The 57505-nt window shown below is 53.5% G+C and carries 55 protein-coding genes and 2 pseudogenes (2 of these 57 running past the window's edge); 36 read left to right on the top strand and 21 right to left on the bottom strand.

All coding sequences use genetic code 11. The features are described 5' to 3' along the window. The 3 genes from HGO41_RS04425 to HGO41_RS04435 form a co-directional block, all read right to left on the bottom strand. Positions 1-112 carry the start of an ABC transporter permease gene (locus tag HGO41_RS04425; RefSeq protein ID WP_049804373.1) on the bottom strand. It extends 827 nt beyond the left edge of the window, so only the first 112 of its 939 coding nucleotides appear in the window; its start codon is at positions 110-112; its stop codon lies off the left edge, out of view. Between the two features lie 94 nt (positions 113-206). After that, positions 207-1748: an ABC transporter substrate-binding protein gene (locus tag HGO41_RS04430; protein ID WP_173362124.1), complete on the bottom strand. Its 1542-nt coding sequence runs from the start codon at positions 1746-1748 to the stop codon at positions 207-209. 69 nt (positions 1749-1817) lie between these two features. Continuing rightward, positions 1818-2720 carry a homocysteine S-methyltransferase family protein gene (locus HGO41_RS04435; protein ID WP_250980813.1) on the bottom strand — a complete coding sequence of 301 codons (903 nt, stop codon included), beginning with the start codon at positions 2718-2720 and terminating at the stop codon, positions 1818-1820. 687 nt (positions 2721-3407) lie between these two features. Between HGO41_RS04435 and fhuE the strand changes: the two genes are divergently transcribed. The 9 genes from fhuE (at position 3408) to HGO41_RS04480 (ending at position 13842) form a co-directional block, all read left to right on the top strand. Next, positions 3408-5633 (top strand): ferric-rhodotorulic acid/ferric-coprogen receptor FhuE, encoded by a 2226-nt coding sequence (fhuE, locus tag HGO41_RS04440; RefSeq protein ID WP_099049216.1) that lies wholly within the window; start codon positions 3408-3410, stop codon positions 5631-5633. A gap of 336 nt (positions 5634-5969) precedes the next feature. Then, complete coding sequence (locus HGO41_RS04445) at positions 5970-7007, top strand: dipeptidase (RefSeq protein WP_153375234.1); 1038 nt, start codon at positions 5970-5972, stop codon at positions 7005-7007. Positions 7008-7177: 170 nt separating this feature from the next. Then, complete coding sequence (gene pqqA, locus HGO41_RS04450; RefSeq protein WP_013578120.1) at positions 7178-7249, top strand: pyrroloquinoline quinone precursor peptide PqqA; 72 nt, start codon at positions 7178-7180, stop codon at positions 7247-7249. Between the two features lie 58 nt (positions 7250-7307). After that, positions 7308-8219 (top strand): pyrroloquinoline quinone biosynthesis protein PqqB, encoded by a 912-nt coding sequence (gene pqqB / locus HGO41_RS04455; RefSeq protein ID WP_013578119.1) that lies wholly within the window; start codon positions 7308-7310, stop codon positions 8217-8219. 11 nt (positions 8220-8230) lie between these two features. Beyond that, on the top strand, positions 8231-8998 hold the full coding sequence (gene pqqC, locus HGO41_RS04460) for a pyrroloquinoline-quinone synthase PqqC (protein WP_037032804.1): 768 nt from the start codon (positions 8231-8233) through the stop codon (positions 8996-8998). A gap of 26 nt (positions 8999-9024) precedes the next feature. Further along, on the top strand, positions 9025-9282 hold the full coding sequence (pqqD, locus tag HGO41_RS04465) for a pyrroloquinoline quinone biosynthesis peptide chaperone PqqD (RefSeq protein ID WP_037033221.1): 258 nt from the start codon (positions 9025-9027) through the stop codon (positions 9280-9282). Next, the gene (gene pqqE, locus HGO41_RS04470; protein ID WP_037032803.1) at positions 9269-10402 is read left to right on the top strand and encodes a pyrroloquinoline quinone biosynthesis protein PqqE; all 1134 of its coding nucleotides are present in this window, start codon (positions 9269-9271) and stop codon (positions 10400-10402) included. Before pqqD ends, pqqE begins: the two co-directional genes overlap by 14 nt. Positions 10403-10409: 7 nt before the next feature. After that, positions 10410-12602: a pyrroloquinoline quinone biosynthesis protein PqqF gene (gene pqqF / locus HGO41_RS04475; RefSeq protein ID WP_250980814.1), complete on the top strand. Its 2193-nt coding sequence runs from the start codon at positions 10410-10412 to the stop codon at positions 12600-12602. A 112-nt stretch (positions 12603-12714) separates the two neighbouring features. Further along, a complete protein-coding gene (locus HGO41_RS04480; protein WP_112151431.1) occupies positions 12715-13842 on the top strand; it encodes a GGDEF domain-containing protein in 1128 nt (375 codons plus the stop codon). Between the two features lie 44 nt (positions 13843-13886). On the opposite strand, the gene lldD is transcribed toward HGO41_RS04480, so the two are convergent. From lldD to HGO41_RS04505, 5 genes and pseudogenes are all read right to left on the bottom strand, one after another. Next, positions 13887-15050: an FMN-dependent L-lactate dehydrogenase LldD gene (gene lldD, locus HGO41_RS04485; protein WP_013578113.1), complete on the bottom strand. Its 1164-nt coding sequence runs from the start codon at positions 15048-15050 to the stop codon at positions 13887-13889. Positions 15051-15252: 202 nt separating this feature from the next. Further along, complete coding sequence (locus HGO41_RS04490) at positions 15253-15519, bottom strand: hypothetical protein (protein ID WP_121019889.1); 267 nt, start codon at positions 15517-15519, stop codon at positions 15253-15255. Further along, positions 15488-15706: a hypothetical protein gene (locus HGO41_RS04495; protein WP_250980815.1), complete on the bottom strand. Its 219-nt coding sequence runs from the start codon at positions 15704-15706 to the stop codon at positions 15488-15490. The genes HGO41_RS04490 and HGO41_RS04495 overlap by 32 nt, the downstream gene beginning before the upstream one ends. A gap of 95 nt (positions 15707-15801) precedes the next feature. Next, positions 15802-16134: pseudogene (locus HGO41_RS04500) on the bottom strand (ATP-binding cassette domain-containing protein); the annotation flags it as partial. A gap of 125 nt (positions 16135-16259) precedes the next feature. Beyond that, positions 16260-16478, bottom strand: a complete 219-nt coding sequence (locus HGO41_RS04505; protein ID WP_013578112.1) for a YgdI/YgdR family lipoprotein — start codon at positions 16476-16478, stop codon at positions 16260-16262. Positions 16479-16856: 378 nt separating this feature from the next. Between HGO41_RS04505 and HGO41_RS04510 the strand changes: the two genes are divergently transcribed. The 7 genes from HGO41_RS04510 to HGO41_RS04540 all read left to right on the top strand — a co-directional run bounded on the left by HGO41_RS04510 (position 16857) and on the right by HGO41_RS04540 (position 22192). Further along, positions 16857-17231 carry a hypothetical protein gene (locus tag HGO41_RS04510; protein WP_013578111.1) on the top strand — a complete coding sequence of 125 codons (375 nt, stop codon included), beginning with the start codon at positions 16857-16859 and terminating at the stop codon, positions 17229-17231. Between the two features lie 112 nt (positions 17232-17343). Then, positions 17344-18669 carry a heme anaerobic degradation radical SAM methyltransferase ChuW/HutW gene (gene hutW, locus HGO41_RS04515; protein ID WP_168444347.1) on the top strand — a complete coding sequence of 442 codons (1326 nt, stop codon included), beginning with the start codon at positions 17344-17346 and terminating at the stop codon, positions 18667-18669. After that, positions 18656-19168, top strand: a complete 513-nt coding sequence (gene hutX, locus HGO41_RS04520) for a heme utilization cystosolic carrier protein HutX (RefSeq protein ID WP_112151435.1) — start codon at positions 18656-18658, stop codon at positions 19166-19168. The genes hutW and hutX overlap by 14 nt, the downstream gene beginning before the upstream one ends. Next, positions 19165-19788, top strand: coding sequence for an NAD(P)H-binding protein (locus HGO41_RS04525; protein ID WP_112151436.1), 624 nt, complete (start codon positions 19165-19167; stop codon positions 19786-19788). The genes hutX and HGO41_RS04525 overlap by 4 nt, the downstream gene beginning before the upstream one ends. A 167-nt stretch (positions 19789-19955) precedes the next feature. Next, positions 19956-20177 carry a YdgH/BhsA/McbA-like domain containing protein gene (locus tag HGO41_RS04530; RefSeq protein WP_014416648.1) on the top strand — a complete coding sequence of 74 codons (222 nt, stop codon included), beginning with the start codon at positions 19956-19958 and terminating at the stop codon, positions 20175-20177. Between the two features lie 195 nt (positions 20178-20372). Next, the gene (locus HGO41_RS04535; RefSeq protein WP_013578107.1) at positions 20373-21722 is read left to right on the top strand and encodes a type II toxin-antitoxin system HipA family toxin; all 1350 of its coding nucleotides are present in this window, start codon (positions 20373-20375) and stop codon (positions 21720-21722) included. Continuing rightward, positions 21719-22192, top strand: a complete 474-nt coding sequence (locus tag HGO41_RS04540) for a helix-turn-helix transcriptional regulator (protein ID WP_013578106.1) — start codon at positions 21719-21721, stop codon at positions 22190-22192. Before HGO41_RS04535 ends, HGO41_RS04540 begins: the two co-directional genes overlap by 4 nt. A 60-nt stretch (positions 22193-22252) precedes the next feature. On the opposite strand, the gene HGO41_RS04545 is transcribed toward HGO41_RS04540, so the two are convergent. From HGO41_RS04545 to HGO41_RS04575, 7 genes are all read right to left on the bottom strand, one after another. Continuing rightward, positions 22253-22573: a DMT family transporter gene (locus HGO41_RS04545; protein ID WP_013578105.1), complete on the bottom strand. Its 321-nt coding sequence runs from the start codon at positions 22571-22573 to the stop codon at positions 22253-22255. A 115-nt stretch (positions 22574-22688) separates the two neighbouring features. Further along, positions 22689-23543 (bottom strand): LysR family transcriptional regulator, encoded by an 855-nt coding sequence (locus HGO41_RS04550; protein ID WP_014416647.1) that lies wholly within the window; start codon positions 23541-23543, stop codon positions 22689-22691. A gap of 87 nt (positions 23544-23630) precedes the next feature. Next, positions 23631-24344 carry a DUF554 domain-containing protein gene (locus HGO41_RS04555; protein ID WP_250980816.1) on the bottom strand — a complete coding sequence of 238 codons (714 nt, stop codon included), beginning with the start codon at positions 24342-24344 and terminating at the stop codon, positions 23631-23633. Positions 24345-24383: 39 nt separating this feature from the next. Continuing rightward, positions 24384-24953 (bottom strand): UbiX family flavin prenyltransferase, encoded by a 570-nt coding sequence (locus HGO41_RS04560; RefSeq protein ID WP_121019887.1) that lies wholly within the window; start codon positions 24951-24953, stop codon positions 24384-24386. A 58-nt stretch (positions 24954-25011) separates the two neighbouring features. After that, positions 25012-26511 (bottom strand): UbiD family decarboxylase, encoded by a 1500-nt coding sequence (locus tag HGO41_RS04565; protein WP_013578103.1) that lies wholly within the window; start codon positions 26509-26511, stop codon positions 25012-25014. Positions 26512-26757: 246 nt separating this feature from the next. Beyond that, on the bottom strand, positions 26758-28224 hold the full coding sequence (locus HGO41_RS04570; protein ID WP_014416645.1) for a sensor histidine kinase: 1467 nt from the start codon (positions 28222-28224) through the stop codon (positions 26758-26760). A 3-nt stretch (positions 28225-28227) separates the two neighbouring features. After that, positions 28228-28950, bottom strand: coding sequence for a response regulator transcription factor (locus tag HGO41_RS04575; protein WP_013578101.1), 723 nt, complete (start codon positions 28948-28950; stop codon positions 28228-28230). A gap of 154 nt (positions 28951-29104) precedes the next feature. Between HGO41_RS04575 and HGO41_RS04580 the strand changes: the two genes are divergently transcribed. Genes HGO41_RS04580 through HGO41_RS04590 form a run of 3 tightly spaced genes read left to right on the top strand, consistent with a single transcriptional unit; the run spans position 29105 to position 30863 of the window. Beyond that, positions 29105-29731 carry a cytochrome b/b6 domain-containing protein gene (locus HGO41_RS04580; RefSeq protein ID WP_037032786.1) on the top strand — a complete coding sequence of 209 codons (627 nt, stop codon included), beginning with the start codon at positions 29105-29107 and terminating at the stop codon, positions 29729-29731. Between the two features lie 10 nt (positions 29732-29741). Next, entirely contained in the window at positions 29742-30545 is an 804-nt protein-coding gene (locus HGO41_RS04585) for a molybdopterin-dependent oxidoreductase (protein ID WP_013578099.1), read from the top strand. 51 nt (positions 30546-30596) lie between these two features. Beyond that, complete coding sequence (locus HGO41_RS04590) at positions 30597-30863, top strand: pentapeptide MXKDX repeat protein (protein ID WP_013578098.1); 267 nt, start codon at positions 30597-30599, stop codon at positions 30861-30863. 101 nt (positions 30864-30964) lie between these two features. Here the strand turns inward: HGO41_RS04590 and HGO41_RS04595 are convergent, their stop codons facing one another. After that, a complete protein-coding gene (locus HGO41_RS04595) occupies positions 30965-31354 on the bottom strand; it encodes a hypothetical protein (RefSeq protein ID WP_013578097.1) in 390 nt (129 codons plus the stop codon). A 159-nt stretch (positions 31355-31513) separates the two neighbouring features. On the opposite strand from HGO41_RS04595, the gene HGO41_RS04600 reads away from it, so the two are divergent. Continuing rightward, a complete protein-coding gene (locus tag HGO41_RS04600) occupies positions 31514-31768 on the top strand; it encodes a ParD-like family protein (RefSeq protein WP_013578096.1) in 255 nt (84 codons plus the stop codon). Positions 31769-31805: 37 nt separating this feature from the next. Next, positions 31806-32561: a type I methionyl aminopeptidase gene (map, locus tag HGO41_RS04605; protein WP_041673469.1), complete on the top strand. Its 756-nt coding sequence runs from the start codon at positions 31806-31808 to the stop codon at positions 32559-32561. A gap of 55 nt (positions 32562-32616) precedes the next feature. On the opposite strand, the gene HGO41_RS04610 is transcribed toward map, so the two are convergent. The 3 genes from HGO41_RS04610 to HGO41_RS04620 all read right to left on the bottom strand — a co-directional run bounded on the left by HGO41_RS04610 (position 32617) and on the right by HGO41_RS04620 (position 34663). Beyond that, positions 32617-33099, bottom strand: a complete 483-nt coding sequence (locus HGO41_RS04610) for a PadR family transcriptional regulator (RefSeq protein ID WP_223509528.1) — start codon at positions 33097-33099, stop codon at positions 32617-32619. A gap of 2 nt (positions 33100-33101) precedes the next feature. Next, on the bottom strand, positions 33102-33914 hold the full coding sequence (locus HGO41_RS04615; protein ID WP_250980817.1) for a siderophore-interacting protein: 813 nt from the start codon (positions 33912-33914) through the stop codon (positions 33102-33104). 137 nt (positions 33915-34051) lie between these two features. Beyond that, complete coding sequence (locus HGO41_RS04620) at positions 34052-34663, bottom strand: TetR/AcrR family transcriptional regulator (RefSeq protein WP_013578092.1); 612 nt, start codon at positions 34661-34663, stop codon at positions 34052-34054. A gap of 386 nt (positions 34664-35049) precedes the next feature. Between HGO41_RS04620 and HGO41_RS04625 the strand changes: the two genes are divergently transcribed. The 11 genes and pseudogenes from HGO41_RS04625 to HGO41_RS04675 all read left to right on the top strand — a co-directional run bounded on the left by HGO41_RS04625 (position 35050) and on the right by HGO41_RS04675 (position 48309). Further along, the gene (locus HGO41_RS04625) at positions 35050-37422 is read left to right on the top strand and encodes a TonB-dependent receptor domain-containing protein (protein WP_502947377.1); all 2373 of its coding nucleotides are present in this window, start codon (positions 35050-35052) and stop codon (positions 37420-37422) included. Positions 37423-37629: 207 nt separating this feature from the next. Beyond that, on the top strand, positions 37630-38292 hold the full coding sequence (locus HGO41_RS04630) for a DUF3313 domain-containing protein (RefSeq protein WP_013578090.1): 663 nt from the start codon (positions 37630-37632) through the stop codon (positions 38290-38292). A gap of 26 nt (positions 38293-38318) precedes the next feature. Continuing rightward, positions 38319-38936, top strand: a complete 618-nt coding sequence (locus HGO41_RS04635) for a paraquat-inducible protein A (RefSeq protein WP_119262336.1) — start codon at positions 38319-38321, stop codon at positions 38934-38936. After that, positions 38933-39556, top strand: a complete 624-nt coding sequence (locus HGO41_RS04640) for a paraquat-inducible protein A (protein WP_013578088.1) — start codon at positions 38933-38935, stop codon at positions 39554-39556. The genes HGO41_RS04635 and HGO41_RS04640 overlap by 4 nt, the downstream gene beginning before the upstream one ends. After that, complete coding sequence (locus tag HGO41_RS04645) at positions 39549-41144, top strand: PqiB family protein (protein ID WP_217147546.1); 1596 nt, start codon at positions 39549-39551, stop codon at positions 41142-41144. The genes HGO41_RS04640 and HGO41_RS04645 overlap by 8 nt, the downstream gene beginning before the upstream one ends. Beyond that, on the top strand, positions 41141-41722 hold the full coding sequence (locus tag HGO41_RS04650) for a PqiC family protein (RefSeq protein WP_250980818.1): 582 nt from the start codon (positions 41141-41143) through the stop codon (positions 41720-41722). The genes HGO41_RS04645 and HGO41_RS04650 overlap by 4 nt, the downstream gene beginning before the upstream one ends. A gap of 271 nt (positions 41723-41993) precedes the next feature. After that, positions 41994-42485 (top strand): PadR family transcriptional regulator, encoded by a 492-nt coding sequence (locus HGO41_RS04655; protein WP_013578085.1) that lies wholly within the window; start codon positions 41994-41996, stop codon positions 42483-42485. A gap of 169 nt (positions 42486-42654) precedes the next feature. Then, a pseudogene (locus HGO41_RS04660) lies at positions 42655-43341 on the top strand (efflux RND transporter periplasmic adaptor subunit); the annotation flags it as partial. Continuing rightward, positions 43341-46457, top strand: coding sequence for an efflux RND transporter permease subunit (locus tag HGO41_RS04665; protein ID WP_250980819.1), 3117 nt, complete (start codon positions 43341-43343; stop codon positions 46455-46457). The pseudogene HGO41_RS04660 and the gene HGO41_RS04665, both read left to right, overlap by 1 nt. Then, positions 46457-47827, top strand: a complete 1371-nt coding sequence (locus tag HGO41_RS04670) for an efflux transporter outer membrane subunit (RefSeq protein WP_250980836.1) — start codon at positions 46457-46459, stop codon at positions 47825-47827. Before HGO41_RS04665 ends, HGO41_RS04670 begins: the two co-directional genes overlap by 1 nt. A gap of 95 nt (positions 47828-47922) precedes the next feature. Further along, complete coding sequence (locus tag HGO41_RS04675) at positions 47923-48309, top strand: methionine-R-sulfoxide reductase (protein ID WP_013578081.1); 387 nt, start codon at positions 47923-47925, stop codon at positions 48307-48309. A 211-nt stretch (positions 48310-48520) separates the two neighbouring features. Here the strand turns inward: HGO41_RS04675 and bamA are convergent, their stop codons facing one another. Both bamA and cscK read right to left on the bottom strand, forming a co-directional pair. Then, entirely contained in the window at positions 48521-50944 is a 2424-nt protein-coding gene (gene bamA / locus HGO41_RS04680; protein ID WP_250980820.1) for an outer membrane protein assembly factor BamA, read from the bottom strand. A gap of 214 nt (positions 50945-51158) precedes the next feature. Beyond that, positions 51159-52097: a fructokinase gene (gene cscK / locus HGO41_RS04685; protein ID WP_241917394.1), complete on the bottom strand. Its 939-nt coding sequence runs from the start codon at positions 52095-52097 to the stop codon at positions 51159-51161. A 250-nt stretch (positions 52098-52347) separates the two neighbouring features. Between cscK and HGO41_RS04690 the strand changes: the two genes are divergently transcribed. From HGO41_RS04690 to HGO41_RS04705, 4 genes are all read left to right on the top strand, one after another. Further along, positions 52348-53928, top strand: a complete 1581-nt coding sequence (locus HGO41_RS04690; RefSeq protein WP_119262343.1) for a carbohydrate porin — start codon at positions 52348-52350, stop codon at positions 53926-53928. 74 nt (positions 53929-54002) lie between these two features. Further along, complete coding sequence (locus tag HGO41_RS04695; protein ID WP_013578077.1) at positions 54003-55376, top strand: sucrose-specific PTS transporter subunit IIBC; 1374 nt, start codon at positions 54003-54005, stop codon at positions 55374-55376. After that, positions 55373-56782, top strand: coding sequence for a sucrose-6-phosphate hydrolase (locus tag HGO41_RS04700; RefSeq protein WP_250980821.1), 1410 nt, complete (start codon positions 55373-55375; stop codon positions 56780-56782). Before HGO41_RS04695 ends, HGO41_RS04700 begins: the two co-directional genes overlap by 4 nt. Next, positions 56783-57505, top strand: partial view of a LacI family DNA-binding transcriptional regulator gene (locus tag HGO41_RS04705; RefSeq protein WP_013578075.1) — the 5' portion only. Its footprint extends 333 nt past the window's final position; the window shows 723 of its 1056 coding nt (coding positions 1-723); it begins with the start codon at positions 56783-56785; the stop codon falls past the right edge of the window.

A 57505-nucleotide genomic window follows, 5' to 3' on the forward strand; every position in this document is an offset into this window, starting at 1 on the left:
GGCCGAGGATCGCCGTCGCAGCATTGCCCGGCAGCAGTTGCACACCGGCAAAAATCAGCACGGAAACTGCCAGCACCACCAGCACGCCATAAAACAGGCGTATCAGCACCATGCTCAGCAAGCTGGAATGAGGTTGCGAAAAACGGCCCGCAGGCCGTTGAGTCGCTTTCTGTTGTGCAGATAAGTCAGACATATTTTTACCCGGTTCAGCCTTCGATCCAGACTTTCTCTGCCGCACGGTTACCGCTCAGCGGCATCCCCGGAACGGACGTGAACCCTTTGATTTTGGCGGAACAACCGTCGAGTGCATCGGCATACAGCGGAATGATCTCGCTGCCCTGATCAACCAGCATCACCTGAATGTCATGGTAAATCTGTTTGCGGCGCGCTTCGTCCGCTTCACCGCGCGCGGCTTTGACCATCGCATCGAAAGCCGGTACGTGCCACGCGGATTCGTTCCATGAAGACTGGCTGGTGAACACCAGCGAGAGCAGCGCATCGGCGGTCGGACGGTTCGCCCAGTTCGACGACACGAAGGCTTTCTTCTGCCAGATATCATTCCAGAACGCATCGTCCGGCACGCGCACCACATTCAGATTAATGCCAGCTTTGGCGGCGGATTGCTGATAAAGCTGACCGGCATCAACCGCACCAGGGAAACCGGCATCGGCAACGTTCAGGGTCAGCGGGCCGCTGAACCCGGATTTCTTCCAGTGGAACTGGGCTTTTTCAGGGTCGTACGGACGCTGCGGAATGTCTTTCGCGAAGTAACGGTTCGACGGGAAAATCGGGTTATCGTTCGCGACGCTGGCGTAGCCGCCGAGCACGGTATCGATAATTTTCTGACGATCGATGGCGTATTTCAGCGCCAGACGGCCATCAACATTATCGAACGGCGCCAGATTCGACAGCCCCGGGAAGGTATAAATCATACTGTCTTTGGCGCGCACCAGTTTCAGGTTCGGCATACGTTCGATGCGGCTGACGATGCGCGGATTCACACGGTTAATCAATTGTGCCGAACCACTGACCAGTGCCGCCACACGGGCCGTTGAATCATTCATCGCCAGCGTTTCGACAGAATCGACATGCCCGCGTTCGCTGTTCCAGTAGTTCGGATTGCGTTTAGTCAGCGTAGAGACGCCCGGCTGGAATTTCTCAAGGATAAATGCGCCGGTACCGATGCCTTTGTCAAAGTTTTCATTTTCAGCGGTAATGGCGAAATGCACGGCGCTCAGCAGCCAGACGAATTCAACGTCCGGCGCGGTCAGTTTAATCGTGACTTCATGGTCGCCGGTGGCTTCAATTGAACTGACGGTATCGAGATAACCTTTCACCGGCGAGGTGGATTTCTCACCACGATGGTGATTCAGGGAGTACACCACATCTTTCGCGCCCAGCGAGCGGCCATCGTGGAACTGCACGCCCTGACGAATTTTCAGCACCCAGGTTTTGCTGCCGTCGGTTGAGGCCCAGGCTTCAGCCAGTGATGGGGCCAGTCTGGCGTTTTCGTCGATTTCCACCAGATTGTTAAACATCTGAGAACCGACGAAATACATGTAAGTTTCGAACCAGAATGCCGGATCCAGACGGTCAGTGCTGGAAGCGTTATCCACACCAACAACCAGATGCCCGCCTTTTTTCGGCTTTTCTGCCTCCGCAGCAAAGGCATTGCCCAGCCACAAAGAGTGGGTAGCCGCAGCAACGGAAAGTGCCCCCGCACTTTTGATAAACGAACGACGATCAATCATGTTTTTCCCCTGTCTGCGAAGAATGCATCTTCAGAATTAATGTGCGTTTTATTCTTTTTATGGATGTTATTTAGCGAAGGCCCGCTTAAGCGCGGCGATGTGTTCAGGCCCGATCCCGCAACATCCCCCGACCATGGTGGCACCCTGCGCCACCCAGTCTTTCGCGAAATCAAGATATCCGGCAGGATCGGTGTCCTGACGCATTTTGCTCAGCCCTTCATTGGCACCGCGCTGATTATCGGAAGGTTCGAAGGCATTGGCATACACGCCGATATCAAGCGCAGATCCCTGCGCCGTCAGTGCGGCACGCGCGGATTTCACCGCCGTGGCCATCACTTCAGGCCGGCTGCAATTGAACAGCACCGCACTGGCAGAAATCCGTAATGCGCCGTTTACGGCATCATCAACTGATTCGCCGGAGCGCAGCAGCGCATTGCCATTTTCATCAAGATTGTCCTGCAAGGTAAAAGACAGCCACAGCGGACGCGGGTCATCGCCGAGCACATCACGCACGGCTTCGACTTCCGCCACAGAGCTTTGCGTTTCGGCCAGCCAGACATCGACGCTGTCCGTCAGATTATTCACCAGCACTTGCAGTAATTTTTTGGCTGCCACCGGTTCGAACAGATCCGGACGATAAGACCCGAGAACCGGAGGAAGTGAACCCGCGACCAGCACATCAGCCGGTGCTGCATCCGCTGCTTCCCGCGCCAGCTTGCCGGAAAGCGCAATCAGCGCCGCGCCCTGCTCCACAAAAACATCTTCACTAATATGGAACGGCACCACGGCGTAACTGTTGGTGGTGATGACCTGAGAACCGGCAGCAATAAAAGCATCGTGAGCGGCTCGCACAAATTCCGGAGCCTCCATCAGTGCCAGCGCAGACCATTCAGGCTGACGAAAAGGAGCGCCCATCCGGGCCAGTTCGCGCCCCATGCCGCCGTCGAGGATTTTAACGTTACTGAACATTGTGTCACCGCCGTTGTATTTTTCTTAGCCGAATCAAACGTTAATCCGGCAGGTGGTGACACTCTACAAAACGAACGTTTAGATGTCTAGATTTCTTAATGGCTAAAAGGTGGGTTTTTAATGGCAAATTGGTCTCACTCGCCGTGAGGGGGCTTGATCTGGAAAATTTTGGTTTCTCACTTGCCGTGAGGTCCGGACCGGGACAATTTCGGTTTCTCAAGTGCTGCGATCACTTAACGCGCTGCGCCGAAACCGACCAAGAGGGAAAAGTGCTTTTTCCCTCTTGGATCTCCCTTCGCTTTTTCAACACGCGCTATCGCTCGCTGGCTATGTTTCAGGTAGCACAGCGACAGGCTGGAAATCTTGCCGCTGCGCGGTGCCTTCATTTCGGGATTGCAGCCTCAGGTCTGCAACCTCTCATTCAGCAAGCTTTCTGAATCGCCCGCAGGATTATAAATTCAACAACAGAGTGTTTTATCTTTGCTCCTCCCCCTGTCTGTAATATTTATTTACATCGTTAAACCCAATGCGTATTATTCTCATTCGCTTTATTAACCATGACCATTTTATCTTGTCCAGCCCTTGTTCCGGGGGATTCTGGCGGGATTTGCTCATGCAGATAAAGCCGTATTCATACAAAAATGCCGTGGCCTAAAAAATAAAAAAATAACCGTGTGGAGAATAGTTATGTGTGTCTTTTCAGGGAATTGCGTTGTCAGGAACAATAAGCAAAATATTCATAATAATTCAGGAAAGAAACTTTCACTTTCAGTGATCGCATTGTTAATTTCGTCGTCTTTGCATTCTGCTTATGCCGCAGAAACTCCCGCTAAAAAAACGGCGGGCGATACCGTTGTCGTGACCGGTGAGAATAATAGCGCCGGGGTCGCGGAGACTGCCGCCACCGATTACAGTGTTCCGGTCACCACTGCGGGCACAAAAATGGCCCTGACGGCGCGCGATATTCCGCAATCCGTCAGTATCATCAGCAAGCAACGTATGCAGGATCAGCAACTGCAATCTCTGGGTGATGTGCTGAGAAACACCACCGGTATTCAGGAAAGCGTCTCGGATCTCGACCGCCGTACTTATTACGCGCGTGGCTTTCTGATCGACAACTACATGGTCGATAACATTCCGACCACCTTCGACCCGCGCTGGGATCTGGGTGATTCCCAGTCTGACACGGCGATTTATGAACGTATCGAAGTGGTGCGCGGTGCAACCGGTCTGATGACCGGCCCCGGCAACCCGTCAGCATCCGTCAATCAGGTGCGTAAACACGCCGACAGCAAAGAATTCACCGGCAATGTTTCTGCTACTTACGGTAGCTGGAATAAACAACGTTACGTGGCAGATTTATCCACACCGCTGAACGAATCCGGCAGCGTACGTGGCCGCCTGATCACCGGTTATCAGGACAAAAACAGCTACGTTGAACGCTACGGCGCCACCAAAAAATTCGTCTATGCCACCGTGGATGCCGACCTCACCGATTCCACCCTGCTTTCCGCAGGCTACGAATTCCAGCAAACCAACACCGACAGCCCGACCTGGGGCGGTATGCCGCGCTGGTATCTGGACGGCAGCAAAACCGATTATCGTCGCGGCTTTAACTCCGCACCGGACTGGGCGTACAGCGATAAAGAAACGACTAAGCTGTTCACCACCCTGAAGCAATCGTTCGATAACGGCTGGCAGGCCACACTGAACGGCACCCATACCGAATCCCATATCGACAGTAAGATGATGTATATCGACGGGACATTCGATAAAACCACCGGCGTCGGCGAATCCGCTTATGCCGGTTATCCGGTGGTGGCGGGAACCGGTTATAACACAGGTAAACGTAAAGTCGATGGTGTAGATGCCTTTGCCAGCGGCCCGTATGAACTGTTTGGCCGTCAGCATGAGCTGATGACCGGCGTGAGTTACAGCAAACAGCAGAACACCTATTACAGCTCCTTTGCCAATATTTCAACCGAAGAACTGGGCAATTTTAACGATTTCAACGGTCAGTTCCCTGAAACTGACTGGGGTCCGCGCGCGCTGGCGGAAGAAAATGTTATCCGTCAGAAATCGGCTTACGTGGCTACGCGTCTTTCACTGGCGGATCCGCTGCACCTGATCGTTGGCGCACGCTACACCAACTGGAATTCTCACACGCTCACCGACCAGATCGAGAAGAACAACATCACGCCGTACGCAGGTCTGGTGTTCGACATCAACGATACCTGGTCGACCTATGCGAGCTACACCTCAGTGTTCCAGCCGCAAACTTACCGCGATATCAACGGCGGCTACCTTTCACCGGTCATCGGCAAAAACTACGAAGCGGGCGTAAAATCTGACTGGTTCAACAGCCGTCTGACCGCGTCGGTTTCTATCTTCCGCGCGGAGCTGGACAACGTGGCACAAAGCACCGGCCGCATTATTCCTGGCACAACCGATACCGCCTATGAAGGCAAAAACGGCACCGTCAGCCGCGGCGTGGAATTTGAAGTGAACGGCGCGCTGACCGATAACTGGCAGATGACGTTCGGCGGTACCCGTTACATTGCAGAAGATGAAAATGGCGATGCAGTTAATCCGCAACTGCCGCGCACCCAGCTAAAACTGTTCTCCAGCTACCGTCTGCCGATGTTGCAGGATCTGACCGTCGGCGGTGGCGTGAACTGGCAGACCCACGTCTGGGATACCGTTCCGGGGCCAAGCGGCAACGGCACCCGTTATGCTGAACAAGGCAGCTACGCGCTGGTTAACCTGTTCAGTCGTTATCAGGTCACCAGACAACTGGCGGTGCAGGCCAACGTCAATAACCTGTTTGACAAGGAATATGACACCAGCGTGAACCAGTATGTGGTCTACGGCGAACCAAGGAATGTGTCGGTGACGGCGAGCTATAGTTTCTGATTTGCTGAGGCCGCAGCAATAATTCAAATGCAGAATGTTTTTCTGTTTGCTCCTCCCCCTGCGAAGGGGGAGGTTGGGAGGGGGTTTTAATGGCTAATTCTTTGTAAAAGCACACTTTAACTATTGGATTTTGACCTTAATACCCCACCCCAACCCTCCCCTTCGCAGGGGAGGGAGCTGACTGAGATTTGCCTGACCAGCAGACAAAAGGTCAAAGCCGTATTTTTCTTTCACCTCCACATGAAAACAAGTCAGTCAAATCACTTAACATCACCCAAACAAACCATTACATATTCCGCATACATTTTCGTGCTTTTATAAAGTACCATTAACATCATGAACACCATTCCACATCCCCCTGTCTTCGACGGTCATAACGACCTGTTACTGCGCCTGTGGCTGCATGATGCAGCAGATCCTGCTGCCCTGTTTCTTGATGGCTCACTGGAAGGACATCTCGATCTCAGGCGTTGTCGTCTCGGTGGCTTCGCGGGTGGCTTATTTGCCATTTTCGTACCACCTGCTTCGTATATGCCACAACTGAAGCCAAATTCTCCGGCTGTGCCTCATGACGCGTTAGCCATCACACAGGCGCAGATTTCACTGCTGGAACGTATCGAAACACAGTCATCCGGGCGGGCAAAAATCTGCCGGACGGTTGCCGAAATTGAGCAGTGTATCGCTCACGACGTGCTGGCAATGGTGATGCATATTGAAGGCGCGGAAGCGCTGGGAGATGACTTCTCGCGGCTGGAACTCTGGTATGAAAAAGGGCTGCGCAGCATCGGCCCACTGTGGAATTTACCCAATCAGTTTGGGACCGGCGTGAAAGGCGATTTTCCGGGTTCGCCGGATACCGGTGAGGGCCTGACGCCCGCCGGGCTTGGATTGCTGCGTGAGTGTAACCGGAAAAGGATCTTGTTCGATGTCTCGCACATGAACGAAAAGGCCTTCTGGCAGACGGCAAAATTCAGCGATGCACCGCTGGTTGCCACCCATTCAAATGTGCATGCGCTATGCCCGCAACCGCGCAACCTGACCGATAAACAACTGGCTGCCATTGCGGAAAGCGACGGCTTTGTTGGCGTTAATTTCGGCACAGCGTTTCTGCGGGCGGATGGAAAACGTAACGGTGACACCCCAATCACCGAAATTGTTAAACATCTTGATAACCTTCTTGGTAAACTGGGCGAAGAAAATGTCGGTTTTGGTTCGGATTTCGACGGCATCAATGTGCCGGATGTCCTCGGCGATGTCGCCGGATTGCCGTTACTGATTCAGGCCATGTCTGATGCGGGTTACGGCGACGTATTGATCGAAAAAATCGCCTGCCGTAACTGGCTGAAAGTATTAAAGCAAACGTGGGGTGAATAGTTTTTCATCCGGCATTTTGCGCTAATCCCTGTGGCTTACAGGGCAATATCGGTTTGAGCTCATCGCAACATTTTCTTAGCCAAACCAGCGATATTTGACAATAAGCCGATCACCTGCCGCAATTAAAACGGCAGTGAACTTAAAACTGTAATCACCAAGAGGACGTAATTATGTGGACTAAACCTTCTTTCGAAGACCTGCGTTTAGGCTTAGAAGTGACGCTGTACATTTCTAACCGCTAAGCCCTTGTGCCCACGGTTAACTGTGGGCATCTTCCTTCCCTTTCCCCCTGGTTCTCACATGCAGATTATCGTACTTGGTTCCGCGGCAGGCGGCGGCTTCCCTCAGTGGAACTGCAATTGCAGCAACTGTCAGGGCGTTCGCAACGGCACCATGAAAACCTCTCCGCGGACCCAGTCGTCAATTGCCGTCAGCGACAATGGCACCGACTGGGTGCTTTGTAACGCCTCGCCGGACATTTGCCACCAGATTGCCGCCACGCCGGAACTGATAAAACACGACGTTTTACGCGGTACCGCCATCGGCTCCATCATCCTGACCGACAGCCAGATTGATCACTGCACCGGCCTGCTGAATTTACGCGAAGGCTGTCCGCATCAGGTGTGGTGTACGCCGGAAGTGCATGAAGATCTCACCACCGGCTTCCCGATTTTCACCATGCTTTCGCACTGGAATGGCGGCCTGCAACACCACGCTATCGGGCCGGAGAAGCGCTTCTCCGTGGCCGTCTGTCCGAATCTGAAATTCACGGCCATTCCGCTGCTGAGTAACGCGCCACCGTATTCGAAATACCGTGGCAAACCGCTCCCTGGCCATAATATCGCGCTGTTTATTGAAGACACGAAAACCGGCACCTCGCTGCTGTACGCACCGGGTCTGGGCGAGCCAGATGATGAACTGCTGAAGTGGCTGCATAAAGCCGATTGCCTGCTGATTGACGGCACGCTGTGGCAGGACAACGAGCTGGCGACCACCGGCGTCGGCCGCAATACCGGCAAGGACATGGGCCATCTGGCCCTTGCCGAAGAACAAGGGCTGATTGCCCTGCTGTCTTCCCTTCCGGCAGAACGCAAAATTCTCATCCATATTAATAATACCAACCCGATCCTCAATGAAGCCTCTGCCGAGCGGCAGGCACTGACGCAGCAAAACATCGAAGTCAGCTGGGACGGGATGCGCATCGAACTTTAGGTAAAACGATTATGACGACATCTTCAAACCGGACGTCACCGATGACGCCGGAAGCTTTTGAACAGGCGCTGCGGGCCAAAGGCGCGTTTTATCACATCCATCATCCGTACCATATTGCGATGCACAATGGTCAGGCGACGCGCGAGCAAATTCAGGGCTGGGTAGCGAACCGGTTCTATTATCAGACCAGCATTCCGCTGAAAGACGCGGCCATTATGGCCAATTGCCCGGATGCGCAAACCCGACGCAAATGGGTGCAGCGTATTCTCGATCACGACGGATACGGCGGCAGTGAAGGCGGTATCGAAGCCTGGCTGCGACTGGGGGAAGCGGTCGGTCTGGATCGTGATGTGCTGCTTTCAGAAGAAAGGGTGTTACCGGGCGTGCGTTTTGCGGTCGATGCTTACGTTAACTTTGCCCGCCGCGCCGTCTGGCAGGAAGCGGCATGCAGCTCGCTGACTGAACTGTTCGCCCCGCAAATCCATCAGGCGCGTCTCGATACCTGGCCGCAGCATTACAAATGGATTGAGGAAGAAGGTTACGGTTACTTCCGCAGCCGCCTGAGTCAGGCGAATCGCGACGTGGAACACGGCCTGCAACTGGCGCTGGAATACTGCGATACCGTCGAAAAACAGCAGCGCATGCTGGAAATCCTGCAATTCAAACTCGACATTCTGTGGAGCATGCTCGATGCCATGAGCATGGCTTACGAACTGAACCGCCCGCCATACCACAGCGTGACGCAACAGGCGGTCTGGCATAAAGGACGACTTCTGTGATCACCATTACCGAACACTACACGCCGATGTTTCGCCGCGGCTACCGCATGCAGTTTGAGAAAACGCAGGACTGTCACGTGATTTTATACCCGGAAGGGATGGCGAAACTTAACGACAGCGCGACCTTCATTTTGCAACTGGTCGACGGCGAGCGGACGATTGCCAATATCATTGATGAGCTGAATGCCCGCTTCCCGGAAGCCGGTGGCGTGAATGATGACGTCAAAGATTTCTTCGCTCAGGCCCATGCTCAAAAGTGGATTACCTTCCGTGAACCTGCTTAAACCTGCGGTCAAACCACCGTTGTGGCTGCTGGCCGAACTGACCTACCGCTGCCCGTTGCAATGTCCGTATTGCTCGAACCCGCTTGATTTCGCCAAACAGGAAAAAGAGCTGACCACCGCACAGTGGATCAAAGTGTTCGAAGAAGCGCGGGAAATGGGCGCAGTGCAAATCGGTTTCTCCGGCGGCGAGCCATTAGTGCGTAAAGATTTGCCTGAACTTATCCGTGCTGCCCGCGATCTCGGTTTTTACACCAACCTGATCACGTCCGGTATCGGGCTGACCGAGAAGAAAATCGATGCGTTTGCCGAAGCCGGACTGGATCATATCCAGATCAGTTTTCAGGCCAGCGATGAAACGCTGAACGCCGCACTGGCGGGTAACGCCAAAGCCTTCCGGCAAAAACTGGAGATGGCAAAAGCGGTGAAAGCCCACGGTTATCCGATGGTGCTGAACTTCGTGCTGCACCGCCATAACATCGACCAGATCGACAAGATTATCGACCTGAGTATCGAGCTGGAAGCCGATGACGTTGAGCTGGCGACCTGTCAGTTTTACGGCTGGGCGCAGCTTAACCGCGAAGGACTATTGCCGACCCGCGAGCAGATCGCCCGCGCCGAAAATGTGGTGCATCAGTATCGCGAGAAAATGGCGGGCACCGGTAATCTGGCCAACCTGCTGTTTGTGACGCCCGATTATTACGAAGAACGTCCGAAAGGCTGCATGGGCGGCTGGGGAGCGATATTCCTCAGTGTGACGCCGGAAGGCATGGCGCTGCCGTGCCACAGCGCGCGTCAGTTGCCGGTCGAATTCCCGTCTGTACTGGAAAATACCTTGCAGGAAATCTGGTACGACTCGTTCGGCTTTAACAAATACCGCGGCTTCGACTGGATGCCGGAACCCTGCCGTTCCTGTTCTGAAAAAGAGAAAGACTTCGGCGGCTGCCGCTGTCAGGCGTTTATGCTCACCGGCAACGCCGACAACGCCGATCCGGTGTGCTCCAAATCCGAACATCATGGCAAAATTCTGGCAGCTCGCGAACAGGCCAACTGCACCAACATTCAGATCAATCAGTTGCAGTTCCGCAACCGCGCGAACTCGCAGTTGATTTTTAAAGGCTGATGCGCTGATGCTGCCTGACGTGCAGTCACTGACGCTGGCAAACGGCCTGCGGGTTAACATGCTTCACGACCCACAGGCCCCGCGTGCTGCCGCACTCATTCATTTGGATGCCGGAAGTCATCACGAACCGCCCGCGTTTCCCGGTCTGGCGCACCTGTTCGAGCACGTCGTGTTTGCCGGAAGCCGTCAGTTTCAGGGTGATGAACGGCTGATGATGTGGGCGCAGTCCGAAGGAGCGCGACTCAACGCCAGCACGCACGCCACCTCGACGGCGTGGTTTTTCGATATGACACCGGCAAAGTTTGCAGACGGTCTGGCGCGTCTGACGGATATGCTGGCGCAACCTTTGCTGGCAACGAAGGCCGTGCAGCAGGAAGTGGCGGTGATCGACGCCGAATACCGCATGCTGACCGGTCATGCGGATTCCCTTTGTAATGCGGCGCTAAGTCTGGCCTTTGCGGCTCCGGCACAACTGCATGATTTTCACGTCGGTAACCGTACCGCTTTCGGTGAGGATATTTCCGCTCTGCAACAGGCACTGACGGACTATCATCAGCAATTCTTCACCGCAGGGCAGCTCACGTTGTGGTTACAGGGGCCGCAATCTGTCGCTGAACTGACCACGCTGGCAGAGCATTACGGCAATGCCTTTGTTGCCTGCAACGGTTCTCAGCCAGCGCCTGCTCAGCCTCTGGTATTGCGCGACGAACGCCATCTGCAATTGCGTCTTGACGGGTCACCACGACTGCGTTTTTCGTTCCCGGTCACGCCCTCGCCCGCGCTGACGTTATTGCGTCAGCTCCTGGCGGATGAAGCGCCGGGCAGTTTGCTGGATCAACTTCGAACCCAGGCGCTGGCAGACAACGTGCAGGTTTCGCTGCCGTACGCATCCGACAGTGACGCTATTCTCAGTATTGAATTTCTCGCCTGCGATACCACGCCTGCTTTATGTGCACGTGTGGAAACACTGTTCTGCCACTGGCTGCAACAGATTCATGCTTTACGCACCGGGCATTTGCAACATTACATTGCCCTCGCGCATCGCGATTTCAGCCGCCTGACGCCGTTGGATCAACTGCGCGTCCGCACCCTGGATTTCCCGCCCGCCGCGCATAACGGCTGGCAGATATTGCTCAGCGAGTTAAAGCCGGAAAACATGACGCGGCTGTGGATTGCGCCGAATGTGTCTGGTCAAAACACCCCGGTAAAAGGCTTCACCCTGCCGGTCAGTTTTAAAGAATGGCAATCACAATGTGACAACGTCACGAAATCACCTTTTAGGTTTTACCTCCCGTCCGCCGGAATCACGCTTAAAACAGGGGAAAGCATCCTGACCACCGGTGCCCCGCTGACCTTACTTCAGGCGTGTATCGCCCGCGCCAGCCTGCGCGCCCTTTGCGCGCAATCTGCCCATGCAGGTCATTCTCTGGTGTTTACCTGTGCGCAGGGCAACGGATTATTACAACTTAGCGGCTCTCAGGCATGGGCGACGCGCACGCTCGCCACGGCGCTCGAACTGCTGCGCGCGCCTTCTCCCGCCGCGCTGGCACAAGGCAAACGGCTGTTTGAGCAGGAACAGCATCAGCTGGCATCGGATATCGCGATACGCACCCTGCTGGCAAAACTGCCGGAAGTGGTCAGCAGCTCGTCAGGCGGAGTGCATGAATTCACGGCCGCCGGAGACGATGCTGCGGTATTGCTATTCTGTCCGCTGGCGGAAAACACCGCTGAATGCCTGGCCGCCACGCTGATTTTAGCGTCGTTCCTCGAACCCAAATTCTTCCAGCAATTGCGCGTCGAAAAAAATGTCGGATACGTAGTGAGTTGCCGTTTCCATCAGACCGCCCGCCAGTCCGGCATTTTGTTTGCATTACAATCGCCGACGTATAGCGCAGAAACACTGCTGGGGTTTATCCATACGTTTATCGCGCAGATCCCGGCCATCATTGACGGCATTACCCCGGAGACACTGGAAGAAAAGCGCTGCGTGTTGCGGGAATCGCTTAGCGCGCGGCCCGCTGACAGGCTGGAAGCGGCGAGGCAGCAATGGTTAAGGGAGTTTGCCTTTGCGCCCCCCGTGAATGAGATGATCATAGCGGGAGTAACTGCGGAACAACTGGCTGCCTGTCTGGGAACACCGGACAACGCCTTCCCCTGCGAAGGGGAGGGTTGGGGTATTACAAAAAAATCAAGAAGTTGATGTCTGCTTTGGCCATCGTTCGTCCTTAAAACCCCCTCCCGGCCTCCGCAGGGGGAGGAGTAAAAACTCTTCTTCGTCTACACTATTCACGAAGACGACGTTAAGGAAAACCATGCAAAAAACCACCCACACGCGGCAAGACACAGCGTTTAACGCCCTGCTGGATCACTATAAAAAAGCCTCACTGCGCATCAGCGCTATCTGGTTGCTGCTCGCCAATCTTGGTTTTGTGCTTTTTTTATTCGGACGTCATCAGTTCAGGGTATTACTGGATCCGAACGCCGACGTGGCGGTTTCCGGTCCGGTGCTGGATAATTTAGCCCTGATTTTCCTGGTATTTTTTATCATTCTTTTGCCCGTGCTGCGCTTCATACGCTCACGTACGCCCGCGATGATACTGGCGTTTCTGGTCGGTTTATTCTGGGCCGTGGTGTTCCATTTCATGCTGGCCAGTGACACGCAGCAACAACTGGTCTTCCCGCTGTTCTGTATGCTGATTTTTACGGCGCTGATTGCGCTGTACCCGACCATGCCGATCCTTTACAGCTTCACATTACCGCTGTGGTTTTCATTATTTTTTCATCTGGTACTGCTGAAAGCGGATATTCCGATTCTGGAAATCGCTGCGATGATTGTCGTCAGCGCCCTGTTTGAAAGCGCGCGTATTATGCTCAGCCGCTGGTTTGTCCTTTCTGTCAGGCGGGAATGCGACAACCAGTTGCTGGTCAGTAAGCTGGATAATCTGGCGCATTATGATCCGCTGACGGGCGTAGCGAACCGCCGCCAGCTCGATAATCAGCTTGAACAACTGATTGCGCAAACGGAACGTCAGGGCGGCACCTTTTCCCTGATCATGATTGACGTGGATTATTTCAAAAAATACAACGACCATTACGGCCATCAGGCCGGAGATACTTGTCTGGTGGGCATCGCGGAGTGTTTCAAACAGGTCGTAAGACAACCGGCCGATCTGGTGGCCCGTTATGGCGGTGAGGAGTTTGTGATCCTGCTGCACAGCGCCACCGCGAATGATGCGGAGGTCGTCGCGGAACGCATCAGGCAAAGCGTAACGCAGGCGGCTATCCCGCACGCCTTATCACAGGTGGCAGACACGGTGACGGTCAGCCAGGGCATTATGCAATGGTCGCCGGGCATGACTTCGCTGGAATTACTCAAACGTGCCGACGGTGCGCTGTATGACGCCAAACATGCGGGCAGAAACGGCTATTGCGTGGGGTAATGAAACAGGGCGTGGCTTCAAACGGAAGTTGCGCCCTCTGCATTTTACAAGGTCGCGCGATGCACCTGATTCCGTCCGTAAACCAGCGAATCGCCACTGATATCAGCAATGGATTTCGCCCCGGTCAATGTCATCGCTACCCGCATTTCTTTTTCGATCAGGTTCAGCAGATTAATGACCCCGGCCTCGCCCGCCGCCGCCAGCGCATACACAAACGCCCTGCCCAGCAGCACGCTGTCTGCACCGAGCGCAATCATGCGGACCACGTCCAGACCGGTGCGAATGCCGGAATCGGCGAGAATGGTGATGTCACCTTTCACCGCGTCTGCAATAGCCGGCAGTGCGTGGGCGGTGGACAACACACCGTCAAGCTGACGGCCGCCGTGGTTGGAGACCACAATGCCATCAGCACCAAATTTCACCGCGTCTTTTGCATCTTCCGGATCCAGAATCCCTTTGATAATCATCGGGCCTTTCCAGAACTCACGGATCCATTCCAGATCTTTCCATGAAATCGACGGGTCGAAGTTTGCGCCCAGCCAGCCGATATAATCCTCCAGCGTGGTGGGTTTGCCGCGATAAGCGGAAACATTACCCAGATCATGCGGTTTGCCATTCAGCCCCACATCCCAGGCCCATTGCGGATGCATGACCGCCTGCAACATGCGGCGTGCAGCGGCGTTTGGACCGCTCATGCCGGAATGCGCATCGCGATAACGTGCGCCGGGCGTCGGCATATCCACGGTAAACACCAGTGTTTTAACCCCCGCCGCCTGCGCGCGTTCCAGCGCATTGCGCATGAAACCCCGGTCTTTCAACACATAAAGCTGGAACCACATCGGCCGGTCGATGGCCGGTGCAACCTCTTCAATCGGACAGACAGAGACGGTGGAAAGCGTGAAAGGAATGCCTTTTTTCGCCGCCGCGCGTGCAGCCTGCACTTCGCCGCGTCGCGCGTACATACCGGTCAGACCGACCGGTGCCAGCACGACGGGCATCGCCAGTTTTTCGCCAAACAGTTGTGTCTCAAGACTGAGATCGGACATGTTTTTGAGGATGCGCTGACGCAAGGCGATGTCGGCCAGATCGGCGGTATTACGTCTGAGTGTATGCTCGTTGTAAGCGCCGCCGTCGATGTAATGAAACAGGAATGGCGGCAGTTTACTTTTTGCCGCGGCGCGGTAGTCCGTTGATGCAGAAATGATCATGATGTTTTCTCGTTATCTTGCGCTCTTTTGATTGGCGCTGTAGGGGTGTCAAAAGTGTAGCTGATAAACACAACCTGAGAGAAAACAATGGCAACGAAAAACCATATTTTTACGCGGCAGAGCATGGGAGTAGAAAGAAGGAGAAATCTTGAAAATGCGCGGCAGGTTTAATCTCGCCGCGTTGATAATGTCCGCGGATTCATCATTTATCGGGTTTGTTCAGATGCCAGTGTAAAAGCCTGACGATCACCTGATACAAAATAACTGTGATAACAGGACAAATAATAAATAGCGTCAATCCGATAAAGCCTTCAACGTCTGGTTCTCCAAATAACGCGGCTGTGTCATTCCAGAAGATATATTGTTCTTTAGTCACCGGGGATGAAGGCCGCAGAATAAGAAAAACCAGAACGTAAATGCCCACTGCAATTAATATTCTAAATCCCGTTGTCACACGACGCCTGCCCATTCAGGATCACCTCTATCATTCCATAACTCATTAAACCATTGGGTAATTCTGTCTGCCGGGTAGACATCAAGGCCTGACGAATAGCCATAAAATCACTGCGATGCTGAAGGGTGAAAGTACCTGCGCCGAACCTCTTCAGTGGTAAAAAACACACATCATTAACGACAAATTCTCCATGCAAGGTCATGAAGCATCATCCTTAAATTTAACTTAACACGAGATTTTACAAGTTTGAATGACAAAAAAGCATGACGCTCGCTCCACAATCTATAACACCCCATTTCACCGCACAATACACATCGGCCTGCCCGACGCCGGTTCAGGGTAGATTTGCACATCGATATCAAAAACCTGCGCCAGCAATTCGGGTGTCATCACCTCTTCCGGCGTGCCCTGCGCGATAATTTTGCCCGCCGCCATCATCACCAGATAATCACAATAGCGGCTGGCCTGATTCAAATCGTGCAGCACCGCCACCCGCGTTTTCCCCTGCTGATTCTGACTGCGCAGCAGGTTCATCAGCTCAACCTGATGGCTGATATCAAGATAGGTGGTCGGCTCGTCGAGCAGCATCAGCGATGTCAGCAAACGTGCTCTATTTCCCCTTGAACCAGACCATAAGAGAGATTTATGTTTTTCGGGCTGGCAATCGGCTATAACTTTCTGAGAAAGAAATATATATTTTTACCCTGCAGATGACGCCATTAATGATATTAATGGCGGTTCCTGTGCCAGCGCACTTATTTTTCGACAATCTCTTTTACGTCACCCTGATGAACCTGGTGAACACTGCCATCAGTATCTTTATAAGAGATCAGACCGGTATCTTTGTCTTTCACCGGCTTGCCATGTGTTGTAATCATATGCCCGTCATTGGTTGAAATGACATAGTCACTGGAACAGGCACTGACAGCAAACATGATGCCCATAACAGCCACTACGCTTAATACTTTTTTCATCATAACTCCTGTTGAATTTTAACGCTAAACATCCGAAAAACACGCTATCAGGCTAATAAATATATCATTATTTTCTAACCATCCACTTTCGCATAAGCGTATTCTGATGGCTCATGTTATGCGTTAATACTGTCCTTAAATACAACGCTTTGACAACGGGATGCTGAAAAATAAGGATGATGTTAATATTTTAACATCCTGATAAAGAATTTTTTATGCGTACATTACGCAGAATCCATGCGCATATTTTCTAATTTTAAATTGTTGGCGCTCGTACCGGAACGCGATAATATTCATTATCGGGCGTCCGCAGAGGTATATGCGCAGCAATATCATCATGCCCGGTAAAAGAGAGAATCAATAACCGGAATAGCTCTAATGAAAAATGAGATGAGAATAACTATGCTCAGGAAACCAATATTACTCACGCTGATATTTCTGATATCAGCATGTGCGGGTGAAAAGAATTTTTCAGTGGATTATATTAATAATCATCCCTGGGACATTGCTTATTGTTTACGTCAGAACCTGAATCAAAAAGGCTATCAAACCGGAACACCCGAAAATGATGCAGCCAATATAATGAAAGAAATGACCGTAAGTAAAAATGGAGAAACAGCGGGTATCTACTGGATTGATAAAGCCACTGTGGGGTCTATTGGCCGCTCAGTAAGTACACATAACGTTCAGGACTGGGCGTATCGGGATATGGATGCCGTGTTGCATCAATGTAAGTCAGAACTGGATCAGTAATCCTTTTTAACTTGATACAGATCATCTAAAACGCGGGTTAGGTTTGATCGAATGATAATCATTATCGTTTAATGCTCGGGAATGATTGATTCTTCAGGAGAAGAAGAACCCTATGAGCTTAGACCTCTCGCGTTTTTATGCCGCTGATCAGGGACTGCCATTTCCCGACCGGCGGGCAGTGATGCCATGGCGGCCTCAGCAGCCCGTCGCCCCGCAGGATGTCCCTGCACAGTGGCAGGCGCTCTGCATGCGCACACTTGCGGCCAATAAGCGCCTGGTCTATCTGCATATCCCTTTTTGTGCCACGCACTGTACATTCTGCGGGTTCTACCAGAACAAGCTGGAAGCGCAAGCCACAGAACAATACTGCGATTATCTGATCCGCGAAATTGAGCAGGAAGCCGGTTCGCCGCTGCATCAGTCCGCCCCTGTCCACGCCGTGTACTTTGGTGGCGGCACGCCGACCGCGCTCAGCGCGAAACAACTGCACCGGATTATCACCACGCTGCGCCGCAGTTTACCCCTGGCGCCGGACTGCGAAATCACCGTCGAAGGACGTATTCTTAACTTTGATGATGAACGGATTGATGCCTGTCTGGATGCCGGTGCGAACCGCTTTTCCATCGGTATTCAGACCTTTGACACGCGCATCCGCCAGCGAATGGGGCGCCGCGCGGACCGTGACGAAGCCATCAGTTTCCTGCGTAAACTCGGCGAACGTGACCGGGCTGCCGTGGTCTGCGACCTGATGTTCGGATTGCCGGAGCAGACGCCTGAGAGCTGGCGGGAAGATTTGCAGATTATCCGCGACCTGCCGCTGGATGGCGTTGATCTTTATGCGCTGAACCTGCTGCCTTCCACGCCGCTGGGCAAAGCGGTCGGGAATAAACGCACTACACTGCCGGATGTCAGCATGCGCCGCGATTTTTATCTCGAAGGCGAGGCGTTTCTGGCGCGTGATGCCTGGCATCAGATCAGTAACAGTCACTGGGCGCGCAACACCCGCGAGCGCAATCTCTACAATTTGCTGATCAAAAAAGGCGCGGATTGTCTGGCCTTTGGCAGCGGGGCGGGCGGCAATCTGGATGGTCAGTCGTATATGACGGCGCGCAGTCTGGAAGCATATTACCAGCAACTGGACGCCGGGTTGAAACCTATCATGATGATGACAGCGTCAACCACCCGCGAGCACCGCTGGCGGCTGGATTTGCAGGGCGGCATCGAAGCGGGCCGTTATGATCTCAGCCGTATTGTTGAAGACCCCTTCCCGCTTGAACCCCTGTTGCAACAATGGCAACAGTGCGGCCTGATGCACAGCGAAGGCCCGCGTTTTAATCTCACGCCTGCCGGGCGGTTCTGGGCCAGCAATATGTTGCAGGCCTTACAAACACTGATCCCTCAACTGACCTTACGGAATGACGCACATGCACACGGATAACCTTCAGTCCCTGATCGACTTTTTAGCCACGCAACCCGACGGCACTGTCGAAGATATCGCCCGGGAATATGCCATCACGCCGCTGGAGGTGATCCGCAATCTGCCGGGAAGTTATCTGTTTGCAGGCACGCATTTTGATGCGGTCTGGGACAACATCACGGCATGGGGCGAGGTCACAACGCTGGTGAATAACGAGGATCTGATCCTCGAATTCCACGGCGAATTGCCGACCGGCACGCATCGTCACGGCTACTTTAATTTGCGCGGTAAACACGGAATGAGCGGCCATATCCGTGCCACACACTGCCAGCATATTGCCCTGGTTGAACGGCCATTTATGGGAATGAGCACAGCAAGTGTCTGGTTTTTAAACGCTTGCGGTTATGCCATGCTCAAGGTTTTCGTCGGGCGCGACAGCCATCGCCAGCTTCTTGCCGATCAGCTGAATGCTTTTCGTGCCCTTCCCGCCATGCTGGCTGAGAGAGAGAAACAACCTTGAATACTTTGCTGATTTTTGGCGCAGGCAGCGGTGTCGGCGCAGAACTGGTTAAGCTCACGGCGCAGGATCGCCCGGTAGTGGCACTGATCCGCAACCCTGAACAAGCCGCAGTATTGCGTGAACAGGGCGTGACCGTCATTGAAGGCGATGCACTCAATTCCGCAGATGTATTGCAGGCCTGCCAGATGGCCGGTCCGGACGCGCAAATCGTGTCAACGCTGGGTGGCAAACTTGCCGATTACACTGCCAACCGGCTGATCATTGATACCGCAGAACAAGCCGGCATCCGCCAGATGTTGCTGGTGACGTCTATCGGTTGCGGCGACAGTTGGCCAACGTTATCCGCACGGGCAAAACAGGCGTTCGGCCAGGCGGTTCGTGAGAAATCACTGGCGGAAAGCTGGCTGCAAACCAGCTCGCTCGAAGGATGTATCCTTCGTCCCGGTGGCCTGATGAACGGTGAGGCGACCGGCAAAGCGCACCTGATCCAAACCGAAGCTCACGGCCGCGTGCGCAGGAGCGATGCCGCCCTGCACATCCAGCAACTGCTGGCCTCAGGCGATGGCTGGGGCAAAGTGTTTGCGCTGTGTGATTCGACTCTGGAGGGAGAACGGTTCTGAATTAAATGCCCCGGAAACGGGGTATTTCGCCCCCTGACATGTTATTCAGAAATTTTAACCAATATCAGCAAATCACTTCGCTATTCATTCTAATCCCACGGCGTTATTCTTCTTCTCATCGAAGGCACATGGCCTTCCCCAAACAAACATTGAGAAGGAATGACATCATGAAATCTATCAAAACTTTCGTTGTTGCTGCTGCACTCGCCACGGTTTCTTTCGGTAGCTTCGCCGCTGAAATCGGCACTGTATCTGCTTCTGGCAATACATTAGAGGGCCTGGAATCCACCTTCGCAGCCAAAGCTGCTGCCGCCGGTGCAACCTCTTATAAAATCATCGAAGCCGGTGGTCAGAACCGTCTTCACGGCACTGCCGTGTTGTACAAATGATTTGCTGAAGTCCTGAGATAAAAACAAAAGCCGCTCCTTTTACAGAGCGGCTTTGTCATTGGGGTAAAAAACATAATGAGTGGGATATCACTCATTATTGCTTTAAAAAACCTTTAATGAGTTATTTAGGTAACATTAAATGGACTCTCATTGGATAATGAGTAATATACCACTCATACACTAATGGGAGCCCATATGGAATTTTTAACGTTACAAGCTTTCCTCAATAATACCTGGGTTGATATTGCTAACATCACTTTTCCCGGCAGTGAGCAGAATAACTATCGTCTGACCGAACTGAATTATCATTCGGATTACGCTATTGATAACCTTGATCGTGACGATAACCATGCCGCATCGTTGAATCACCCCGTCTCTTTGTTTTTTGATGGTGACGATGAGCGGGGTTGGCTGAAGTTTCTTGATGATATTATTCCCAGCGGTTCAAGTCGCCGCTATTGGGCAAACTATCTCGATCTCGAAGGACTGACAGCCGATCAGCAAAATTTCATTTTGCTCAAACATGGCACCTTGTCCCCTGTTGGCAATCTGCGCATAAAAGAATCATTACCGGAATATAATCCGCTGGCTGAAAAACTTTTCTTCACTATAGAAGATGTTAAAAACCGGGCGGGTGACTTTCTGGACTACGCACAACAACGCGGTGCGGCTGCCGGTGGCGCGACAGGCGCCGGGGGCGAAGCACCAAAGCTGTTGCTGCGTTGTAGTCAGGAACAGCAAATCTGGATTGATACCTACCAGAATGACACTGCCAACCGGGACATTCCCTATTTGGTCAAATATCCCCGTGGCGCAAGAACAGAGGTAGACTGCAATATTCTTCGGGCAGAATTCTATTTCTACCATGAGCTTGAAGCCATGGGGTTTGACACGATCCCGACGCAAAACATGCGGCTGGAAGAAGGGCTGACTTATCCGTCACTCTGGCTTCCGCGTTTTGATATTTCTTTTGAAGAGGAAGGACTTATCAGACGTTTCGGAATGGAATCAGTCTATTCACTCCTGCGCAAAGCGCCCGGTGTGACGCTGTATCATGAAGAAACCCTCCGTGCACTGATCGATAAGATTTCACACAGTCATATGGTGACAGAACAAGGTTTTGATTTTGATATCCCGGGGTTTGTGACTGAATGGGTACGACGAGATCTGCTCAATATTATTTTTGGTAACAGCGATAATCATGGGCGTAACACCTCTTTCCTGAAAGATGAACGCAGCATCCGGCTTGCACCAATCTACGATTTTGCGCCGATGAAAGCCGATCCGGAAGGTATTGCCAGAACGACGAAATGGAAGGCTCCGCTGGAAATCGGCGGTGAATACGATTATCCCGGCATTGCACAATCACTCGATGATCTTGTCCCGGCAGAAACATTACTTTCGGCACTTAAAAACACGTCACATCAACTGTCGGGACTGAAAGAGCGGCTGGAAGCCCGTGGCATACCGCAGCAAATTTTGAACATGCCCGCGATAAGTTTCAGTTTTATTCCTGAAAAGTTACGCCGCTGGGGGTTGTTATGAAAGAACCAGAGATTGCCGCAAACTCTGCGAGAAATACCATTGATAAAATACGGGCTAAACAAAATGAGGCGAATCATGTGCGGCGTGACGCCGGACAAATGCTGGCTCAGGAAGAAACATCTTCCACGGGAAAAAAACAAGCCCAGCGAAGAGTGTCGAACCTGACGAAACCCGTCAGCACCAATGACCGAAATCAAGCCCGGCTCGACATCATGCGGGCGTTACTTTTGGGTGAAATCACGCAGGGACAAGCACTAAAAGCACTGAGGATTACGGTGCTGGGGTTAAAACAAGACGCCTTTGGGAAATTAGTGACAGTGTCACGTAAGACGCTATCAGAAGTGGAAAATGATAAGGGAAATTACACGCCTGACATCATCAACAAACTGTTTAGACCATTTGGCCTGAAAGTCGGGCTGGTGCCGGTTTCTCAGCAGATATTCAGGACTCTCTTTGAGCGCAGTGAGTAAGATGTAAAAAAAAGCCGCTCCTTTTACAGAGCGGCTTTGTCATGTTCCGCGTTGCCGCTTCTATCCTTTCGTCGCTACTTTCAGCAAAATTACGCCTGAAAAAATCAGCAGGACGGCGATGACCCGCAGCGGATTAAGGCTTTCGCCAAACATCACAACACCGAGAATGAAAGCGCCGATGGCGCCGATGCCTACCCAGACGGTGTAAGACGTGCCGAGGGGCAGCGTTTTCATGGAAATCGCCAGCAAAACGACGCTGAGTATCATGAAGAAGACCGTAAGCATACTGGGAATGAGACGGGTGAAACCGTGAGATTCTTTCATCGCGGTCGACCAGACCACTTCGAAAATACCGGCGAAAAGCAGATAAACCCAGGCCATAAAATGTCCTTAAAACACGCAAGGTCGTCCCTGCATCTGTATGGCTGAGTCTCTGGTCGTCCAGTCAGCATGAAGAGTGGGGATTATAGTTCACTCTTTCCTGACTTTACAAAATCTACGCCTCGGGCAAAAAAGAATCTTTTTCAGTGTGCAGGGTAATAATGGCCGGACGGAAAAGTTTCCCCTTCTGTTCGATTTCAAAGCTGCGGAAGTGACGGCTCTCACCCACTTCAGATCCCGGCATCAGCGCCGCACCGACCAGACCGTCGCGGAACATCTCGATCACCATCCGGGGTTCGGACACTTTCATGATCACATTCACGTCTTTCACTTCTTCATACAGTCGGTTGAGCAGCACTTCATACGTCCCCTCGCCGCCCATGCGGTGCAGCATCACCAGCGGGAAACCGGAGAGATCAGCAAAAGAAAGCGTGCGTTCCGGCAGCGTGCTCGCCAGTTCGCCGGACACCACCGCGACCAGTTTTATCGGCTCGAATTCACGCACGTAGAAAGAACGCACGTCGGCGGGCGTCTGGATCATCGCCATATCCAGCGTTTTGTTCATCACCAGCTCTTCCAGACTGGTCGATTCGGACACTAAAATGTTCGGATCCCAGTCCGGGTTTTTGCGGTACAGCTCAAGAAAAACGGTGTTGAAATAGCGCAGATAAAGGTAAGAAACGCCGATACGCACCGGGCGTTTTTTTTGCGAGGCGATATCGATGGCTTGTCTGGTGACGCTGTTAACCTGATTGAGGATGTCGCTGGTTTTGCGATACAGAAAGCGTCCGGCTTCAGTGAGTACCATTTGTTTGCTGGTGCGGATAAACAGCGGCGAACCGATTTCTTCTTCCAGCTCATGCAGGCGTTTTCCGAGCGGAGGCTGTGCGATATTCAGCACTTTCGCCGCTTTGCTGATCGAGCCCTGCTCAGCGATGGTACAGAAATAGCGCATTCTTTTGAGATCCATCTTTCTTTCCCTTCCTGTCAGTCTGGCCGCGTGACGCCCAGTATACAAAAAGCCACTTCACGGGGAAGTGGCTTGTGCGGACATCCGTCAGCGGATAAACAGGCTCCAGTAGTGGGAAATGGGCATGACCAGAATTAACGCCGGTAATAAATTTCCTACTGCGATAGATTTAATTCCGCTGATGCGAAAACCGGCCGCCAGCATAATAAAACCGCCTGCTGCGGTGAAATCACCCATCATTTCAGCATTGGTCAGCGGCAAAATAGACACCGCTGCCGAGGCGATAAGAAACTGCACAATCCACTGCGGAATAAAAATCAGTGCAACGGCATAACCCAGCACCGTAGCAAAAATCGCAGCTGTGAATAAATCCATGATGGCTTTTACGAACAGGATGTTCGGATCATGCGTCATGCCTTCGGTCATCGCCCCGATAATCCCGGTGCCACTGGCGCAAAACAGCACAATAATCGCCACGAATTTCTCGGTAAAAACGTTATGGTCCATGCCGGTATCCGGCGCAAATTTCGAAGCGATACCGCGTGCCATATTCCCAAGACGGGCAATATAGCGTTCGAGATAAAACAGTTCTCCGATAGCCGCACCGAGGATCACCGATAAAATCACTACCGGCATGCTGTGCATTTTCACCAGCAGTACGACGCCAAGCGCCATCGAGCACAAACCGAAGGTCTGGGGCAGCGAGGTTCGCAAGCGCTCTGGCATTTTTACGCCAAGAAAGCCCCCTAACAGGCCGCCAAGAATAATGGCACCGCTGTTAACAATAGGTCCAATTAACATGTTAACTCCACAAATTTGAGGTATTTCGCTCTGTGCTGTTTATCGGTCTTCGCCCCAGCGCTTAATATTGCCAACATCCAGGTCAAATAAATCCAGAGCACGTGCCACGCTGTGGTGAATAATATCATCCACGCTTTCAGGTTTATGGTACAGGGCGGGAACCGGCGGGAAAATAATCCCGCCCATTTCCGTCACCGCCTGCATATTTTTCAGATGCGACAGATTCAACGGCGTTTCTCTGACCATTAATACTAACCTGCGCCGCTCTTTTAATACGACATCTGCGGCGCGTGTCAGTAAGTTACTGGTGAGTCCGTGAGCAACAGACCCCAGAGTGTTCATCGAACACGGCGCGATAATCATCCCGATGGTTTTAAAAGAACCACTGGATACCGACGCCCCAAGATTATTAATGGAATGCACGTCATCGGCCAGCCGGATCACATCCTGCCGCCCGATATCGGTTTCGAGACTACGTGTCACTTCGGCACCTTTACTGATAATCAGGTGCACGTCGATATCGATATCGCGCAATATTTCCAGTGCCTTCATTCCATACTGAAATCCCGAAGCCCCGCTGATGCCGACAATTATCCGCCTTCTCTTCATTTCACCTCTCCGCCCTTCATACTTCGCACTGCAATGCGAAGTATGAAGGGCACATGTATTAATATTTAAAATCAGGCAGGAATTTCTTCACATCGACGTCTTTAAATTTGGAACGTTCGAAATGGGCTTTCAGATGAAACGGCACTGTGCAGTCGAAAATAGTTTTGCATGACATACCTTCCTGCAAAATACCTGGGCTGTAGGCTGGATGTTGCGAAGGATCCAGCGGATGGCAGCGCACACCCGGAATAGTGACGGTATCCACGTCGCCCTGATAGCGGGTTTGCATCGCCCACAGGATGTCATCGGTATCGAAAATATCCACATCTTCATCCACCAGAATCACGTGTTTCAGCTCGGAAAAGGCTGCAAACGCCAGCAGCGCGGCTTGTCTCTGACGGCCTTCATCCACCGGTGAGGATTTTTTAAATTGCAGCACCGCCAGTAACTTACCGCCACCGGAGGTGTGCGCATGCACATTCAGCACACGTCCCGGCATGGCGCGGTCGATCATATCCAGAATACTGGCTTCGGTCGGAATACCGGCCATGCTGACGTGTTCGCCGCTCGGGCCAAGCGTGGTTTGCAGGATAGGATTGCGGCGATGCGTCACCGCTTTCACCTTAATCACCGGCAGCGCGGCTTTGGCTTCACCGGTATAGCCCGGGAATTCAGGCATCGCTTTGCCGGTGTTGGTGTTCTGATCTTCACGGACACGCACGTCCGGCAGCAGTTCGCCTTCAATCACGATTTCGGCGTGGGCAATGGCTTTTTCGTCGATGGAAACACAGTGCGTCAGTTCCACCGCTTTCCCGCGTAATGCACCGGCAATGCTCAGTTCGTTGAAGCCCAGCGGCGTGGTGGGTGGCTCGAAGCAGGCGGCAATCTCAATCGCCGGATCAACGCCGATGCTGATGGAAATCGGCAGCGGTTTACCCGCACGCTCGGCTTTTTCGCGGAAAGCATCAATATGGCGACCCGGGGTCAGCCACATCGACAGTTCGTCGCGGCTCTGAATGCACAGGCGGTGGATGGTAATGTCGGATTCTTTGGTTTCAGGATCAGAGGCATAGCACATGCCCATGGTGAAATACGGACCGGCATCTTCTTCGGTATTGGTCGGTGCAGGCAGCAAGGTGCGCAGGTCAAAATTCGGATCATCCGCCAGATACGTCACTTCCTGACAGGGTGCCGTGCCGCGATCCACAACCACGGGCGCGATGGCGTTTTTCACCGAATCTTTCAGCAGAAAACCGAGTTTTTCCGGCGCACAGTTCAGCAGATAGCCCACACGTTCGCGGGTAGACATCAGGCCGGTGACCACACGCACCCCCGGAAAACCTTTGATGGTGTTAAACATCATCGCCGGGCCTTTACGGGTCGGACGTTCACAGGTTCCCCCGGCACCGACATAGCGGTACACGCCGGAGAGTTCCGCATGCGGATCCACTTCCACATCGGTACTGACCATTTCGCCTGGCAGGCTTTCTAAAAATGCAATCGCAGACCGGAGGTCGTGCACGTTATTATTTTGAGGATGGCTTTCTTTCTTAGACATATTTTTATCCAGGTAAATAAATATTCCACATAATGAGAAAATTATTTTCATCGCCGGATTGAATATATATTTACTGCCGAAGATCAAAAAGTACCGTTTAAATTCACGCGCTAAACCTTTTTGGTTTATATCAAAAAAATAATAATTATTTAACACTAATGAATACATCACAATAACTTAATGATGAAACATTACGTTAATTCCGCCACGGCATTCATACCCTGACGGAAATTAAAAATCAGGAATTTAAACAGGTACGGAAAACTGAAAACAGGCACCGTGTTTCGGTTGTTCAATCAGCCGGATATCGCTGCCGTGGAGTTGCAGAATACGGCGCACGATCATCAGCCCCAGCCCGCCAGCACGGTGTTTATTGGTACTGAGGATTGACGGACGCACAAACAGGCTGTCTTTCAGCTCCGGCGCAATGCCTGGTCCGCTGTCTTTCAGTTGTACCATCACCTGCCCTTCCTGTTTCCACAGTTTTATTTCGATTACGCCGCCTTCCGGTGTAAAACGAATCGCATTATCCAGCAGATTAGTCAGCACCCGTTCAATCATGCCTAAATCGGCATTCACCAGCGGAATACCCGGCGTGATATCCGCCAGTAATTTTTGCCCGCGCGTTTCAGTCGCCAGTTCAAATTTCTGGAAAACATCCTGCACCAGTTCACTCAGCGAGAAAGGTTCTTTCTGCGGTTTCACCACGCCATATTCCAGCCGTGCCAGTTCAAATAATTCCTGCGCCAGCCGCCCGACTTTTTTACTTTGCGTCAGGGCAATATTCAGATAACGCTGCCGGTCTTCGTTGGTCAGATGTTCAGCTTTCACCGACAACGTTTCCAGATAGCCATGCAGGGAGGTCAGCGGCGTGCGCAGGTCATGAGAAATATTGGCGATAAATTCCCGCCGCTGCTGATCCTGTACCATCAGACTTTGCCATTGCTGGTCGATACGTTTTGCCAGCGCGACAAACGCCTGCTGTAACTGTGTGACTTCATCGCGGGCGGCACCGGCCGGAGTATCCGTTTTCGCCAGCGCCTGAATTGCGTCCATGCCGCCGGAATCGAGTTGTGCAATCTGCGCCGTGAGTTTACGCACCGGGCGCGTCACCCAACGGAACGCCAGCGCACCGGCCAGCAGGCCAAACAGTGCCACCAGCCCCATAGACCGCAGCGCCAGAGAAATCGCCGACTGATACTGCGCGTCGCTGGTCAGTGCGGTGTATTCATCGCCGAGAAGCACGATATACACATAGCCTTTGGTCACACCGTCTACCTGCAACGGCGCGGCGCTGAATACCTGAGGGGTTTGCGGGTCACGCGGATTGTCGCCATATACCGGCATTTTCGCGCCGTGCAGCAGCGCATTCACCGGTGCTAAATCGATTTTCTGCTGTTGCAAGCGTCCCGGAGGCGCCGCATTGCCGACGATATTGCCGTCTTTGTCGAGCAGATACACCTCAACGCTCGGATTCACCGCCATCAGCTGATCAAACAGCGTATGGACCGCTTTCGGATCCCAATCGCCCTGACTGAGCAGCGGATTATTCGCCGCGATCTGCGTCGCCAGATTGGCCGACAGACGCTGGATCACCGACTGGCTGTACTGGTTGCTGGAACGCACCTGCATATAGCCGGAAAGCGCGCAGCAGGCGATCAGCAGCACCATAAACACCAGAGTCAGTCTTTGCGCCAGCGTGAGATTTTTCATGATTTACCCTTGTGACGCCTCAGAAGAGGACACGAATTTATAGCCTTTTCCCCACACGGTCAGAATCCGTTCCGGCTCGGCCGGATTGGTTTCTATCTTGATGCGCAGCCGGTTGATATGGGTGTTCACCGTATGTTCATACCCTTCGTGTTCATAGCCCCAGACCTGATTTAACAGGCTGAGTCGCGAGAATACTTTGCCGGGATTTTTGGCAAAGAAATACAACAGGTCAAACTCGCGGGGCGTCAGCTCGACAGACTGATGATTGAGCATCACGTCACGCGCAATCGGGTCGATCACCAGCCCGGAAAAGCTCAGCGTTCCGGCATCCATTTTCAGATTACGGCTCATCGCTTCCTGCCGCCGGAACAGCGCCTTGACCCGCGCCACCAGTTCCAGCATAGAGAACGGCTTCGCCAGATAATCGTCCGCCCCCAGTTCCAGCCCGAGCACGCGATGTACTTCGCTGGAACGCGCGCTGATAATAATGATCGGCGTATACCGCGTCATATTGCGCGCACGGCGGCAGATTTCCAGACCATCAACGCCCGGCAGCATCAGATCGAGGATCAGCGCGTCCCAGCCGCCCTTCTCCAGATGTGCCACCCCCAGATTGCCGTCGGCGGCGTGGGTAATCTCATAACCTTCATCACGCAGATGCAGGCTGAGCAGTTCTGCGATATCCCCGTCATCTTCAACGATCAGGATCTTCTTCGTCTTATCCATGTGTTATCCCAAAAACGTGGCGTTTCCTAATGGTTTGAGTCTACACAAGCAACCGTCTGCGAGTTATCACATTTTATTTAACTTTGCGTGAGGTCTCGGGGAACAAATCCGCTCAATACTCGCTACATCACAGGGCGGACAGCCGGACTTCATTATGACAATACACACGGAATTACCTCATCAGGCAAAATCCAAACCGGCCACGGTGCACCCTTTGTGGCTGCGGCTGACCCACTGGCTGAATGCGCTGGCGGTGCTGATTATGGTGACCAGCGGCTGGCAGATTTATAACGCATCACCCCTGTTTGATTTTGATTTCCCGCCAGCGGTGACACTGGGTGGCTGGCTCGGCGGCGGTATTCAGTGGCATTTCGCCGGTATGTGGCTGTTCGGTTTTAACGGCCTGTTTTATCTGCTGATGAACATTTTTACCGGCCGGATGAAACAGAAATTCTGGCCGCTGACGCCACGCGGCATCTTCAATGATTTGCGGGCTGCCCTGCGTGGCAAGCTGAAACACGACGATTTACGGCACTACAACATGGTGCAACGTGCGGCGTATGTGTTCGTGATGTTCGACGGCATCGTGCTGGTGCTTTCCGGGCTGGTGGTGTGGAAATCGGTGCAATTCCCGCTGCTGCGCGAACTGATGGGCGGCTTTGATACCGCGCGTTATGTGCATTTTCTGGCGATGGCTTCACTGGTGGGATTTGTGGTGTTGCATATCGTGATGGTGGCGCTGGTGCCGAAAACCCTGATTGCCATGATCCGCGGGCGTTAAGGAAGACATGATGAAAAACATCGTTAAAAGAACCCTCAGCCAGATTTTCAGTCCTTCCGACAGCGAAGCGATTTTACAGGAAGCGAAAAAACAGATTATCCGCGAACTGGATGCGCCCTCCCGCCGCCTGTTTTTACAACGCGGACTGACACTCGGCGGCGTGGCGATGCTGACCGGTTGCGATATCAGCGATAACGCCAGCGTGGAAAATGCGCTGGGCAAAATCTCCGGTTTCAATGACCGCGTGCAGGGCTGGCTGTTCGGTTCAACACGCCTCGCGCCGGTGTATGCCGAATCGATGATCACCCGTCCGTTTCCGTTTAACGCTTTTTACGCCGAAGACGACGCGCCACAAGTCGACGGCAACGCTTACCGCCTGAAAATCGCCGGTCTGGCACTGGATAAACGCGAATGGTCACTGCCGACGCTGTACAAAATGGCGCAGGTCAGTCAGGTGACGCGACACATTTGTGTCGAAGGCTGGAGCGCGATTGGTAAATGGGGCGGCGTGCCGTTCGGCGATTTTCTGCGCCTGATCGGGGCAGATCTCACGGCGGAATATGTCAGTTTTAAATGCGCCGACGCGTATTACACCAGTATCGATATGGCGACGGCACTGCATCCGCAAACCCTGCTGGCGCTGACCTATGACGGCCAGATTTTGCCGCGACAATACGGCTTCCCGATGAAGCTGAGGATGCCGACCAAACTCGGCTACAAGAATCCGAAACACATCGAAGTGATTGAAATTACCAATAAATTTACCGGTGGCTACTGGGAAGATCAGGGCTACAACTGGTTCGGCGGAAGCTGAACACTCTCCACAACACCCTTTGTACATCAAACCTATAGAGAAGGATTTACCATGAAAAAGTTAACCATAATGATGATGTCTGCTTGCCTGATGATGGGCGCAGTGAGCACCACCTATGCCGCTGACGCAATGGCGAAGAAAGACACCATGGGCCATATGTCAAAAGACTGCATGAAAAAAGACAGCATGAGCAAAGACACTATGGCGAAAGACAGTATGGGCAAAGACTGCATGTCGAAAGATCACATGAAGAAAGACAGCATGTCGAAAGATTCCATGTCCAAAGACGCGATGAAAAAAGAGTCCTCGGGCCAGTAAGCGCCACTAAACCCGGCCATATAGCGAAAACGCCTCCGTCTGTTCAGCGGAGGCGTTTTACTTTCTGTTAAGAGCCAATACCACGCCCCCTTAACACTTAACTATTTTGTGGCACTGGACGCCAGGCGAATCTGAATATCATTGTCGAGATTATTCACCCAATGGTTGTAACTGCGGTGAATCTCGCCTTTCCCGGCCAGCAGATTGGTGCTGCCGACATAATTAATGGTGTAGCCGCGGGTGTCATAGGTAATACGGATATCTGCTTTGTGTTCACGGTTATTCAGATGACCGTTAATCACGCCCGGTGCGCCATCCGTCATTATCCAGCCACGTTTTTGCCCTGCGTCGATAATAGCGGTTCTGATCTGACTTTCTGAATTATGGGTTGCCAGCGTGGTATGCGGCGTCGTTACCGGCTCGGTACGCGCGCAGCCAGAAAGCGCCATGACACAGACAAGGCCGATAAGTAACTTACTTGTAGATTTCATGTGAACCTTTTGGATTTAAAATTTGGGATAAGAGCTTGAAAAATCAACACAATATACGCCATTTTCCGAAAGGTGTCATGAAACACGCCGGTTGAGTTTCGTTTTCGCTTTGCGTAGTATATAAAACATATATGATTCGTATACTACCGAGGCAAGCCCATGGGTATCATTAAGATTTCAGAACTGATGCACGAGAATTTGCGTATTGCCAGCATGGCTTATACGCGTTCGATGAACGCACAGGCCGAGCACTGGATGAAGATTGGCATGCTGATGGAAACCCATCCTGATATGACGCACAGCCAGATTTCGCAATTGCTGGTGCAGTGCAGCATGGAATCTGAAGAAAACACCGGAAGTATCCGCACGCTGTTAAACGTGGGTGGCACACACAGGAAGGCAAGCAATGAATAATGGTTTAGACAGCAGGTATTTCGTCAACAATAACCGCATGGTCAAAACGCCGGAAGGCATCGATAAAGCCCGTATCGCCGGTAAACTGGCGGCGCGCGTGTTGCATATGATCACGCCGTACGTAGTGCCAGGCGTTACGACCAACGAACTGGACCGCATCTGCCACGATTTTATCGTCAACGAATTGCAGGCGATACCGGCCAATATCGGTTATCACGGCTATCAGAAAACCACCTGCACCTCCGTCAACCACGTGATTTGTCATGGCATTCCTTCCGATAAGGCGCTAAAAAAAGGCGACATTGTTAACATCGACGTGGCGCTGATCAAAGACGGCTGGTACGGCGATACCAGCCGTATGTATTACGCCGGTGAACCCGGCATTATGGCGCGCCGTCTGGTGGATACCACCTATGAAGCAATGATGGCCGGTATTGCAGTGGTACGTCCCGGCGCAACACTCGGCGACGTCGGCTTTGCGATTGCTGCGGTGGCGAAACGCGAAGGTTTTTCCATTGTGGAAGAGTATTGCGGTCACGGCATCGGCATGGGTTATCACGAAGATCCGCAGGTGCTGCATTATGGCGAGCAAGGTCACGGGCTGGTATTGCAGGAAGGCATGTTATTTACCATCGAGCCGATGCTCAATGCCGGTAAAAAACAAAACAAAGTCCTGCCCGATGGCTGGACCGTGGTGACTAAAGATCATTCGTTGTCCGCACAATGGGAACATATGATTGCGGTGACGAAAGATGGTTATGAAATACTGACCCCGTGGCCGGAAGATAAGTGACAATACTGGGACAGTAAAGCCTCCATCCGGAGGCTTTTTGCTTTCTGAGGTACGGCTAACTGCGCTCGATTTCTTTTGTCGCCCGGTCCAACGCATCGGTGATTTTATACAGTGTCTCCTGTCCGATGGGGCCTTTCGCCAGCCGCAGGTTAAGCGCCATGCGGATATTGTTTATCGCGCGCTGCATTTCAGGAATGCTGCGATTGTTGGATAAAATCGCCAGCGAATGCAGTTTCTCCGTCACTGAGCCGAGCAGTTCTCCCTGTTCAGCCAGCGATTGCGAACCTTCCGGTGTAATCGCATATTGCTTCTTACCGCCCTCTTCCTGGCTGGCCGAAATCAACCCCTGTTCTTCTAAAAAGGTCAGGTTCGGATAAATGATACTGGCGCTCGGCGTGTATTCACCTTTGGATAATTCTTCGATGGCCTTGATCAGCTCATAACCGTGGGCGGGACGCCGCTGCAAAAAATGCAGCATCAGCAGGCGGATATCCCCCGTTTCGAACATTCTTTCGCGGCGGTGTTTATGATTCATCATCGTTATTTATTATGCCAATAGGCCACACAACGCACCAGGTTCGCATCCAATCCACGGGTTTCCACGAAATAATCATTCAGCCCTTTGGCGAATTTCCCTTCACCGGTGACCCAGATGTAGTAATCGCTTTCTGGCAGCGGCAGGCTTTTCAGTTTTTTAACCGCCGCGTCATCTTCCTGATAACCGTTGTGCTCATCGCTGACAATCCATTCAATGTTGAAGTCTTGTTCATCCTCTAAATAGCTGACGCAACTCACGTCTTTCACTTTCACCAGCACGGTGATTTTGGCGTCAGACGCCGCCTGTTTCAGCTCACGCAGACGGCGTTTCACCGCCGGAAGACCGGTTTCATCGCAGACATACAACTGCCATTTATAGGTGGTCGGGATGATCAGTGAACCACGTGGCCCGCCGATGATCAGTTTATCGCCCGGCTTCGCATCAGCCGCCCATTCGCTGGCGACACCCCCGTCGTGAATATAGAAATCCAGCGTCAGTTCGTTGGTCTGTGCATCGTAATGCAGCGGCGTGTATTCGCGGTTCAGCGGACGCGGCCCTTCGCCCCACACAATCCCTTCTTCGGTTGCAGCGGGTGGTGTAATGGCATCCCCCGGATTCGCCGGGAAAAACAGTTTGATGTGGTCATCGAAGCCGCGTGACGTAAACCCGGTCAGCTCGTCGCCGTTTAATACAATGCGTTTAAAACAGCCGGAAATCGTTTCACTGCTTTTTACCGTGATATGACGGAAAACCAGTTCGTTTTTGACCCGGACCGGCAGGTTTGCGGCAGGGGTTTCAGTGCGATGTTGTGCCATCACGTTCTCTCTTTTGCGATAAGGTTTGCCGAAAGATATATCTTAGTCATGTTTTCTGCAATCCCGCAAAGTGTAAGGAAAAACAAAAAAGCCATCGCGTGGATGGCTTCGGATTGCAGTGGCAGGAGGAAGAATGGCTAGCGCACGGCGCCGTACAGGAACATCTCGACGGCGTTTTTCACCAGTTGCTTGATCTCGATGACGTCCAGTGGCGCAGGGTCGCTCTGGTACAAACGCATATTGGTTTGCGCCGTCACCAGCGCCAGAAACTGGCGCGCGCGCAAATCGGCATCAGCATTGCCGAGTTGCCCTTTTTGCATCGCCAGCGCTAAAAATGCCGCCAGTGATTCGATGGCTTCACCCGGACCGGCATCGTGAAACAACATGCCGATGTCAGAACGCCCGGCTTCGGCAATCACCATCCGGTATACCGCCAGCGCGGTACCGTCGTTGGTCAGCACCAGCAACATTCTTTCACCAAAACGGGTCAGCACCGTTTCCAGCGGCAGATCAGGCAAGGGGGCGGAAAGCCCGTCAACGGCATCGGAAAGATGCCCGGTGGCGTAGGCTTTAACCACCGCCACCAGCAGCGATTCTTTGGAGGGAAAGTAATTGTAAAGTGTGGCTTTTGATCCGCCAAGCCGCCGGGCAAGCTCATTCATCGAAGCACGCTCGTAGCCGCACTCCTGAAATAATTCCGCCGCGGCATCCACAATCGCATCCCTTCTGGCCTCGGTACGTACTTTCATTTTCACTCCTTAACTGTACGGTACAGTTTCTATTTATACCCACTCTAACCATGCCTTTCCGGCTTGTAAAGCCGCGCCCCCCTGGCCCGTTTCGAAAGACGGATTGCAAAGATTTCGTTAAGAACTACATTTTTTTTATCATTTTGTTGATAACAATTATCAGTATCATTATCATTCTCACGAAGCCGAAATGGGTGCGGATGTTAAATAAACCCATATTTTATAAGGACAATGGCCTTTCACGGAAGAATTGCATGCAGATGACCAGCGCGTCTGATTTGTCGAAAGGCAGTAAATGCGAGCAGAACTTAAAAAAATTAGTCCAGGACTTATAACAAATGTTCAAATCCTTTACACAGCAGGGTTTGGTGAAAAACGTCATTTTCATGGGGACGATTCTCACCACCACCTTTAACGTAAATGCAGCGGAAGCCGTTAAAGACAATACCGATCTCACAGCAAGCAATACGCAATCTTCTGAAGCCATCAAAAAAAAACCGGCGGTGCGTACCGCGCAGGATCTGGCGCAGAACAATGAAGAAGTCATGACTGTCACCGAAACGATGCCGGATAAAAAACCGGGCTCGAAAACCACCATCACGGCGGCAGAAATGCAGCGAAAAGGCGGTAATGATTTCGGCACTATCATGCGTTATGAGCCGCTGATCACCGCGACCGGCGCGAGTGGCGGCTCCGGCAATGGCAAAAGCGGCTTCGACCGCAGCGGTTATACCGGCTATAACATCCGTGGCCTGGAAAGCAACCGCGTCGGTATTGACGTCGACGGTATTCCGCAGCCAAACGCTACCGGGCGCAGCTACGTCAGCCGTGCGGGCCTGAATACCTTTGGTATTGGCCGCGATTACATCGACCCGTATATTTACGGTCAGGTGGATATTGAATCCGGCGCCACATCAGCCGATCGCGCCAACACCTCCATCGGCGGTGCCGTTTCCTTCCTGCCAAAATCTGCCGACGATTACCTGCGTCCGGGCAAGGAAGTCTATTTCGGTTACCAGTCTGATTATGATTCTTCGGATCGTTCCTGGCACAACGGCATCACCGCTGCCGCCGGTGACGAAACCCTGCGGGGCCTGATCGCCATCAGCCGCCGCGACGGCCAGGAAACCAGCAACAACAGCGATACGCTCGATGCGTATCCGGCCAACTGGCACTCTGACGCCATTATGACGTCGGTCATCTGGCAGCCGAATGATGCGCATAAAATCACCGGCACCCTCGATTACTACGAGAAAGTGAACCACACCCATTACGATACCTGGAACAATGCTGGCAGCGCGATTCTGGGTACCGCACAACAGCAAAGTAACACCCGCCGCTGGGGCGCGAGCCTGAAAGATGAATGGACGCCATTCAACGATTACGTGGATGCCATCGTCTCGAAAGTGTATTACCAGTACACCCAGGCACACGACAACACCTATCTGCCAAACGAAAGTAAGCAGATGATGAACGTCTACTCAAACTATGACGTGAACACCTACGGCGCGGAGACCAGTTGGCTAAAAACGCTGGGTCGTCATGAGCTGAGTGCCGGTATCAACGGCCGCGTGTCCAACACTGAACGTCCGTTCCGCGAAAGCCCGGATCAAAGTGCTTTCACGACTATCATGCAGCCGGAAGCTAACAGCCGGACGTATATCCTCGGCGGCTTCCTGCAAGACACCATCAAGTTTGACCTCGACGGCCATAACTTCTCTGTGGTGCCTGCGGTGCGTGTCGCGTATCAGAATACCAAGGCAGAAAACCTGTCAGACTTGTCCAACAGCATTGTTTCTGAAGATCAGGTTTCCACCCTGTACGGTAAAGCCAACTCCGATACACAGGCCCTGCCATCACTGGCCTTCACCTATGACATCACCCCTAAGCTGATGACTTACCTGCAGTACCAGCGCGGTGCCCAGTTCCCGGATGCCAGCCAGCTTTACGGCTCCTGGAACCTCGGTTCTAACTACGCAGGCCGTGGTCAGTACGCGCTGATCGGTAACACTAATCTGAAAACCGAAACCAGCAATAACTTTGAATGGGGCATGAAAGGCGAAGCCACGGAAGGCGTGACCTTCAAGACTTCTCTCTTCTATAACACCTACAAAAACTTCATTGCTAACACCCGCTACACCCGCGCGGGCAGCCCGGGTATGTTCACCAATGTGCCCTCCAATATTTATACGATTTATCAGGCAGAAAACCGCGATGAAGCCTTTATCTACGGTGGCGATCTGAGTACCAAAATTAACTACGGTACCTGGTTCAGCAGCGTTGATGGCCTGAGCACCACCTTCGCACTGGGTTATGCCAAGGGTGAATCGAAATCCAGCTACGATGGCGACAAATATGTTGACCTCGACAGCGTGCCGCCAATGAAGTTTGTGGCTGGCGTGGCATGGGATGCGCCATCCGGCATCTACGGCACCGCCCTGACCACCACCTTCGTGAAAGGTAAAAAAGCCGAAGCGACCAGCCGCCAGAGCTACACCAATGCCGGGACGCCAATCACGGGTTCCACCACCGAATACATGAATGTGCCGGGCTACGGTATGGTGGATGCAACGGCCTACTGGAAAGTCGCGAAGAACGTGAAACTCAGCGGTGGCGTTTATAACATCACCGACCGCAAATACTGGGATTACCTGAGCAGCCGCACCCTGACCGAAACCACCAATCAGGATGAGTACAACAAAGCGCTGGCTGTGATGCCGGGTCGCAGCTTCCAGTTGGGCGTGAACGTCGATTTCTAACCGATAACGCCCGAACGGACAACATCATAGGCGTCATGTGCAAACATGACGCCTTTTTTACGCCTTGTGACCTTCTCCTCAAAACTAAACCCACCTGTACATTTTCTTGACATGGGAATTTTATTACCCCATAAATGAACCGTACCGTACGGTTTTGAAATAAACCGAAACCGACGTCCCGCGACGATTCTTAAAAAGGTAGGAAAAATGTCTGCATCCGTTCACGGCTATTCTCTGGCGGCTTTGATTTCTTTGGGTTTTCTCACCGGGTGCGCGAGTACCCAGCCTGTGCCCTACACCGGGGTCACCTCTTCTCCACAAATGAAACCTGATACCCAGGACGATTCAGGCCATATCGCATACAGCTACAACACCCCGACGGACTGGAATAAATACAGCCGCGCGATCCTCGATCCGGTGGTGATTTATCAGGGCAAGGATGCCCAGTTTGATGACGTCACGGCGGAGCAAAAACAGCAACTGGCGGCGTACATGCAGCAGCAGTTCGGCAAAAGTGTCGGCGGGCGTTTCCCGCTGACCAACGCTATTACCCCAGGCACCTTACGCATCCGGCTGACGCTCACCGGCGCACAAACCACCACCGCGTTTCTGGGCACGTTCACCCGCTTTGATCTGATGGGCGGGCCGTACAACATCGTGCAGTCAGTGCGCGGCAAACAGGGTTCATTCACCGGCTCCGTGAGTTATGCGGTGGAAATTTATGACGCCCCCTCCAATCAGTTGCTGAAGGCTTATATCGCGAAGCAATACCCGAACTCGCTGAACATTGGCGCGACCTGGGGTGCGCTGAGTGCGGCCGAAACCGGGCTGGATAAAGGCGCGGAACAGTTGCAGGCACAACTGAAATAAGTGACGGCAGGACACAGGACATCACCATGAAAATCTATCCGCAGCAGGTCGTTTGCAAACATTGCGACAGTCTGTATACCCGAAAACCTGTGCGGTCCGGCGAGGCCGCACATTGCCAGCGTTGCCGTGCCGTACTGTATCGGGGAAGCTGGCTGAGTCTGGAACAATGGTTTGCGCTGACGGTCACCGCCGCGCTGTTTTTCATTATCGCCAATGCCTTTCCGGTGCTGGAAATTCAGTTTCATGGTCAGGTGCAGGCGGCAACGTTGTGGCAAACCGCGATGGCGCTGGCGTACAGCTACGCATCGCCACTGGCCATTCCGCTGGCCATGCTGATCATCGTCTGTCCGTGTCTGCAAATTGTCTTATTGGGTTGGGTGTTATGGCACGCCTGCCGGAAAAAAGCCGCGCCGGGACTCGCTTCTGCGATGCGTTTGCTGGCCGGGCTGGCGCCCTGGAGCATGGCGGAAGTGGCGTTGCTGAGCATTCTTATCGCCGCCATCAAACTCTCGGGACTGGTGCAAATCACCCCTGGCCCCGGCACATGGGCGCTGCTCGGATTGTGCCTGTTATTACCGGTGATCAACCATCAGGATTTCCACCCGCTGTGGAGCCTCAAAACGCTAAAAGGCCAGCGCGAATGACGCCGGTTCCGCACGCATTAACGCAGGGCATCGTGCGCTGTCATGTCTGCGGACTGGCCTGCGAACAGGTGCCTGGCGTGCGGGCGTTGCCGTGTCCGCGCTGCCATGCGCCGCTGCATCCGCGATTGCCGGACAGCCTCAGCCAGTCATGGGCATTGCTGCTCACCGGGCTGTTGCTGTATCTGCCCGCCAATTTACTGCCGGTGATGTACAACAGTTTTGCCGGTCGCGGCAGTGAAAGCACCATTCTGGGCGGTATTGCCGGGTTCTGGGATGCCGGTGATTACATCATCGCAGCGATCATTTTTACCGCCAGCATTGTCGTGCCGTGTGCCAAGTTCCTGATCCTCGGCGGGCTGCTGATCGCGGTACAACGACGTCCCGCTTCCGGTCAGCTTCGTCGCTCGCGCCTGTTCCGCCTGACGGAACATATCGGTTACTGGTCGATGCTCGATGTGATGGTGGTCGCGATGATCGCAGCGCTGGTGCAGTTCCCCGGCCTCAGCACTGCCGAACCGCGCATCGGTATTGTTTTTTTTGGCGCAGTGGTGATCTTCACCCTGCTGGCTGCCCTGAAGTTCGACCCGCGTTTGCTCTGGGAAAATCAGAATAATGACTGAACACGCTTCACCCCCGCCGGACATTGTCCCGCGCCGTTTTCGCCCCTCGCTGATCTGGCTGGTGCCCGCCATAGCGGCATCAGTGGGTTTGTTTTTGCTGTTACAGGTCTGGGCGGATACCGGCCCGGAAATCTCCATTACTTTTCAGACCGCCAGCGGATTAGAAGCCGGTAAAACCGAAGTGAAATACAAAGACGTCACGGTCGGGCGGGTGAAATCGATTTCGCTCAGCCCCGACAGCCGCCGCGTGCTGGTCACCGTTTCACTGATGAAAAACGCCGAAAATCTGCCCAGGGAGGACACCCGTTTTTGGGTCGTGCGTCCGCGCATCGGCATGGGCGGCGTATCGGGTATCGATACCCTGCTTTCCGGCGCGTATATCAGCCTTGATACCGGCACATCGCAGAAATCCGGCAGTGACTTTCAGGGACTGGAATCGCCCCCGGCGGTGATCAACGGGATGCCCGGCAAACAGTTTGAAGTGGTGGCCGACGATCTGGGTTCACTGGATATCGGTTCGGCGGTGTATTACCGCCGCGTGCCGGTCGGGCGGGTCTCTTCCTATGCGCTGCGCCCTGACGGCAAAGGCGTCAGCCTGAACGTATTTATCGATGCGCCGTATGACCGGTTCGTCACTTCCGCCACCCGTTTCTGGAATGCCAGCGGCGTGGATTTATCGCTCGATTCTGAAGGTTTGCAGATCAAAACGCAGACCATGGCGTCGGTGATTGCCGGGGGCATCGCGTTTGCCAATCCGCCCGACGACAGCACGGCAAAACCGGCAGCCAGCCACCGCGTATATACGCTGGCAGACGATCAGGCCTCGGCAATGACCCCGCCGGACGGCACGCCGCAGGTGTTGCAGTTGCGCTTCCAGCAGTCGCTGCGCGGCATGAAAACCGGCGCGCCGGTGGAGTTTTCCAGCGTGAAGCTCGGGAAAGTCACGGCGATTGAGCTCGATTACGACCCTGCCGCTTCACGGTTTATCTCGGTGGTGACGATTGAGGTGTATCCGAACCGCTTAGGACATGTGCAGGAGAAACTGCCGAAACCTGAAAAAGACGGCCAGCAGCAGGCTGCCACGTTCCTGCGCGACATGGTGAAACACGGACTGCGGGCGCAGGCGCGCACCGGCAATCTGCTCACCGGACAGTTGTATATCTCGCTCGATTTTGTGCCTTCGGCGCTGCCGGTGTCTTTTGATATGACTGCGCGTCCGTTGCAGATCCCCACACTCAATGGCGGCTTTGATCACCTGCAGGAACAGCTCGCGACACTGATTGGCAAGTTATCGACAATGCCCATTGAGTCGATTGGCAGCAATCTGAATGCCACACTGGGCAATCTCAATCAGACGCTGATTCAGGTGAACCGTCAGGTTCTGCCACAAACCACGCAAACCCTGCGCCAGTTCGATCAGACGATGGGCAGCGCACAAACCCTGCTGGCAGCGGACTCCCCGCTGTTGCAAACGCTGGCCGAATTCCAGCGGACATTATATTCCCTGCGCACCCTCACCGGCCTGCTCACGCGCCAGCCACAGGCGCTGATCGCCGGCAGAAACAATGAAAATAAGGAGCAACCATGAATGTCCTCCGCGTGATAACCGGGGTTTGCCTCCTGCTGGGGTTAAGCGGTTGCGCCTCTCCTGCGCCTCATTATTACACCCTGATCACACCTGCGGAGAATGCGCCATCTGCGATACCACCGGCTGCATTTGTGCTGCGCGTGCAACCGGTGACCGTGCCTGAACAGCTTAATCAGCCGCAACTGGTGATACGTAAAAGTGACGGCGAAATCGTGATATCGGATAGCACGTTGTGGGCCGCGCCGCTGCCGGAGGAAATACGCAGTGCGCTGTCGGCGCAGCTTGAACGCTCGCTGAATACAACAGACATCCGCGAATTGACACCGCCGCCCGATAAACCGGTTATCACCCTGCGCGTAACCGTGCAGCAACTGGATGCCTGGCCGCAACGTCACGCCAGCCTGACAGCCCGCTGGCAACTGCGTTTTGGCGCAGATGCAAAAATGCTGACCTGTCGCGCACAGCATCAGATTGCCGTGACGGGTGGCGTGCCGGAACTTATCACCGCGCAACAGAAACTGATTGCGGCACTGGCCGCCGATGTTTCAGATGCCATAAAAAGCCGCCACTGCCGCTGAAAACCGGACTTTTTCGCAATGCTTACACGGCAAAAATAGGTTTACGGCATCTTTCCGCCGTTTATCTCAAGATCAATCAGTTACCCCTGTTCTGAACTGTTAAGAAGTGTCAGCAACAGGGGCGAACCTGAGAGCACCATCATGATTTAGTCATTATAAAACAACACATTAACACTATCCTTACGTTAGTTTCCCGCTCCGTCACTGTCTTGCCCTGCAAACTTGTAAGATATATCTTGAGGTCGTCGGCAATCAGCGAAGGAGAAAAATCATGAGCGAAACCGAACCTGCTGTACGGCGTAAAAGCAAACTGTTCACCCGTCAGGAACTGGCGCTGTTTGTGTTGCATCTGATCCAGATAAACCCGGTGCATGGCTACGAAATTATCAAAACCATCGAAGGCTATTCTATGGGGGTGTACATCCCCAGCCCCGGCGTGATTTACCCGATCCTGGCGCATATTGTTGACAACGGCTTTGCCACCGCCGCAGAAATAGAAGGCGGGAAAAAACAGTTTTCCATGACACCGGCCGGTTCTGAATATCTGGCGGCAAGAAGAAACGAAATCCGCGCCATAGAAGAAAAAATGAAAAAACGCGTGATTGAAAATAACCCGCCGCCCGCACCTGAAATAATTTACGCCATTGAGAATTTAAAAATCACCGTACGGACGAAAGCCTATAACGGTGAGGTCACGCCGGAAATATATCAGCAGATGGTTAAATACATTAATGAGGTCACGAAGAAAATTCATGATTTATGATTCCTGATTTATAAACAACGGCACATCTTTAAATAATTTTAACGGGATCCTGACTGTTTTATTTCGATAAAACAGCCGGGGCTCCTTTGCCTTTAATTATATTATTTATTATTTACGGACACCAAAATGCCTTTAAGATTCTCCTGCTTATTGATACTTATCGCGCTGAAAAGCCGCATCACTGGAATCGGCCGAAATCAATCTCGACTGGACGCGGGTCACGTCGCCGATTGCCGGTCGTATCGGCATTTCCTCCGTTACGCCGGGCGCACTGGTCTCTGCCGCGCAGGACACCGCGCTGGCGACGGTGCGAAATCTCGATTCAATGTACGTGGATCTCACCCGTTCCAGCGCCGATTTGCTCAGTCTGCGTAAACGCGCGCTGGCAGCGAACAGCGATGCTTTAAGTGTCACGCTCACCCTTGAAGACGGTTCAACCTACCCCGAAAAAGGTCGTCTGGAACTGACCGAAGTGGCGGTCGATGAAGCCACCGGTTCGGTCACGCTGCGCGCCGTGTTCCCGAATCCGCAACACGTTTTACTGCCGGGAATGTTTATCCGCGCTGACGTGGATGAAGGCGTCGTCGAAAATGCCGTGCTCGCACCGCAACAAGGTGTGACACGGGATGCCAAAGGCGACGCCACCGCGCTGGTGGTCACCGCCGACAACAAAGTCGAACAACGTCATATCGAAACCGGCGAGGCTACCGGTACCCACTGGCTGATTGTCAAAGGCTTGCAGGTGGGTGATCGCGTGCTGGTGGAAGGCAGTGACAAAGTCACGGTGGGCGATACGGTGAAACCGGTTGAAGTGAATAACGCCGCCGCTGCGAAAAGCACAGAAGGAGCCGCCTGATGTTCTCCCGCTTCTTTGTGCGTCGCCCGGTTTTTGCCTGGGTGATTGCGATTCTGATCATGATGGCCGGGATTATGGCGATCCGCACGCTGCCGGTCGCGCAGTATCCGGACGTCGCGCCTCCCTCAGTGAAAATCAAAGCCACCTATTCCGGGGCTAACGCCGAAACGCTGGAGAACAGCGTCACGCAGGTCATCGAACAACAACTGACCGGCCTGGATAATCTGCTGTATTTCAGCTCCAGCAGCAGTTCCGACGGGTCAGTGGATATCACCGTCACCTTCAAACAGGGCACCAATGCCGATACCGCGCAGGTGCAGGTGCAGAACAAAGTCCAGCAGGCGGAATCACGCCTGCCGACGGAAGTGCAGGAAGCCGGGGTGACGGTCACCAAGTCGCAGTCCAGTTTCCTGCTGATCATGGCGGTGTACGATAAAACCGACAAAACCAGCAGCTCGGATATCGCCGACTGGCTGGTCAGTAATATGCAGGATCCGCTGGCGCGCGTCAGCGGCGTCGGCAGCTTGCAGGTGTTTGGTGCGGAATACGCCATGCGCATCTGGCTGGATCCCACCAAACTGGCGGCGTATGACCTGATGCCGTCAGATGTGGAAACGGCCATCGAAGCGCAAAACGTGCAAATCTCTGCCGGTAAAATTGGCGGTCTGCCGTCTTCCGCTTCACAACAACTGACCGCCACGGTGCGTGCGCAATCACGTCTGCAAACGCCGGAGCAGTTCCGTAACATCATTGTTAAAGGCAATACCGGCGGCGCGGTGGTGCGCATCAGTGATATCGCCCGCGTCGAAATGGGCAGCGAAGATTACACCGCGTCTTCACAGCTGAACGGTCATCCGGCGGCGGGTATGGCGGTGATGTTATCGCCGGGCGCCAACGCGCTCGATACCGCCACGCTGGTGAAAAACACCATCAGCGAATACCAGCGCAGCATGCCGAAAGGCTATGACGTCGCCTATCCGAAAGACAGCACCGAATTTATTAAAGTGTCGGTGGAAGACGTCATTAAAACGCTGATCGAAGCCATCGTGCTGGTCATCGTGGTGATGTATCTGTTTATGCAGAATCTGCGCGCCACGCTGATCCCCGCGCTGGCGGTGCCGGTGGTACTGCTCGGCACGTTTGGCGTACTGGCGCTGTTCGGCTATTCCATTAACACCCTGACGCTGTTCGCGATGGTGCTGGCCATCGGCCTGCTGGTGGATGACGCTATCGTGGTGGTGGAAAACGTTGAGCGCATCATGCGTGATGAAGGGCTTCCCGCCCGCGAGGCCACCGAGAAGTCGATGGGAGAAATCTCCGGCGCGCTGGTGGCGATTGCGCTGGTGCTCTCTGCCGTGTTCCTGCCGATGGCGTTTTTCGGCGGCTCAACCGGCGTGATTTACCGCCAGTTCTCCGTCACCATTATTTCCGCCATGATACTTTCCGTGGTGGTGGCGCTGACCCTGACACCGGCGCTGTGCGGCGCGTTTCTGCGCCATAAACCACAGGCTACCCGTGGTTTCTTCGGTGGCTTCAACCGTTTGTATTCGCGTACTGAACAACGCTACGAAAATGGCGTGACGCATGTGCAGCGCCGTCCGGTGGTGATGGCGCTGATTTACGGCGCCATGGCCGCACTGATGGGCGTGCTGATGTGGCAACTGCCGACCAGCTTCCTGCCGTCTGAAGATCAGGGCGAAGTCATGGTGCAATACACCCTGCCCGCCGGGGCGACAGCGAACCGTACCGAAGCCGTCAATTCCCGTGTTACAGAGTGGTTCCTCGGCAAAGAGAAAGCCAATACCAACGTCATATTCACCATCACCGGCTTTAACTTCAGCGGCAGCGGTCAGAATGCCGGGATGGCGTTTGTGTCACTGAAGAACTGGGATGAACGTCCGGGTGCCGTAAACACCGCGCAGGCGGTAGCCGGTCGCGCGATGCGGGATCTGGAGGTGATCCGCGACGCAAAAGTCATCGCCATGACGCCGCCTTCCGTGGACGGGCTCGGGCAAAGCAACGGTTTCACCTTTGAGCTGATGGCTACCGGCGGCACCAGCCGCGCGGACTTACTCAAACTGCGCACCGAACTGCTGGCACTGGCCGCCAAAAGTCCGGAACTGCAATCGGTTCGCGCCAATGATTTGCCACAAATGCCACAGTTGCAGGTGGATATCGACAACAACAAAGCCGTGGCGCTCGGGCTGACGCTCAGCGATGTCACTGCCACGCTAAGCAGCGCGTGGGGCGGCACTTACGTCAATGATTTCATTGACCGTGGCCGCGTCAAGGAAGTGTATATCCAGGGCGACAGCGAGTTTCGTTCCAAACCGGCGGATCTGAATAAATGGTTTGTGCGCAGCAGCGACGGTACCAGCATGACGCCGTTCTCCGCGTTCGCCACCACCCACTGGACCTATGGCCCGGAAAGTCTGGCGCGCTATAACGGAGCAACTTCCTATGAGATCCAGGGCGAGAACACCGACGGCTACAGTTCCGGCGCGGCGATGGCAAAAATGGAAGCGCTGGCGGATAAATTACCCGCCGGTTCAACCTGGGCATGGAGCGGACTCTCTCTGCAGGAAAAGCTCGCCAGCGGTCAGGCGCTCAGCCTGTATGCCATCTCGATTCTGGTGGTATTCCTGTGTCTCGCCGCACTGTACGAAAGCTGGTCCGTGCCGTTCTCCGTGATCCTGGTGATCCCGCTCGGTCTGCTTGGCGCATCCCTTGCCGCCGAACTGCGTGGCCTGAATAACGACGTTTACTTCCAGGTGGCGCTGCTGACTACCATCGGCCTGTCGTCGAAAAACGCCATCCTGATAGTTGAGTTTGCCGAAGCAGCGCTCAAACAAGGCAACACCCTGACCGCTGCCGCGCTCTCCGCTGCCCGCACCCGTTTACGCCCGATCCTGATGACGTCGCTGGCCTTTATCGCCGGGGTGATGCCGCTGGCAGTCGCGACCGGCGCAGGGGCTAACAGCCGCATCGCCATCGGTACCGGCATTATTGGCGGCACCGTGACCGCCACCTTACTGGCTATTTTCTTTGTTCCGCTGTTCTTCGTGCTGGTGAAAAAAGTCTTCACCGGTCACAAAGACGCGCAGGAGTCAGCATGATTTTTCGTCTGAGTATTATTTCGCTGGCCATGTTGCTGGCAGGCTGTATCTCGCTGGATCCCGATTATCAGCGCCCTCCCGCGCCGGTGCCTGCAGTCTGGCCTGCGCAGGGCGCACAGCCAGCGGCTACCACGGTGCTGAGCGACTGGCAGGGCATCATGGCCGATGCGCGCCTGAATGCCGTGGTGGCCAAAGCGCTGACCAGCAACCGCGATTTGCAGGAAGCGATTGCTGATATTGAAGCCGCCAAAGCGCTGTATGGCGAGCAACGCGCCAGCCTGTTCCCGACGCTGGATGCTGAGCTTTCACAAACCCGCAGCCGGACGCAGGATGCAGGCGTCAGCAGCAGCGCCACCGCCGACGGTGCGGTCAGCAGTTTTGAAATCGACCTGTTTGGCCGTAACCGCAGCCTGAGCACAGCGGCAAAAGAAACCTGGCTGGCGAGTGAATCGACCGCGCAGAACACCCGTCTGACGCTGATTTCAGAAACCAGCACCGCGTGGATCACACTGGCGGCGGACAACAGCAATCTGAAACTGGCGCAGGATACCCTGAAAAGCGCGGCGGATTCGCTGAGCATTACGCAACGGCGGCAACAGGAAGGAGTCGCCTCGGGGCCGGACGTCAGCTCTTCGATGGCGATTTATCAGCAGGCACGCGCCAGTGTCGCCAGCTACCAGACGCTGGTCGCGCAGGACATCAACGCCCTGAATCTGCTGGCAGGCGACACCGTGGCGCAAAATCTGTTGCCGGGTACGCTGGAAAGCCTGGCACCGCAGGCCATCAAACTGGTGCCCGCCGGGATTTCGTCGTCGGTATTACTGCGCCGCCCGGACGTGCTGGAAGCGGAACATAATCTGAAAAGTGCCAATGCGGATATCGGCGCAGCGCGGGCGAATTTCTTCCCGACGCTCTCGCTGACTGCCAGCGCAGGCGTCGGCAGCAGTTCGCTGTCGAACCTGTTCAGCCACGGCAGCAATGTGTGGTCGTTCGCGCCCAGCCTGAGCCTGCCTCTGTTTACCGGCGGCAGTAATACCGCGCAGTTGCGCTACGCTGAAGCGGAGAAAAAGGGGCTGATTGCCGCGTATGAAAAAGCCATCCAGAGCGCCTTTAAAGATGTGGCGGACGCCCTCGCCCGCCGTGCCACGCTCAGTGAACAGATGGATGCCCAGCAGCAATATGTTGCGGCCGCACAGCGCAGTTACGATTTGGCGCGCCGCAGTTATGAAACCGGTGCGGGCGATTATCTGACGGTGCTTACCGATCAGCGTTCACTGTGGTCGGCGCAGACCGACCTGATTGCCCTGCAACAGACTGATTTTGAAAACCGTATCACCCTGTGGCAGACGCTGGGCGGCGGCGTGAAATAGCACACTATGGCAGGAGGGCACTTGCAGCTTGATATGTCGCCCCAATATAGCGCTACACTATAAGGCTGCAATGTCACCTGCCAGGAGCAATGATAATGAACAGAGAACTGAATGATTTTGAACGTTTTGTCATCGAAAACAAAGGGACAGAGCGCCCGAATACCGGTGAGTATAACGACCACTTTTCACCGGGCCGTTACGTCTGTAAAAGATGTTCTGCGCCGCTGTATTCCTCAGAACACAAATTCGAATCCCATTGCGGCTGGCCCGCTTTTGACGATGAAATTCCGGGTGCGGTTGAACGTGTGCCGGATGCCGATGGCCGCAGAACAGAAATTGTGTGTGCCAACTGCAAGGCACATCTGGGGCATGTTTTTGAGGGGGAATATTTAACTGAGAAGAATCTGCGCCATTGTGTCAATTCCGTTTCAATGATTTTTGAAAGTGCCGATGCGCAAGGGAATTACCACAAAGCAGAATAATCGCTTATTTCTGCTGTGATAAACGAATAAAAAGAAGGGCCGCACAGGGGCAGCCCTTAAAAGGAAGAACTCCAACAATATTATAATGGCATGATGTTTTACCCTAAGGGTTGCTCAATAAACATCATGCCGGCATTATAATTGAATCAGATTTATTTTCTATTCTCATTGCGTCTGTAAAAAGTAATAACTTTGTAAGACAGCGTTATTATTACCACGTCTTACCGATATTAAACTGGAATTGCTCCGCACTGTCCCCTTCATATTTCACCAGCGGCTGCGCATAAGAGAACACCAGCGGGCCGAGCGGGGATTGCCATTGCAGCGCAATACCACTGGAAACACGAATATGTGTCGGGTCGCTGTAATCCGGAATACCCGCGGCTTCGGTCGCTGAGGTATTTTCCCATCTCGTATCCCACACCGTACCGGAGTCGACAAATAATGAGGTACGCACTGAACTGGCGTATTTCTCGCTGATGAACGGCGTCGGCACATACAGTTCCGCGCTGGCAATCGCCATCGCATTACCGCCCACCGCATCAGTCGATTTGGTCACCGGACAGGTGGAATACGAGCTGTCCGCGCTGCTGCATTTGTAATACGCCGCTTTCGGCCCGATGGTGTTGGAGGAGAAACCGCGAACCGAGCTGGAGCCACCTGCGTAGAAGTTGTCGTAGAACGGGACTTCGTTGCTGCCAATGCCTGCCGCGTAACCGGCTTTGGCGCGGCCCATCAATACCCAGTCCGATTTGTCGCTCAGCGGAATGTAATGGTTGGCATCAAAGGTGATTTTGTAATAGCTATCGTCCGAGCCAGGCGTGGTCACTTTTGCCGCCAGGCTGGCGCGCGTGCCGGATGACGGGAAGAAGCCACGGTTAAGATCGTTATACGCCCAGCCGACACTGGCGAAGAAGTCATTGGTGCTCAGTTGAGCATCGCTGTTGGTGGACGTCGTTACCAGCCCCGGCTGTACGCCGCTGGCATTGAGATAGCGCCAGACCGCGACCTGCGGTTCCATATCACTCAGCGTACTGTGAACATAATCCAGCCCCAGATTCAGCGTATTGTTTTCGCTGACCGGCAGGCCAAGATTCACGCCTGTGCCGTAACTTTGCAGATTATACGCCGCCAGATCGTTATCTTCCGCGTCGTAATGGTTGTAGAACACTTTGCCGCCAAGGCTGATGCCATCAACGGTGTAATACGGGTTGGTGGCCGAGACTTCGACATAGGTCTGATAGGAGTTGCGCGTGCCGCTGAAACTGACCGTATTACCGCTGCCCAGCCAGTTGTCCTGCGTTACGCCCAACTGATAACTGATGCCGCTGTCGGTGCCATAACCCAGGCCCACGTTGAATGTGCCGGTGTTACGCTCTTTAACTTTATACACCACATCAACCTGATCCGCTGAACCGGGCACCGGCTGGGTATCCACATCAACCGACTCGAAATAGCCGGTACGGTTGAGGCGATCTTTGCCCTTCTGCACCAGATCATTGCCCAGCCACGCGCCCTCCATCTGGCGCATTTCGCGCCGCAGCACTTCATCTTTCGAGGTGTCATTGCCTTCAAAACGAATGCGGCGCACCGAATAACGGTTGCCGGTATCCACGCTGATATGCAGTTTCACGGTTTTATCCGTTTCATTAATGTCGCTTTGCGTCGTGACATGCGGATAGGCATAGCCGTAGCGGCCCAGCAGATTTTTGATGTCACCTTCCACTTTGGTGACTTTCGCGCCGTTATACAATTCACCGGCAGGAATGGTGGCGAGCGATTCAATTTCGGAAGAATGTCCGGCCATGTCGCCGGTCACTACCACGCCGGACACGGTATATTGCGCACCCTCAGCAATATTGACGGTAATATAAATCCCTTTCTTATCCGGCGTTAAACTGACCTGGGTGGAATCAATATTAAAACGGGCATAACCGCGGTCGAGATAAAAACTGCGAAGTGTTTCTAAATCACCTGACAGTTTTTGTTTTTCATATTTTTTATCGCCAATCACATTCCACCACGGCACCTCATCGCGTAGCTGGAAATGGGCGATTAAATCGTCACTGGTAAAAGCTTTATTGCCCACAATATTGATTTGTTGAATTTTTGCCGACACACCTTCGGTAAAGACCAGTTTCACGTCCACGCGGTTACGCGGCAACGGCGTCACCACCGCTTTTACACTCGCGCTGTATTTGCCGACGCTGTAATAAAAATCTTCCAGTCCCTTTTCAATCGACGAAATGGTGGTGCGATCCAGCGCGTCCCCGACGCGGATCCCTGAGGCTTCCAGGTTCTGCTGCAACATCTCGTCCTTTATGGCTTTGTTGCCCGAGAACGTAATGCTGGCAATCGTTGGCCGCTCTTTCACCTGAACAATCAGCGTGTTGCCATCTTCAAGCACCTTCACATCGTCAAAATTGCCGGTCGCAAACAAGGCACGGATCGTCTGGCTGATATCGTCATCGGATACCGTATCGCCCACGCGCACGGGGATGCTCAGCAAGGCTGCGCCGACGGTGACCCGCTGCAATCCTTCGACGTGAATGTCTTTTACGACAAACCCGCCGGCAGCAAAAACCGGGGCACTGCTGAACAGCAGCGACGCTAAGAGTAATTTTTTCATTGTCATGTGATCCGTGCTCGCCGTTTTTCAACTAACAAAAATTCCTGTTAACAAAATATTTTGCTATCAGAAGAAATAACCTCGCTAACAGACTGTGGGATATATAGGAGGTTCAGCGGCAAACATTTGATTTTCGTAAAACATGACGTTGGATTACAGATTACTTACATTATTTTCGTCGGGTGAACAGTTGCGGTCCGGGCAACATCGTCGGGCGCGGTTACCCCTGAGAGGAGAACGCTTTTAAGGTAACGCTGTCGGGTAATGCGGTCATTGCGCCTCTGGCGGTGGTGGCAAGAGCACCGCATGCCAGTGCCTGATGAATGATCTGTTGCCAGACACTCTCCGAGGTCAGCGGCCAGTGTTGCGCCAGCCCGGCCAGTAATCCGGCGACAAAAGCATCTCCGGCGCCGGTGGTATCCACCGCTTTCACTTCGCGGGCCGGATAGTGATTCAGACTGGCATTATTTTTCCGGTAAACCGAAACCCCCAGTTTTCCCTGCGTGACCAGCAGCAGCTCGGGATTATAGCGGTCACACAGACGCAGCATCCCCTCCGACAGCAACGCTTCGCCCGTCAGAAATTCCAGCTCATCCTCTGAGACTTTAATCACATCAGCCAGCGACAAGGCACGGGCAAGATTTTCACGCAGTTGTCCCTCATCAGACCACAAGTCATGCCGGATATTGGGATCAAAACAGACATAACCGCCTGCCGCTTTCATCTTCGCCATTGCCAGAAAGGCGGAGGAACGTGAAGGTTCCGCAGATAACGCGATTGAGCATAAATGTAAAAAATCCCCGGGATGGAAAGCCGGAATGTCGGTGGCCTGGAGGAATAAATCCGCGCCCGGACGCACCATAAACGTGAAAGAGCGTTCGCCGTCAGCATCGTTTTCCACCACCACGGTGGAGGTACGGTGATGAGGGTCAAGGTACATACAGTCAATATTCACCCCCTCATCCGCGAGGGTTTTCATCAGGAACTTCCCGAAAGGGTCATCGCCCACGCGTCCGATAAATGCGCTGTCTCCCCCGAGGCGGCGGATCCCGACGGCAACATTCGCCGGTGCCCCGCCCGGGCATTTTAATAAGCGGTCATCCTCTTCAGCGATCAGATCCACCACGGCGTCACCCAAAACCCAAATCCGGTTATTCATCTTCATTCCTTTTTTAAATCCTGATAAATCGTCTGTCGATAAAATAGAAGAACCGGTTTAGCTAATCAAGAGCAAATGAATTTTCAGGACGAGAGATGGAATTGCCAGCAAGATCACAAATCCAGCACAAGGCTGCAGAACTTCGTTGCGTAAATACATAACGGGTGTTTATTGTGCTCAGGAAAACCAGTTTAGCAATTTAGCAAAATGGTTTTCCCATAATAATTAAACTTCCTCTGAAGGGATAAAAATGATGATGAAACCTCGCTATCTTGCTGTTGCTATTGGACTTATTCTTTCTTCTGCGGCCCAGGGTGCCGATATCTCCGCCAGTGCGATTGAAGCGCGCTTTGCGGCGATGGAAAAACGACTACAACTCGCCGAAAGCCGCGCCGCTAAGGCCGAAGCCCGTGCTACGCAGGCAGAACAGCAGGTTAAGCAACTCGAAACTCGCACCGCCAGCAACGAACAGCAAACCCGTCAGGTGGCGAAGACGGCTGAAATCACCCAGCAGCAAACTGCCGATGTGGCTAAACGCACTGAAACGTTAGCCGCTGATAACAATAAAAACAGCAGTGATAACAGCGGGTTTAAATTCACGGGATATGCCCGTTCCGGCGTGATCATGAATGACTCGGCGACCTCCACGGAAAGCGGCCCGTACGTGACGCCTGCCGGACAAACAGGCGGTGCAGTCGGGCGTCTTGGCAATGAAAACAACACCTACGTCGAGCTGAATCTGGAGCATAACCAGACAATGGCCAGCGGCGCGACTTCCCGCTACAAAGTCATGCTGGCTGACGGTCAGCGCAGCTACAACGACTGGACCGGCGCGACCAGCGATTTAAATATCCGTCAGGCCTTTGTTGAACTCGGCTCGCTGCCGACGTTCACCGGTCCGTGGAAAGATTCCACGCTGTGGGCGGGTAAACGCTTTGACCGCGATAATTTCGACATTCACTGGCTCGATTCCGACATCATCTTCCTGGCGGGGACCGGCGGCGGGATCTATGACGTCAAATGGGGAGATAACCTGAAAAGTAACTTCTCGCTTTACGGAAGAAACTTTGACGATCTTGAAGACGATAACAACGATGATACCCGCATCGAAAATTACATTGTCACAGCCAACAACTATGCCGGGCCTTTCCAGTGGATGCTGAGCGGGTTGCGTGCCAAAAACAATCAGGATCGCGAAAATAGCGGCACAAATGGGATCACTAATGCGGCGGATACCGGCTTCCATACCATGCTGGCGTACCACGGCGACAGTTTCTATGGTCTGCGTGAAGGGTCATCCAAAACCGCGCTGCTTTACGGTCACGGACTGGGGGCGGAGGTGAAAGCACTGGGCTCTGACGGACATCTGACTGACGATGCCAGTACACTGCGTCTGGCAACCTACGGCATCACACCGATCAGCAAAAACTGGAGTATTGCTCCGGCTGTTCTGGCTCAGCAGAGCAAAGACCGTTATGTCTCCGGCGATGACTATAAATGGCTGACCTTCAACACCCGGCTGATTCAGCAAATTACCGAGAACTTCGAGCTGGCGTATGAAGGCAGCTATCAGTATATGGATCTCAATCCGCAGGGTTACAGCGATTACAACAAAGTGAAAGGCGGTTTCTACAAACTGACCTTCGCACCAACCTTCAAAGTGGGCGATATCAGCAACATGCTGAGCCGCCCTGAAATCCGCTTCTTTGCCACCTACATGGACTGGAGCAAAGAACTCGACAGTTATTCCTCCAGTGATTCATTTGGTACTGATGGCTTTACAGCGGGCGGACAGTGGAATTTCGGCATCCAGATGGAAACCTGGTTCTAAACGGCAGGGTTTGGTTTAAAAAAAAGCACCCGGTCTGACCGGGTGTTAACGGTAATGACAAATTAAGGGATTCTATGAACATCAATGCAATCGCGACTGAGCTGCTTCCGCTGTTGGGTGGGAAGGACAATATTGCCAGCGCGGCACACTGCGCCACACGTCTGCGCCTGGTGCTGGCAGACGACAGTCTGATCAACAAAAGTGCTATCGAAAAAGTGGAAGGCGTAAAAGGCTGTTTCAGCAACGCCGGACAGATTCAGATCATTTTTGGTACGGGACTGGTGAACAAGGTGTACGCCGAGTTTATTAAAGTGGCCGGTATCAGCGAATCGAGCAAATCCGAAGCCGCCGATATTGCGGCGCGAAAACTCAATCCCTTCCAGCGACTCGCGCGCGTGCTGTCGAATATCTTTGTGCCGATTATTCCGGCGATTGTCGCATCCGGCCTGCTGATGGGGCTGCTCGGCATGGTGAAAACCTACGGCTGGGCCAACCCTGAGAGCGCGATTTTTATCATGCTCGATATGTTCAGCTCGGCGGCATTTATCATTCTGCCGATCCTGATTGGTTTCACTGCCGCACGCGAATTTGGCGGTAATCCGTTCCTGGGTGCAACACTGGGCGGCATTCTGACTCACCCGGCACTGACTAACGCCTGGGGCGTTGCCAGTGGTTTCCATACCATGAATTTCTTTGGTATCGAAATTGCGATGATCGGTTATCAGGGCACGGTATTCCCGGTTTTGCTGGCGGTCTGGTTTATGAGCTTCATCGAAAAACGTCTGCGCAAAGTGATCCCTGATGCACTGGATCTGATCCTGACGCCTTTCCTGACGGTCATCATTTCCGGTTTTATCGCTTTCCTGATCATCGGCCCTGCGGGTCGTGCGCTCGGGGACGGTATCTCCTTTATTCTCAGCACGTTAATTACCCATGCCGGTTGGGTGGCAGGTCTGGTGTTTGGCGGATTGTATTCGGTTATCGTGATCACCGGTATTCACCACAGCTTCCATGCGATTGAGGCCGGTTTGCTGGGGAACCCGAATATCGGGGTGAATTTCCTGCTGCCTATCTGGTCGATGGCGAATGTTGCACAGGGAGGAGCCTGTCTTGCGGTCTATTTCAAAACGCGTGATGCGAAAATTAAAGCCATTGCCGTGCCTTCAGCATTCTCCGCGATGTTGGGCATAACGGAAGCGGCAATTTTTGGTATCAACCTGCGCTTCATGAAACCGTTTCTCGCCGCTCTGGTCGGCGGTGCGCTTGGCGGCGCCTGGGTGGTTGCGATGCACGTCAATATGACGGCGGTTGGCCTGACCGGTATTCCGGGGCTGGCCATCGTGCAGTCCAGTTCGATTCTCAGCTACCTGATTGGTCTGGTGATTGCCTTCGGCAGCGCATTCCTGTTGTCATTGCTGCTGAAATACAACACGGAGAGTGAAAAATGACAGAAGTCAGTTTGCTGAAAAAAGCGCTGCGCAGTGTGGTGGCCGGTCAGGTCAGAGCGGCGGCAGATCCTTATCGACCCGGCTGGCATCTCGCGCCGCCGGTCGGGCTGCTCAATGACCCTAATGGCTTTATCCAGCATAACGGTCGATTCCATTTGTTCTATCAATGGAACCCGCTGGCCTGCGCGCACGGTGCCAAGTTCTGGGGGCACTGGAGTTCAGCAGATTTACTTCACTGGCAGCATGAACCACTGGCGCTGGCGCCGTCAGAAGAATACGAAACCCACGGCTGTTATTCCGGCTCAGCCGTAACAGACAACGGCCAACTGACGCTGATTTACACCGGCAACGTGAAATATCCCGATGGCAGCCGCACGGCGTTTCAGTGTCTGGCGCGCGAAAATGCTGAGGGTGAGTTTGATAAAACCGGGCCGGTATTCAACCTGCCGCAAGGCTATACCGGACATGTGCGTGATCCGAAAGTCTGGTGGCATGACAAACACTGGTACATGGTGCTGGGCGCTCAGGATCTCAGCCTTCAGGGCAAAGTGTTATTGCTGCGATCTGACGATTTATCCGCGTGGGATCTGCTCGGCGAAATTGCCGGTTCAGGTTTACACGGGCTGGGTGAGTTCGGTTTCATGTGGGAGTGCCCGGACTTATTCCGGCTGGCCGAAAACGACATTCTGATTTGCTGCCCGCAAGGTTTAGCGGCGGAATCTGACCGTTATCTGAATACATTCCAGTCGGGTTATTTTGTCGGACAACTGGATTACGCCAATACCACGTTTACGCACGGCGATTTCGCTGAGCTGGATCTGGGGTTCGAATTTTATGCACCGCAAACCACGCAAACGGATGACGGGCGACGGCTGCTGATTGGGTGGATGGGGATCCCGGACGGCGATGAATTTTTCCAGCCAACGATACAAAACGGCTGGCTGCATACCCTGACCTGCCCGCGCGAACTGACACTGGTCGCGGGAAAAATCATCCAGAAACCGGCCCGTGAACTGCAACAACTTCGTCGTGACGAGCAGACATGGCAAGGGATTGCGGACTATTGCCTGCCTCTGGACATCACCCACGCCGAGACAGAGATTGTCACTGAGCACCCCTTCATCGCCGATTTTGGTGGTGATATGACCCTCAGCTTCGACGGAGAATGGCTGCGTTTAAGCCGTAAAAACCGACGTACGGGTGTGCCTGAACATCGTGTCTGGCAGGGGCAGTTACGTAAGCTGACGGTATTAAGCGATGCATCGAGCCTTGAAATTTTCATTAATGACGGAGAAGCGGTGATGTCCGCACGCTATTTCCCTGTTTTACCAGCACAATTGAACTTGCAGGGTTCTCATCAGATTACGCTGCGCCACTGGTCGTTGGCGGAATGCGTGATAGAATAAATGTCTTTCCGGACAACAGAATATGGCGCAGTGAAAAAGACCAAACGCATCACTATCAGTGGCATAGCCGAACTGGCTGGCGTATCGAAATCGACTGCCAGCCAGGTACTCAACGGGCACAGCAAGAAGTTTCGTATCTCCGATCCTACCCGGGATCGGGTGCTCGCCGTGGCGGCTGAACATCATTATCAGCCGAGCATTCACGCCCGTTCGCTGAATGTCAGCCGCAGTTTCACCCTGGGGCTGGTGGTGCCGGAAATGACCAACTACGGTTTTGCTGCCTGTTCTAACGAACTTGAAACACTGTGTCGTGAGAACGGCATGCAGCTGCTGATTGCCTGTACGGATGAAAATACCAGCCAGGAAACCATGGTGGTCAATAATCTCATCCAGCGTCAGGTCGATGGCCTGATTGTGGCGTCCAGCATGCTCAGCGATGCGGAATACGTAAAAATCAGCCAGCAAGTCCCCGTCGTTTTGTTTGACCGTCATATGCAGGACACGCAGCTCCCTATTGTTGTCTGTGAAGCCATCGAATCTTCAGCAGAACTGGTTTCGCGGATAGCGAAAATTCAGCGGGACGAGTTTTATTTTATCGGCGGCCAGCCGCGAATTTCTCCGACCCGCGATCGCCTCGCAGGCTATCAGCTTGGCCTGCAGCGGGCAGGTGTCAGTCTCGACCCCGACTGGATTGTGTACGGCAACTACCACCCGAGCTCCGGC

Origin of the sequence: Rahnella sp. CG8 (genome assembly GCF_023701875.1) — a bacterium.
GTDB lineage: Bacteria > Pseudomonadota > Gammaproteobacteria > Enterobacterales > Enterobacteriaceae > Rahnella > Rahnella aceris.

What these genes read in the sequence shown, in the direction of transcription:
- HGO41_RS04435 (WP_250980813.1), bottom strand. Translation starts at nt 2,720, where the DNA reads ATGTTCAGTAACGTTAAAATCCTCGACGGCGGCATGGGGCGCGAACTG.
- fhuE (WP_099049216.1), top strand. Translation starts at nt 3,408, where the DNA reads ATGTGTGTCTTTTCAGGGAATTGCGTTGTCAGGAACAATAAGCAAAAT.
- HGO41_RS04445 (WP_153375234.1), top strand. Translation starts at nt 5,970, where the DNA reads ATGAACACCATTCCACATCCCCCTGTCTTCGACGGTCATAACGACCTG.
- pqqB (WP_013578119.1), top strand. Translation starts at nt 7,308, where the DNA reads ATGCAGATTATCGTACTTGGTTCCGCGGCAGGCGGCGGCTTCCCTCAG.
- pqqC (WP_037032804.1), top strand. Translation starts at nt 8,231, where the DNA reads ATGACGACATCTTCAAACCGGACGTCACCGATGACGCCGGAAGCTTTT.
- pqqD (WP_037033221.1), top strand. Translation starts at nt 9,025, where the DNA reads ATGTTTCGCCGCGGCTACCGCATGCAGTTTGAGAAAACGCAGGACTGT.
- pqqF (WP_250980814.1), top strand. Translation starts at nt 10,410, where the DNA reads ATGCTGCCTGACGTGCAGTCACTGACGCTGGCAAACGGCCTGCGGGTT.
- HGO41_RS04480 (WP_112151431.1), top strand. Translation starts at nt 12,715, where the DNA reads ATGCAAAAAACCACCCACACGCGGCAAGACACAGCGTTTAACGCCCTG.
- lldD (WP_013578113.1), bottom strand. Translation starts at nt 15,050, where the DNA reads ATGATCATTTCTGCATCAACGGACTACCGCGCCGCGGCAAAAAGTAAA.
- HGO41_RS04490 (WP_121019889.1), bottom strand. Translation starts at nt 15,519, where the DNA reads ATGGGCAGGCGTCGTGTGACAACGGGATTTAGAATATTAATTGCAGTG.
- HGO41_RS04495 (WP_250980815.1), bottom strand. Translation starts at nt 15,706, where the DNA reads ATGACCTTGCATGGAGAATTTGTCGTTAATGATGTGTGTTTTTTACCA.
- HGO41_RS04505 (WP_013578112.1), bottom strand. Translation starts at nt 16,478, where the DNA reads ATGAAAAAAGTATTAAGCGTAGTGGCTGTTATGGGCATCATGTTTGCT.
- HGO41_RS04510 (WP_013578111.1), top strand. Translation starts at nt 16,857, where the DNA reads ATGAAAAATGAGATGAGAATAACTATGCTCAGGAAACCAATATTACTC.
- hutW (WP_168444347.1), top strand. Translation starts at nt 17,344, where the DNA reads ATGAGCTTAGACCTCTCGCGTTTTTATGCCGCTGATCAGGGACTGCCA.
- hutX (WP_112151435.1), top strand. Translation starts at nt 18,656, where the DNA reads ATGCACACGGATAACCTTCAGTCCCTGATCGACTTTTTAGCCACGCAA.
- HGO41_RS04530 (WP_014416648.1), top strand. Translation starts at nt 19,956, where the DNA reads ATGAAATCTATCAAAACTTTCGTTGTTGCTGCTGCACTCGCCACGGTT.
- HGO41_RS04535 (WP_013578107.1), top strand. Translation starts at nt 20,373, where the DNA reads ATGGAATTTTTAACGTTACAAGCTTTCCTCAATAATACCTGGGTTGAT.
- HGO41_RS04540 (WP_013578106.1), top strand. Translation starts at nt 21,719, where the DNA reads ATGAAAGAACCAGAGATTGCCGCAAACTCTGCGAGAAATACCATTGAT.
- HGO41_RS04545 (WP_013578105.1), bottom strand. Translation starts at nt 22,573, where the DNA reads ATGGCCTGGGTTTATCTGCTTTTCGCCGGTATTTTCGAAGTGGTCTGG.
- HGO41_RS04550 (WP_014416647.1), bottom strand. Translation starts at nt 23,543, where the DNA reads ATGGATCTCAAAAGAATGCGCTATTTCTGTACCATCGCTGAGCAGGGC.
- HGO41_RS04555 (WP_250980816.1), bottom strand. Translation starts at nt 24,344, where the DNA reads ATGTTAATTGGACCTATTGTTAACAGCGGTGCCATTATTCTTGGCGGC.
- HGO41_RS04560 (WP_121019887.1), bottom strand. Translation starts at nt 24,953, where the DNA reads ATGAAGAGAAGGCGGATAATTGTCGGCATCAGCGGGGCTTCGGGATTT.
- HGO41_RS04565 (WP_013578103.1), bottom strand. Translation starts at nt 26,511, where the DNA reads ATGTCTAAGAAAGAAAGCCATCCTCAAAATAATAACGTGCACGACCTC.
- HGO41_RS04570 (WP_014416645.1), bottom strand. Translation starts at nt 28,224, where the DNA reads ATGAAAAATCTCACGCTGGCGCAAAGACTGACTCTGGTGTTTATGGTG.
- HGO41_RS04575 (WP_013578101.1), bottom strand. Translation starts at nt 28,950, where the DNA reads ATGGATAAGACGAAGAAGATCCTGATCGTTGAAGATGACGGGGATATC.
- HGO41_RS04580 (WP_037032786.1), top strand. Translation starts at nt 29,105, where the DNA reads ATGACAATACACACGGAATTACCTCATCAGGCAAAATCCAAACCGGCC.
- HGO41_RS04585 (WP_013578099.1), top strand. Translation starts at nt 29,742, where the DNA reads ATGAAAAACATCGTTAAAAGAACCCTCAGCCAGATTTTCAGTCCTTCC.
- HGO41_RS04590 (WP_013578098.1), top strand. Translation starts at nt 30,597, where the DNA reads ATGAAAAAGTTAACCATAATGATGATGTCTGCTTGCCTGATGATGGGC.
- HGO41_RS04595 (WP_013578097.1), bottom strand. Translation starts at nt 31,354, where the DNA reads ATGAAATCTACAAGTAAGTTACTTATCGGCCTTGTCTGTGTCATGGCG.
- HGO41_RS04600 (WP_013578096.1), top strand. Translation starts at nt 31,514, where the DNA reads ATGGGTATCATTAAGATTTCAGAACTGATGCACGAGAATTTGCGTATT.
- map (WP_041673469.1), top strand. Translation starts at nt 31,806, where the DNA reads ATGGTCAAAACGCCGGAAGGCATCGATAAAGCCCGTATCGCCGGTAAA.
- HGO41_RS04610 (WP_223509528.1), bottom strand. Translation starts at nt 33,099, where the DNA reads ATGATGAATCATAAACACCGCCGCGAAAGAATGTTCGAAACGGGGGAT.
- HGO41_RS04615 (WP_250980817.1), bottom strand. Translation starts at nt 33,914, where the DNA reads ATGGCACAACATCGCACTGAAACCCCTGCCGCAAACCTGCCGGTCCGG.
- HGO41_RS04620 (WP_013578092.1), bottom strand. Translation starts at nt 34,663, where the DNA reads ATGAAAGTACGTACCGAGGCCAGAAGGGATGCGATTGTGGATGCCGCG.
- HGO41_RS04625 (WP_502947377.1), top strand. Translation starts at nt 35,050, where the DNA reads ATGGGGACGATTCTCACCACCACCTTTAACGTAAATGCAGCGGAAGCC.
- HGO41_RS04630 (WP_013578090.1), top strand. Translation starts at nt 37,630, where the DNA reads ATGTCTGCATCCGTTCACGGCTATTCTCTGGCGGCTTTGATTTCTTTG.
- HGO41_RS04635 (WP_119262336.1), top strand. Translation starts at nt 38,319, where the DNA reads ATGAAAATCTATCCGCAGCAGGTCGTTTGCAAACATTGCGACAGTCTG.
- HGO41_RS04640 (WP_013578088.1), top strand. Translation starts at nt 38,933, where the DNA reads ATGACGCCGGTTCCGCACGCATTAACGCAGGGCATCGTGCGCTGTCAT.
- HGO41_RS04645 (WP_217147546.1), top strand. Translation starts at nt 39,549, where the DNA reads ATGACTGAACACGCTTCACCCCCGCCGGACATTGTCCCGCGCCGTTTT.
- HGO41_RS04650 (WP_250980818.1), top strand. Translation starts at nt 41,141, where the DNA reads ATGAATGTCCTCCGCGTGATAACCGGGGTTTGCCTCCTGCTGGGGTTA.
- HGO41_RS04655 (WP_013578085.1), top strand. Translation starts at nt 41,994, where the DNA reads ATGAGCGAAACCGAACCTGCTGTACGGCGTAAAAGCAAACTGTTCACC.
- HGO41_RS04665 (WP_250980819.1), top strand. Translation starts at nt 43,341, where the DNA reads ATGTTCTCCCGCTTCTTTGTGCGTCGCCCGGTTTTTGCCTGGGTGATT.
- HGO41_RS04675 (WP_013578081.1), top strand. Translation starts at nt 47,923, where the DNA reads ATGAACAGAGAACTGAATGATTTTGAACGTTTTGTCATCGAAAACAAA.
- bamA (WP_250980820.1), bottom strand. Translation starts at nt 50,944, where the DNA reads ATGACAATGAAAAAATTACTCTTAGCGTCGCTGCTGTTCAGCAGTGCC.
- cscK (WP_241917394.1), bottom strand. Translation starts at nt 52,097, where the DNA reads ATGAATAACCGGATTTGGGTTTTGGGTGACGCCGTGGTGGATCTGATC.
- HGO41_RS04690 (WP_119262343.1), top strand. Translation starts at nt 52,348, where the DNA reads ATGATGATGAAACCTCGCTATCTTGCTGTTGCTATTGGACTTATTCTT.
- HGO41_RS04695 (WP_013578077.1), top strand. Translation starts at nt 54,003, where the DNA reads ATGAACATCAATGCAATCGCGACTGAGCTGCTTCCGCTGTTGGGTGGG.
- HGO41_RS04700 (WP_250980821.1), top strand. Translation starts at nt 55,373, where the DNA reads ATGACAGAAGTCAGTTTGCTGAAAAAAGCGCTGCGCAGTGTGGTGGCC.